The organism is Paenibacillus chungangensis, assembly GCF_042675905.1.
GTDB classification, from domain to species: Bacteria; Bacillota; Bacilli; order Paenibacillales; family Paenibacillaceae; genus Pristimantibacillus; species Pristimantibacillus chungangensis.
This window is the reverse complement of sequence record NZ_JBHTJZ010000011.1, coordinates 115,343-173,013: the sequence shown is the minus strand read 5'-3', so window position 1 is coordinate 173,013 and position 57,671 is coordinate 115,343. Positions and strand designations below refer to the sequence as shown.

Genomic DNA, 57,671 nt, shown 5'->3' with positions numbered 1-57,671 from the left:
GCGAAGCTGGCGGAAAGCTTTCCTGCTATTGCGATTTTGGAGCAAATGCCGGAGCAGCCGCCGGCCCCGCCTTATATGGCAGCGCAACTGAAGCTGGTGACACAGACACAGCAGCTGGGCGCTTCTGTCATTAGGAGCCATCAATTCGACGTGCAATATGCTGTGCCTGAAGGCGTAAACGCCATAAGCGAGCTGCATGAAGCGGCGGAGCAATTGTATGAGGTGTTCGGCCTTGTATCGATAGAGGACAAGGCATATCGTGGCATGGGCATGCAGCATGAAGTGAAGGATGGCCGGTTGCACTTCAGCGCGGAGCTTCATTGTCGGTTGAATCGGCAGTCTCAGCCGCAGCCGAAGATGGGAGCCATGGAAGGAGTGACGGGCATTCGATGATGGCGGAGAAGAGGGAGAAGGACAAGCCGCTATCGGCAGTACGATACCAGAAAACGCGGCTGTTGAAGTCCGAATGTTGGAAGGCGGAAGAGAAGCGACTATTGACAGCACTTCTGGAGGATGAAGCGATGTATACGCATGAAGAAGCCAGAGTGGTTGTACACACATTTTTGAAGAGGAGAGTGGTCTAGCATGACCGGAGGAACTTGGACAACGCACAATAAGGTAAGACCGGGTGTATATGTGAATATGAGCAATGCGCCGAAGCCATTGTCGGCACTGGGGGAGCGTGGGATGGTAACGATGCCGCTTGTCTTGTCTTGGGGCGAGCCGAAGACAATGATAACAATCGAAGCGGGAGAAGACACGATGGACAAGCTGGGATACTCCATTGCCGCTCCGCAGATGCTGCTCGTCAGGGAAGCGCTGAAGCGTGCCCGCACCTTGCTGCTCTATCGAGTGAATGAAGGGGTGAAGGCAGCAGTGACGGGCGGCGAACTGACGGCTACGGCGAAGTACGGCGGCGAGCGGGGCAACGCGATTACGATTGTTGTGGAAGTGAATGTAGATGATCCTGCGAAATTCGATGTCCGCACTATGGTGGAGGGAGCCGAGAAGGATGTCCAGACAGTATCCGATATTGCCGGACTTTCCGCCAACAACTGGGTCACTTGGAATGCAAGCGGGCAGCTTGCTGCCAACGCCGGAATGCCGCTTGCGGGCGGGGCGAACGGCGATGCCCAGGCTGCCGACTATAACGATTATTTGTCGGCGGCGGAGACGGAGGAGTTCCAGACGATAGCGCTCGTGTCCGAGGATTCTGCCTTGAAGAGCGTATTTGCCTCATTTGTTGAAGGGCTGCGTGATGGAGAAGGACGCAAGGTGCAGGTTGCCATAGCGAATTACTCCGAAGCAAGACAAGAGGGCGTCATCAGCGTCAACAACGGCGTGAAGCTGGCGGACGGCACTGTACTGACAGCCGCTCAAGCGGCAGTATGGGTAGCGGGCGCTACCGCTGCGGCAGGAGTGAATGAATCCTTGACTTATACGCTCTATGACGGAGCTGTGGATGCCGTTCCTCGCTTGACCCATACAGAGACAGTGACAGCTCTGCGCAACGGCGAGTTTCTCTTCACGCAGGACAGGGGAAGCGTACGGGTAGAGCAGGACATTAACACCTTCACTTCATTTACGCCAGAGAAGGGAGCGCACTTCAGCAAGAATAGGGTCGTACGCGTGCTGGATGCAATCAGCAACGATTGCGCGCGGGTATTCCGTTCCTTCTACATCGGGAAAGTGTCCAACCATGCGGACGGGCGCAATCTTCTCAAGGGCGAGTGCATCAATTACTTGACCAATCTGCAGAACCTTGGAGCGATTGGCAGCTTCGATTCCCAGAACGATGTGAAGATTTCTCCGATTGCAGGTCAGCCAGACGGTGTATACATTGAACTGCAGGTCCAGCCGATTGACGCAGTTGAAAAAATTTATATCGCAGTGGAGGTAATGTAATATGACCTATTTGAATGTACAGGATACGATTAGCGGCAAGCAAGCGAAAGCGACTGCGATTATCGACGACCAGATGGAGGAGTTGTTCTATGCGAAGACGGGCGAGGCGACTCTGGAGAAGAGCAAAGCGGATGTGCCGATGCTGGGCAGGACGACGGTCGGCAAGAAGACGATGGGCTGGAGCGGCAGCGGCACGTTGACGATCTATTATATGACGTCCAAATTCCGCGAGTTGACGTTAGATTACATTAAAACCGGACGCGACTTCTACTTTGATCTGCAGGTTGTGAATGAAGACCCGGCTTCCGGCACGGGCAAGCAGACAGTGTTGCTTCGCCACTGCAATCTGGACAGCATTGTGCTGGCCAAGTTCGATGCGACGGCAGAGGATGCGCTGGAGGAAGAACTGCCGTTCACATTCGAGGATTTCGACATTTTGGATTCCTTCACCCCTGTTCAATAAAAAAATAAATGGAGGCATGGAGCTCATATGAGTACTTTACAGGAATTTTTGAATAGCCACCCGGTGGATAATCTGACTGCGGATGTGGCGATCTCGGACCGGTTTAAGGATCGTGACGGCATGCTGTTGAAATTCAAAATTCGCGCGATGAGCGCAGATGACTTGGCAGCCTACCAAAAACGCGCGATGAAGATCAATCCGAAGAGCAAGGACCGACAAGTCGAAATCGATTCCGGCGCCATTACGAAAGCGATTGTCATCAACCATACGGTCGATCCCAGCTTCAAGGATGCAGAGAGCATTCGGGCACTGGGCTGCGCGGACTCAGACGCCTATCTGCAGAAGGTGCTGCTTGCCGGCGAGATCGAGGAACTGTCGAAGGAGATTCAGCGCATCTCCGGTTATAACACGAACTTTGAGGAGCTTGTGGACGAGGCAAAAAACTAATTCGCGAGGGTGATAGTGACGCGAACTATGCGTACTACGCCCTCATGAAATTCCATATGACGCCACGTGAATACATGAGCCAGACCCGCGAGGAGAAGGCCTTCATGATTGCTTGCATCCAGGAGAGACTCGCTGCGGAGAAAAAGCAGAGTGTGCGGCGAAAATAAAGTGAGGTGAGCATGGCATCATGTGGCTGGACTCCGGCGTGCACGATGCCTGTTCGCATGGGTTAAGGAGAAAGGTGGTGAGGATGTGAGTACGACGATGGCCATTCAGCAACAAGGCCTTATAAGTATGCTTCAAGGAATGAGCGGCTCGATGAGCCTGGCTGAGCGTGCGACGGAAGGTTTGAAGCAAGCGATGAATGTAATGGAACAACGAACTGCGGCAACTTTTTATGGAATGAAAAACCCTATGCATGAAATAGAGCAGTCCGCAAGCTGGGTTTCTGCACAATTCACGGCTCTCAATCATTCGCTGAACATGTCGATGAAGAGTGCGGAGAATTATGCCAAAACTCTGGAATATATGCGCAATTTGGAGAAGCTGACGGTAACAGATAAGCCTGCAGGGGGCTCGGCTAATAGTAAAACAACGGAGAAAGATAAGCTGCAGGATAAAATAAAGAAAGACGCATTGCCCGCAATGGAAAGAATGGTCGATCTGATTGCATTTAATCTGAACAGCTTGAATTTCGGCTTCGAGCAGCCGGACCCTGCTCAAAAAGACAAGGGGGAGTGTTGTTGTCCTGAACAAGGCAACAATAGTTTGCCGCCATTCAATAAGGCTCCTCTATCTCCAGAGTTCATGGCGCAAGTGCCGCCTGATCTGGAGAAACAAGCGACAAAGTTGGTGCAACAACCGAGTTTTCGAAAAAATGGGATCATCATCCCTGGTAGCCTCCCGGATGCAGCTGCAAATGTTGTGAGCAATGATGCCAGTGAGATGAAATTGCCTAATCTCAGCGATTTGTTAGGCAATATGACAACCGGTTTCGCAGGTTTAACGCAAGAATTGAAATCCAATGCGGCAGCTATGAACTTTCTGTCCAACAATTGGTCTGTCTTTGGTAGTTTATCCGATGGGGTTTCAATGGCTCTAACAGCTTATAACACCATGCAGTTTATCTCGCAATTGTATACCGCAATGACGGCGGTGGCGATGATCGCTACGATCGGATTGAAAAATGCATGGCAGCAAATGAACACAGCCATGAAGGCCAATGTCATTATGCTGATCATTTCACTTGTCATTGGCCTCGGATACGCCCTGTACAGTCTTTGGGAGAAAAACGACAAGTTTGCCATCGGTTTGATGCGAGCATGGCATGGTATTCTCAACTTCTTTGCAAATATACCGGTATTCTTCTGGACAATTGTCGAGGATATATTGAAAGCTTTCCTGGTCTGGGCCAATTCAGTAGGCAAGCTGTATGATTCCGTTATCAATGGCATCATTAAAGGTCTTAATACCGTTCTTAATGCGATAAATAAAGTGACAGGTTCATCGCTCCAAATTAGCGCCAAGTTCTCCTTCAGCGACATAACGAAAGATGTACTGAGTACTGTTCAAAGCAATAAAGCGGATGCTGTTAAGAATGCTCTGGATGTGGCAGCGGAGAATGATAAGAAGCTGAAGAAGTTCATGGATGACAGGGCGGATAAAAAGAAGAAAAACGAGGTTCCAACTTCTTCAGCATTGGAGAACATGTCCCCTGATCAACTCTCTAAGTTAACGATGAACAATAATCTGACAGCCGGATTCGATCAAAGCCATACTCCAGCTTCCGGTAATCTGAACTCGGTTGGCAGAGTAGGGGAAGTGGGGAAGATCAACGACACCGTAGACATTAGCAGTGAGGATCTGAAGACGATGCGGGAGCTGGCAGAGATGAAGAACATTCAGAATTTCGTTACTCTTCAGCCGTCCGTAAATGTGCAGACGGGGGATATTCGTCACGATTTGGATGTCAGCTCCATGGTGGCGGCTATTACAACGGTGCTGCAAGATGAGATTGCTGTCTCGGCAGAGGGGGTGTACCGATGAGTGTGTATCAGTCGGATACGCCGCATTATGGATATGGCATTCAATTTAGCTTCAACAACAACCAAGAGGGACCGATTGAACTGCCGGTCATGCCCGCTTCTATCGAGATTAGCGAAGGGGGCAAGAGCAGCACTTACGATGTTGCGGGGCTCGGCGAAGTCAACGTCATTAAGGATCGCAAGCTGTCCGAATACAGCTTCAGCAGTTTCTTCCCCGGTCAGCATCAGACCTATCCCTTCCTATCGATAGCTCCCGGCCGCATTCTGCCGCCAAGCGAATACGTGCGCTACTTGACGCGGTGGATGGACAGCAAGCGGCCGATTCGCTTTATTTTCGTAGGGAAGGAGTTCGCGATCAATACGCCCGTCAGCATTGAGTCGTTCCAGTGGAAGGAGGCGGCCGGGAGAGGCGGGGATATCGCGTATTCCATCAAGCTGAAGCACTATCGCTTCTACGCGGCCAAGCAATATGTCATCGCCGGGAATGAGGGCGGCAGCGTAACGGGATATTCGAAGAGCAGTCGCCCGGATCAACGCGAGAAGCCCGGTACTTATACGATGCAGGCGGGAGATACGTTGTGGAGCATTGCCCAGAGGCTGCTTGGCAACGGAACGCGTTGGCGGGAGCTTCAGCGGCTGAACGGCATTGCCGACTCGGATGTAAGACGGCTCGCGATTGGAAAGGTGCTGAAGCTGTCATGATGCAAGTGCTCATCGACAACAGGGACGGGAATGTATGGGATGTATCGGATATTGCGGGGGATATGAGCTGGAAGACAAGCCGCATCGGGAAAGCGGGCAGTCTGGACTTTACGCTGCTGAAGGGCGGCCTGTACGAGTCGGAGCGCTATAAGTACCGCAACGGCGATATCGTGCAGGTGACCAAGGACGGCCACCCTGTTTTTTACGGCTATATTTTCAGTGTGGATGGCGGCAGCGGAGAGACGGTGAAGTTGAAGGCGTATGACCAGATTCGGTACTTGATGAATACCGATACGTTCGTGTTCCAGGATCGGCGCGCTTCTGACATGATTACGCTGATCGCCGAGAAGTTCCGGCTGCGAACGGGCTATATCGCCGACACCTCCTATGTCATTCCCCAGATGGCAGAGGATGGGAAGAAGTTGCTGGACATATGCGACAAGGCCCTTACGCTCACGCTTGTTCATACCGGCCGGAATTTTATGCTATATGACGATTTCGGTTACTTGGCCTTGCGGAATGTGGAGGATATGCTGCTGGACTTCTATGTGGGCGAGGAGAGCTTGCTGACGGACTACAGCCTGTCCACTTCCATTGACGAGGATACGTATAATCGCATTGTGCTGTATCAAGACAACAAGAAGTCGGGCAAGCGGGAGCTGCATGTCGCGGAGGATAGCGCGAACAAGGCGCAGTGGGGCGTGCTTCAGCTGTATCAATCGGTGGGCGAGGAGATGTCGGTCGCAGCCATTCGATCGCGGCTGGATAATCTGGCCACGTTGAAAAACAGGGAGACGCGCAAGCTGAAGCTGAACGCGCTGGGCGACATCCGGGTCCGTGCGGGAAGCTATATCCGCGTATGGCTGAAGGAGGAGGGCATTCATCAGCCATTCCTGGTCGACGAGTGCACGCACAAATTCGATGGCGCTCTTCACACGATGACGCTGGAATTGAAGGTGATTCCATGAGCACCATCTTGAATCTGATCAAGCAAGCGGGCTTAGGTGCAGTGGAAGCGGGCAATCCTGTGCAGCTGCTGTTCGGAGAAGTAGTCTCTGCGGCTCCGTTTCGGGTACAAGTCGATCAACGCTTCACGCTGCCGCCCGAGTTCCTCATTATGCCGGAGTCGCTGTCGCTGCGCGGACTTCAGCAAGGGGATAAGCTTATTCTGCTGCGCATGCAGGGCGGTCAGCGCTATCTTCTCGTGGACAAGGTGGTGAATCTATGATTCCTGAGGGAGGCGTATTGCCGGGAGCAGTGCAATCGCTGGAGCAGCCGTCCCGCACATGGCGGCTAGATCTGGAACACGGACGAGTATCCGGCATGATAGACGGATTAGAGGCTCTGAAGCAAGCCGTATTCAAAACATTGCAAACGGAACGATTCCGCTACTTGATCTATAGTGCGAATTACGGTCACGAATTGCGGGATCTGATCGGGAGCTCGCCGTTGTTCCTCGCTTCCGAAGTGAAGCGGATGCTGGAGGAAGCGGTGCTGCAGGACGACCGTATACTGCGCATCGATGACGTTGAAACAAGAACGGAAGACGACAGCTTGCGAATCAGCTTTACGGTTGTATCGCGTCTGGGATCATTCCAGGGAGAGATGGAGGTGATATGAGCATGTACAGCTCGGAAAGCATGGACGTTATTTTGCAAAGGATGCTGGACAGGGTGCCATCAGGTATCGATAAGCGCGAAGGCAGCATTATTTATGATGCGCTTGCTCCCGCCGCGGCGGAGCTTGCTCAGTTGTATATGGAGCTGGAACTGAATGACAGCTTGTCGTTCGCTGACACGGCAACGGGCGAGTACTTGACACGAATTGCGTCGCAATTCGGCGTGAACCGGCGAGCGGCTACGTATGCGAAGCGGGCGGCCTTATTCTATGGAGCGGGCGATAGTCCGATGGCAGTTGTCTCCGGTAGCCGGTTCGCCAAAGACCGGCTGGTGTATATCGTCGGGCAGGAGATGGGCACGGGCGAATATATGGTCACTTGCGAGCAAGAGGGCTCCATAGGCAATGAGCGCTTCGGCGAGTTGCTGCCGCTTCAATATGTGGAGGGGCTGGCGCGCGCGGAGCTAGGCGAAGTGCTTGTTCCCGGCGTGGACGAAGAAGGCGATGAGGCATTGCGTCAGCGTTATTACGCGGCGGTGAACGAGCCTGCCTTTGGCGGGAATGTGGCGCAGTATAAGGCGATCCTGAACGACATGGATGGAGTAGGAGCATCGAAAATATATCCCGTGTGGAATGGCGGGGGAACTGTGAAAGCTGCGATTATATCCGGCGATTGGAGGGAACCGTCTTCAACGCTGCTAAGCGAGGTGCAGACGAAGCTTGATCCATCCGGCAGCAGCGGGGAGGGGCTGGGTCTGGCGCCAATCGGACATCAGGTGACGGTTGCCGGTGTGAGCGAGTCCGCTGTGAACGTAGAGACGACTTTGACACTGGCCCTGGGCACGACCGTCGGACAAGTGCAGGACGAAGTCGAAGAAGTGATGGCGGCGTATATGCTGGACATCCGAAGAACTTGGGCGGAGCAGTCCCAGCTGGTCGTTCGCGTGGCGCAAGTGGATGCGCGATTGCTGGGGGTGGAAGGCGTGGAAGACGTGAACGGGACGGCATTGAATGGCGCCGCCGAGAATATGGTGCTGGGCGGCGACGAAGTGCCGGTCATGGGGACGGTGACGCTGCATGTCCAATGATGTGATGAAGCATTGGCCTCCTCTATATGAAGGGATAGCCGACTTCAGAGAGCTGGCTGCGACCGAGTCGGACGAGCTGTCGCTTGTCCGGGGAGCGGTGCAGAGACAGCTGGATGACCGGTTCGTCATGACATCCGGAGTAGGAGCCGTGAGGCGAAGAGAGCGGATGCTGGGCATACAGGCCGATCCCGAGACGGAGTCGCTGGGCTTTCGAAGGCTGCGGATCGTGAACCGCTACTCCACGAAGCCGCCATTCACCAAGCGATATTTGCAAGAGCAGATTGATCGGCTTATCGGGCCGGGAATGGCCGTTGTGACGATAGACGAAGAGGGGTTTCTGCTGACGCTGACGGCGAATATCGATAGTGCAGCTATTTTCAAGGAAGTGCAGCATACGATCGAGACGGTGAAGCCGGCTAATCTGGTGTACCAGCAGAAGACGTCGCTCGGCTCGAAAATACAACTGAAAGAACGCATAACGGCGCAGGAAGTGACATGGAACTACAAGCTGGACGGTTCCTGGATGCTTGGAACTGCGCCGTTCGCGTCTTACGGTGCGGAGGTGCCAGTAACATGATCCAGCTGAGTCTGCTGCAGGATGTGGCGGAATATGTGAGAGGAAGAGTAGACAAGGTAGTGCTTAACGGCAGCTATGAGATCAGAGATTTTCAGGTGAAGCAGGTGACGGGTGAGACACTGGCTCTGAATTATTTGGTTCCCGTGGCGGACGTGCAGTCAATTACGCTGGTGGAGCTGAAGGATGCTTCGGATACGGTGCTGACTGCGCATACGGTGAATGTGCCCATTACGGCGGATCATCTCATGCTGCAGACGATTAAAGTGGAGGAGGTTGCCGCAAGTGGCTAAGACGGATTGGACGATCAACGACACGGTCCTGCCGCAGGATATGAATGATATCGGGCAGGAGATTAATGCGAAGGTGCAGATAGTGATGTCCGCTTCGGAGCCGGCCCCGGCCCCGAACTTGTACTGGTATGAAGACTTGGGGGAGACACCTGATGTGGGGGGAGGTGGTGGGCTGCTCATCGGCAATGCCAGTATTCAGGACGACAAGGAAGTATGGTTTGACGAATTTTAATTCATAGGAGGCTGCACATATGGCAGAGAAAAACATTCAGGTCAAGTACAAAAACGGAGCGGCCTGGGATGACTTGTTCCCGAAGACGAAGGCGGAACTGGTCGATGGCTTGCCGGAGCTATTGGGTACAAAGGTGGACAAGCTGACCGGAAAAGGATTGTCGACGAATGATTATACGACGGCCGAGAAGAACAAGTTGGCAGGTATAGCGGATAATGCCAACAACTATGTGCATCCGACGACTGCAGGCAACAAGCATATTCCCGCCGGAGGAGCAGCCGGAGATCTGCTGAAGTACTCCGCCGCCGGAACGGCTGCATGGGGGCAACTGTCGGCATCGGATATTCCCGCGTTGTCATTGTCGAAGATCTCCGATGCCGGAACGGCGGCGGGCCGTAATGTCGGCACCGCCAGCGGCAACGTCCCCGTTCTGGATGGGGCGGGCAAGCTGGATGCGGGCGTCGTGCCAAAGATTGCCATTACGGACACCTTCCTGGTGAGCAACCAGACGGAGATGCTGGCGCTCACTTGCGAGGTTGGCGATGTGGCGGTCCGTACGGATCTGTCGAAGTCGTTCATTCTGAAGACGACCCCGGCTTCCGTGCTGGCGAACTGGCAGGAGCTGCTGACGCCGACTTCGCCGGTGCAATCGGTCGCCGGCAAGACGGGGGCGGTGACGCTGACGAAGTCGGATGTAGGCCTGTCTAACGTGGCTAACGAGAGCAAAGCGACGATGTTCGCGAGTGCGGCGCTTACCGGCACGCCGACAGCGCCTACGGCTGCGGTTGCCACGAACAATACGCAGATCGCCACGACGGCATTCGTAAAGAATGTGGTGAGCGACGCGCAAGGGGCCAAGATCGTTGTCTCTTCGAGCGAGCCTGCGAACGCAGACTTCTGGTATCAGGAAATATAAGAAGAAGAGGAGGAGAGATAGCCAATGGCAAAAAACGTATTGCAAAAGCATTGGAACGGGACGAGCTGGGAAGAGATCCATCCCATTACGAAGGCATCGAACGTCGTATCGGGCAACGGCCAGTCGGTGGAGGCTCAATTGGGAGCGGCCACTTCGGCGGCCACCCCGAACACGCTCGCGGCGCGTGACGGCTCAGGACGCCTGAAAGCGGCCGCTCCTGCCGCTGCGGATGATGTGGCTCGTAAGGCGGAGGTGGATGCGGCGAAGGAGCTTGCCAATGATTATACGGATGTAAAGGTTGCATCGATACCGCCCCCCCCTGTTACGTCCGTAAATAGCAAGACGGGAGCGGTAACGTTGACGAAAGCGGATGTCGGACTTAGTGGCATCCAGAACTATGGAATTGCCTCGCAGGCACAAGCGGAAGCTGGTACGGCGAGTAATGTGTATATGACGCCTCAGCGAACTAAGCAGGCCATCGATATTAATTCTGAGTCGATACGGAGCTCCGGGAATCTATCGTTGAGAGCGGAGGTGAAAAGTTCCCCGCCCTCTTCTCCGGTTGATGGAGATATCTGGTATGACTCGATGAATAAAAAGTTCTTCGGGTACGCCAATGGCGGGTGGGTTTAGTCTCTTTGTTAAAAGACCACTTGATTATGTTGCTACGGCGAACATTATGAACTCATTCTACAAGGTACTAGGTGGCTGTGTTGCGGCAGATGGCTCTATCATATCATTGATAGAGTCTCCTAGTAGTATCCGCACCATGAAGCGGTACGACGATGAAGGTAATTTGTTGATAACATCGGAGTCTCTATCTTCCTCTGGGACGTCATCACTATATCATGACCCGTTCACCAACAAATGCTATACGAGCTATTTCAATTGGCGAGACATGACTACCCTTGCTTCTACAACAGGTAACGGGAGTAGGCTGCCTACTAACTTTAATGGCGATAAGAGGTACTATATCGACCATGAAGGGATAGCCTGGCAAGCGCATACGTCAGGCAGTTATTTAGCTGTATCTAAGTGGGGGATCAACGGTAATCTAATAACCACCATGATATCTAATACAACAGGTACTCCTAACAATATCGCGGTGTCTAGCCTCTATATATGGATATCAGACGGGTATAATCTACGAAGGTTCAATAAATCGAACATGTCATATGTATCGTCCATAAACATCAGCGACTACACAAGCAGTGTCACTGGAAACGGTATGTCAAGTCATGTCATTGCTGTTGGAACAAATACTGGGAACAAGAGGTATACCTGTCGAGATAACGGAACCTTCTCAACATATGATACACACAGGCATGGAGATGTGGTTCAGATGACAAAAAACGGCTGCGTTATAATACCTGTGATTGATAGTTCTTCTGGGGCTTACATGACACACTATTTGCTAGAGCCAGATGGATCGGCAATATCACCGCATACAGTGGCTACGCCGATAAGTCCTAACTACTCTACGACTACCGAGGATTCCGTAGCGCTCATTGCTACGGGGAGCAAGATTCGTCAGGTAGTGAAACTAACAGTTAACATTTAAGGAGGAAGCGATATGTCAGAAATCTATTTGGGACTCGCGCCTGATGGTAGAGTATTAATCCAACATCACCAACCATTTCATCCGAAATACGGTCTTGAGAAAACTAGAGAAGAACTCGAGGTAGAAGGTATATTTGTTACCGAACTGCCTACGTTACCAGAAGCCCTTCCTCCACTGTCTGCGGCAGTTCTCTATTATAAGCATGAGACTTCAGAACTGAGTTATCATATAGTATCTCGTCCTGAATCTCTTGAAGAGAAGTCCGAAAGATTGCTTGCGGAACTGGAGACTTTCCAAGGGGAACTAGAGCAGTCGGAAGCAGAAAATGCATCATTGCTACTAGAACTTGTAAGCAAAGGAGTGTTGTAAAATGGATTGGTTTGCGATTGTAAAGAAACATTATAAGGCTGGCAGATACACTGATAAAAATGTTGCCGTATTTGTAGTCAGTCAGAAGATAACCGAAGCCCAATATCAAGAAATAACGGGGCTAGTTTTTGGGGCTGTCCCAACAGTGTTCGCATAAAAATCAAACATTCTATCCTACACAAAAATGGACCTCAATTTTCACTACAAAGTGGAAACTGAGGTCTATTTCCTCAAAGAAATTTTTATTTAAGTGGGGCTAAAAAAAACTATAAATTTACTTTTGGAACAGCCCCTTTAATAACTCATAGGGGGAAATTAAATGAATATTGGACAACTTTTAATTTCAGCAGCAGTAGGAGCAAGCGCCAAGGAAACGGCCTTTGGCGGAGCGGTTGCGGCGATCGGGACAACGACGGCAGCATACCTCGGTGGATGGGATATCGCGCTCAGGCTGCTCGTCTTTTGCATGGTTGCGGATTATATTACGGGGCTGCTTGGCGCACTCAAGCTGAAGAAGCTTAATAGCGAGGTCATGTTCTGGGGCGGCGTGCGTAAAGGCGTGGTCCTGCAAGTCATTGCCCTGTGCGTCCTGCTGGATCAGTTCGTCGGCAATGAGAGCCCCGTCTTCCGTACGATTGCTTTGTACTTCTATATCGGACGCGAAGGGCTGTCTATTATTGAGAATTTAGGCGTGCTCAACGTATGGGTGCCCCAAGCGATCAAGGAAAGATTGCAGCAATTGAACAGGAGTGGCAACCAACATGATCGCCCATAAAAGAATTCGTATTGCAGAAGGGAAGCTGGAGGAAGGACCGCTTCAATATCCCGTGACCGGGATATACTCGAAGCAGCAAGGCTGGACGGATATGCGAGTAGCGGAAATTCCGCCGGAAGCGGTCATTCGGACAGAGCTTGTCGTGGCGAAAGGGAAGACTGTGTCAGCCATTCTCGATCAGTTGGTCAGGAAACATAGTGGACATTGGCTTGTGTGCAATGCGTCATTTTTTAATGCCGAATCCGGTGCGCTGCTAGGCAGAACATATAGAAATGGCAAGGTGATTTTTCCTGATATAGCGGGCAAGACGGAATACAGACCACATCTATTCTACCGAAATAATGCATTCATGATTGCTCGGCAGAATTCTCCGTCTAACATAAGTTGGGGCGTTTCCTGCACACCGATGCTTACCTCTAACGGATGTGTCAACCTTACACCAGATCTGGCTGAACAGACGCCTTACTATCTACTCAGCTCGAATCCCAGAACAATCGCAGGGGTGAAATCGGATGGCACATTGAGCCTTATTTTGATTGATGGGAGGGGGAAATATGATAAAGGGTTCACAACCGCTGAAGCAGGAGTGATGGCGGCGAATTACGGTTATAGAGAGGCTGTGAATTTGGACGGGGGAGGTTCCTCCACGCTTGCAACCAACAATCAGGAACTGCTGGCTGCACTAGGGATCGACAGGAGCAATAAGAAGCGATGTTATCATGTCGCGGATATGAGCAGAAATTATAAAGAGCGCGTCGTTCATCATGCTATCGCGATACAATTTCGTCCAGATAAACTGTTGCCCAATTACCGCGTGAATCATATACCCAGAAACACACCGTACAACCGTCGTCCGGGGCATCGGCTTGAGGCTACCACGATTACCATTCACAACACGGGCAATGCGGCAAGCACGGCCCGGAATGAGCTCAACTGGCTGACGAATCCTCGCAACAAAGCAACTGCTTCTTACCATCTGGTAGTCGATGAACGGGAGACGATTGAGTGCATTCCGCTCCATGAGACAGCCTGGCATGCCGGCGATGGAAACCGTGAAGGAAGCGGTAACCGGACTTCGATTGCGATAGAGCTATGCGAGAGTGGGAACTATGAGCATACGCTCATAAGAGCAAGCAGACTTGTCGCCGACTTGTTGCGGGAGCGTGGCTGGGGAGTGGACAGGCTACGCCGGCATTACGATTGGAGCGGCAAGATCTGTCCACGGCTTATGTATGCCTCAGGAAGCTGGAGTCACTGGGATAAGTTCAAGCAACAAGTAGCTGCCAATCTATAACCCTATTTTCTCCTATCGCCTGCTCCTTAATGGTATATAATGAGAATTAATGATTTCCAAATTATGGGAAGCCATAGAGGATGAACTTACTTAAATAAGAAGTCTCATTCCAAAAAAAGGCGATAGGAGAGATGGTTCATGGACACGAAGGCGCGTTTTTCCAATAGAGTGAATGCTTATGCGAAGTAGTTGGGGGAGCGTGCTCGAATGTTACTTCACTATACAAAAGGTCTGAGCAAAAGTAACGACTAGCAATCGTTATTTCAGAATCACTCTCTACTAAAATCTACTATACTTTACCATTTTCATATAGTAGAATAATGAGAGCATATGGAGCCTGAATAGACAATATGTCTGTCCTTCGCATGTTTATCATACGCACTACATACGGGGAGATGCACGATGAAAACGAAAAAAATGGCGGCTTGGATAATCGGTTTTTGTTTCCTGCTCAGTGTGACCTGGTTTTCACCCAAGGTTTCGGCAGCTTCGATTTATAATGAAGACGGTTTTGGCTTTTCCGGTACGATTCACGCCAATCCACTCCAGACGGATATCCAAATGGAAGGTTATTGGGACTGGCCGTCTGACGTGAACCAGGGAACGATGAGATATGACGGAGGCGTATTCGACGGCGAGAACATCTGGCTCGTTCCAAACAATAACAATCATGTGGTCAGCATCAATAAAGACACGGGCGTGATGACGAGTTATGGGGATTGGCCCGCAGGCTTTGATACGGCAAACTTCAGCTTTATCGGCGGAGTATTTGACGGACAGTATATCTGGCTTGTTCCCTATTCCGCTAATCAAGTCATCAAGATTGACAAGAATACGGGTACAATGGCCGGATATAGTGATTGGCCGAGCGGCTTTACGAAAAGCGGAAATGCATTTGCCGGCGGCGTATATGACGGACAGCATGTCTGGCTGATCCCGGCGAAATCATCCGGTTCAATCATTCGTGTGGATAAGGATACCGGTACCATGACGGCATACGATAATTGGCCTGACAGCTTGTCTTACGAAGAAATCGTATATCCTGGAACAGCTTGGGAATATACCCAAACGGTTTATCAATCGTTTTTCGGTGGGCTATTTGACGGGCACCACATCTGGCTTGTCCCTTCCTCGGCGAGTAATAATCATGTGGTGAAATTCAACATTGCTACTGGTGAAATGACAATTTACGACAATTGGCCCAGCGGCTATAACGGCCAGAGCTTGCGAGGCGGGGCATTCGACGGCCAGTACATTTGGATGATGCCGAGTGCTTCGAATATGTTGATGAAGATCGACAAGGATACCGGGGAGATGACCGGTTACAATAACTGGCCGTCCGATTTCTCCAAATCCTCCGATGCGTTCAAAGGCGGGTTCTATGATGGCGAAAACGTTTGGATGATTCCGAATGCGGCCGACAGGTTGATGAAAGTGAATCCCAATACGGGGACAATGACGGGATACACGAATTGGCCGAGCGGAATTACGGGAGTGCGAAAATTTCTGGGTGCTGTCTATGATGGCAATCATATTTGGATGATTCCGAATGAGGCGAAACAAATCGTGAAGGTGTCAACGATTAATCAAGAGCCGACGGTATTGAATCTGGCTATCTCGGGAGAAGCTATAGTCGGCGTGACCTTAAACGGAACGTATGATTATGAAGATGCTGATGGGGATTTGCAGGGGCATTCCATTGTACGATGGTATCGACAAGACGATGCTAATGGATTAAACGCAATCAATATTACCGGCTCCAATCCGAACCAGTATTCACTAATTGAGTCGGACTTTGGCCGATATATTCGCATGGAGGTCACGCCTGTCGCTGTTACCGGTGAGACAGTAGGACTCCCGCGCAGCACCGTGATCGGACCGGTATCTTCGGTTGATCTACACAATCTTTCATTGCTTTCATCGTCAACGGTTATTCCGTTAAATATCGAATTTTCACCGGATACGCTAATGTATTCAGCTAATGTTGCAAATGATATTTCCAGTCTTACCGTGACCGAGACTGTGAATGATTCCAATAACACCGTGACGATGAGTGTCTACGATGCGGCGAATCAATTGATGATGGGGCCGATCCGATTGACAAGCGGCATTGCCTCAGAGCCAATTGCCTTGTTTGCCGGCAACAATACGATCGAGCTGCAAGTGACTTCACCAGGCGGTACCATAGCGAAAACATATTCTGTCTTGGTGAACCGATCCTACTCCAATAATGGCGACTTGTCTGGACTCACGCTCAGTCAGGGGGATTTATCTCCCGTCTTTACGTCGGGGACCTTGAATTATTCAGCGAATGTGGGAAATGCTGTAGATTCCCTCCATCTCACTCCGACGTTGGCCGATGCAACCGCCACGGTGACGATGAGCGTGTATAACCAGAGCAGTCAACTCACTTTGGGGCCTGTATCACTGACTAGCGGTCATGCGTCGAGTGCTATTCCATTACAGCCCGGAAATAATACGATCCGCTTGCTGGTGACGGCGCAGGACGGCTCACGCCATATTTATTCCGTCTTGGTGAACCGAGCCTACTCCAGTAATGGCGACTTGTCGGGTCTCATGCTCAGTCAGGGGAATTTATCTCCCGTCTTTACGTCGGGGACCTTGCATTATTCGGTGAATGTAGGAACTGCCATTGATACCATCAACCTCACACCGACGTTGGCCGATGCAACCGCCACGGTGACGATGAGTGTGTATAACCAGAGCAATCAACTCACTTTGGGGCCTGTCTTACTGAATAGCGGTCATGCGTCCGGTGCGATTCCGTTACAGCTCGGAAATAATACGATCCGCTTGCAGGTGATAGCGCAGGACGGCACGACAATCAATTATTCTATTGTTGTGAATCGAGCCCGCCCCGCCAGCTCCTACATTCCAGACAATGGTCTGGATATACAAATTAATGGTGAAATCGTGAGGCAACTTGTTAGAGTGACCAATACTTACGAGGGCGGCAAATGGATATTAACTTTAATACCGGATCAAGCCCAATTCATCTCTGGGTTCAACCAACATAGCGATTATTCCGAGATTGTCGTTCCTGTCACGCAGGACACGGATCAGGTGCGTTTAACGTTAACTGGAAATGAAGTTCAAGCCTTGCATAACAAGCAGGTATCATTGGAAATCCAAACGCCAATGGCGAACTACAAGTTGTCGGCCGCGCAATGGATGGATATTCTCGAACTACTCGGCAATCCGGTGAGTGGGGCCGAGTTGTCGATTCAGATTCAATTGGAACAGGGCTCGATGGAGACGATGCAGCGAATGGAACAGGCTGCTGCGAATGGAGATTTCCGTGTCATCGTTACTCCGATCCATTTCACGATTACGGCGACTTATCATGGACAGACAATCTTATTAGATACGTTCAAGACATACGTGGAACGGAATATTCCCATTCCGACCGGCATTGATCCCAGCGAGGTGACGACCGCGGTCGTACTCAATCCGGACGGCACCGTATATCATGTTCCGACAAAAGTCATGACGATAGACGGAAAATCCTATGCCGTGGTGAATAGTTTGACCAACAGTGCTTATGCCTTAATCTCCCACTCTGCCAGTTATTCAGATGTGACGGCAGCTTGGCAGCAGTCAGCGGTCACGAACCTGGCCTCACGCATGATCATTATGGGAGTAGACAAGACCCATTTTGATCCGAACGCCGATATTACGCGTGCCGAATTTGTTGCAATGATCGTCAGGGCGTTGGGACTGGCTGACAGCGGTACCGTATCAGCATTCAAGGATGTGCAAGCGGACGATTGGTACAACGTAGCCTTGGCTCAAGCCCACAGCTATGGAATCATCAATGGGTATACAGACGGAACTTTCCGTCCGAATCAGACGATTACACGGGAAGAAGCCATGGCGATGATTGCCCAAGCGATGAAGATTGCAGGGATATCCACGGAGTTGGATTCTGCCGATATTGACGCCATTCTATCTCGGTTTGCTGATCAACACATATTATCGGGATGGGCACGAGAAGCAGTCGCGGCCGCCATACAGAAAGGGTTGGTCAAAGGCTATCACAATCACTTGATGCCAACCGACCCGATCACGAGGGCGGAGACCGCCGTCATCATTGAAAGGCTGCTCGTGAACGCCAATCTGATTTAGCGAAACAGTAATGTTTTATGAACCACCTTCGATGACGGTTGCTTCGGAACCGGCATTGAAGGTGGTTTTTGACGATGAAAAGTTCCAATTTCTCAAACGAATCAGTCAAGCTCGTACGGAAGAGTTTCGTCGAGTCGAGCGTGCTCGAATGTTGCTTCGCTTGCAAAAGGTCTCAGCATTCCTAAAATTGCTGACTGAAGTTGCGAACTATTTTCGAGAGAATTAAGAAGAGGGCTATGAGCAATTCAACATTTGACATGCTATGATTACCCAATCCTCTCATTGAGCCAAGCATATACTATAGAAGAATGGTAGAGAGGAGGGTGCCTATGTCCGCCAGAGTTGAAATTAGTGGTTGGAATCGCAGAAGAGTAGGGGGCGCATTCAAGCGTCGCCATCGTCGCAGACGGCGCTTTTTTGATGATTCCGCAGTAGAAGGTATTCAGGAAGCAGGCAAGGTGCTTGGCACTGACTTTAATAATCTCAGGAAGAGATGCAAGGCAAGAAAGCTTGCAGCAGCAATTCGTCATTGCGATGCAAGAGCGGTGAATAGTTTATTCGATTTTCCATGCAGAACAGTATGCTTTTTTAAAAGGCCAGGTTATGACTGTGTGAAAATTTGTTGTTTGTTCGGCAGGGGCAGTGTGAATATTACGCTTGATATTTGCGTGAGTCAACGAACCGGCGATATCTGTTTTGGCCTTTGATGCACTTATGCAGAGAGGACTGTTCCGTCACATAACGTGAGACAGTCCTCTCTTCTGTATGATGTGGATTATAGGGTGCGGGATACCGAACGCAGCTTCTGCAGCACGTCGATGTAGTAGCTGACGTCGCGGGGGACGAACTGGTCGGCCCGGATACTTCGTTCGCTGGACATCAGGCGGAGATGACCTGTCGGGGAATTGGGGGCGATAGCGAGCCTGACCCCTTGGGCGGCTATCTCCTCCAGCTCCCCCTTGAACAAGGCGAGCAGCTCTTCGATGTCGGCTTCGTATACGCCGGCGACTTCCTCTGGCTGCAGGCGAAGTTCCATTAGCGGAATATCGCAGAGGAGTCCGAACACATCGCTGACCTCCCGGTCGATGAACAGCTTCCCGTTCACATACCCGCTCTCTTCTTCCCGTACTTGCCCGAGAGGGACAAGCTGCTGGAAGCCGGCAGACACACCGAGCTCTTCCTCTAGCTCGCGTACCCCGTCTTGCATGGTTTCGCCGGCAGACAGATGACCGGCGACAGTAATGTCATAGCAGCCGGGATTCGTATCCTTGTCAGCATGGCGCTGCTGGAAGCGCACGAGCTGCCTACTTCCCTCATAGTGGGTCAGCCAGCAGTGGAAGGTGCGGTGCCAATGGCCCAGCCTATGGGTCTCCTCCCGTGTTGCCGTTCCCAGCTGATTCATCTCTTGATCATAGATGTCGAATCTTTCTTCTCTCATGCGTTAAGCACCAGCTTCAAGCTGGGAAGTGCAATGCTTGCAGCGTGTCGCTTTAACCGGCACTTTGGACAAGCAATGCGGACATTCCTTCTCCGTAGGAGCCGGGGCGGCCTCTTCCTGCTTCTGCTTGCGGCGCAGCCTGTTGATTCCTTTCACAAGGAAGAAGATAGCCATCGCGACGATCAGGAAGTCCAGCACAACGTTAATGAATTGCCCGTAGTGGATGGCGGGTACGGCCGCCAGCTCATCCCCGCTCAGCCCTTCTGTTTTTTCTAAGTATATCTTCAAGTCCTTGAATTCCTTACCACCCAGAATCATTCCGATAGGCGGCATAATGATGTCGTTGACCAGTGAGGTCACAATTTTGCCGAATGCCCCGCCGATGATGACACCAACCGCAAGATCTACGACATTGCCACGCATGGCAAATTCTTTAAACTCTTTTGCCATCTTCATGATTTATTCCTCCCATACTCATTGAATGCCTATCTATTAAGCAGATAGTTTATTATACCAACAGCCCTTGAAAGTAGTATACCTTAAATCTAGCAATGTGAGACTTTCTTACCATGGTTGCAGAGTGGAAAGCAGCCAGAAGTGGTGCTGTAAGCGATGAGGCATCGGCTGGAGAACGAAAAGTGTTCGAATGGCGAGCTGTAGGCGATGTCACATTGGTTGGAGTACTATTTTCTTATGAAGGGCGCTCGCATAGGCTGATGAGATGAGTGAGCCGCCCTTATTCAACAGATTGTTACAAGCATGGCATGAAACGAAAAGGATTTTCTGGTAATTTGTCGAACTTCCTATTTAAAGAAAATTGGAAGCATAAGGATATTCCATCCAATCCTTAGGAGGAGCATGATGAAAGCAATGATCTTGCAATTGAATCCTTTTTATATCATTCTCGCGTTGACTATAATCTGTTACGCGGCTTATGCCATGTTCAGTATGATTGATCATTCGAATTCCACTAGCAGTCAAGCTCGTACAGGGTGGGTTGTTGGCGCGGCAAGCTTACTGACTCTCGGCCATTGGACGATGCATATTGTTTTGATGCTTGCATCGGATTACATGCTCGTCATCGCTTGGAACGTGTTCCTGCCTTTTTTTCTTTCTGTTCCAATCACCTTCTTTGCGCTGTCCTTTTATTTGCACAAGCCGTGGGGGCGCAGCCGCCAATGGTTATGTGCTATGATGATGTCCGCTTCTTCCGTCATTGTTCATGTTTTGACGCAATGGACGGAAGCGATTGAACAGTTCTCCGTGAATCTTGTCTTGCTGTCGCTATCTATTTTATTGCATGCTTCGGGAATATGTATAGCATTAGTGATCTACAGCATGAAGAAGAAATATTACCGAATGATTAGCGGAGTCGTAGTCGGCATATCCACAATGATGCTTCATAAGCTGAGCCTGGAGTCTGTCGTTGTGAAGTACGAGCACATTCTCACGATGGACCGGATGAACGACTACTTGCTGCTTATAGCCTTTATTCTGTCGGTGACGACGCTGTTGTCCCTTATATTCGGGTATACGTCGTGGCTGAATACACGTAATTATATGATAATCAACAAACAATACAAACAGCTTGTAGACAATTCGGTGGATACGATCGCGCTGATTAAAGACGGCAAGTGGGACTATATGAATCCGTCTGGCCTGCGCATGTTCGAAGCGGCAGTGGATAGACAATTAGTCGGAACCTCAATCTATACTTTGCTTCAGAATCATCACCGCGAGGAGATGCAGCGCTGGCTTGATCACCAGGAGGATGACGAAGCGGCGGAGCCCGACTTCATGGAAGTTCAGTGGAGGACGCTGAAGGGTAACTTGCTACATACGGAGATTGTGAAGACGAGCACCATTCAATCCGGTGTACATGTGCATCAGTTCATTATTCGTGACATTTCGCAAAGGAAAAAATATGAGAGGCGGATTATTAACGCTGAGAAGCTCTCTATTGCAGGGGAGCTGGCAGCTGGCATTGCACACGAAATTCGCAACCCGTTAACGTCGCTTAAAGGCTTCATGCAGCTAATTGCCACTGGTAGAATTCAACAGAATCGCTACTATCCCATTATCAAGTCGGAACTGATGAGGATTGAATCCATAATCAGTGAGATGCTTATGCTAGCTAAGCCGCAAGTGTACGAATTCAAGCCGCTGAATGTGCGTCAGGTGATGGAAGAGAGCATAACCTCGCTAGCAAAGCAAGCACAAATGCAGCATGTGAGCTTGCAGTATGAGCGGATTCCGGAGCCTTTATGGGTGCTTGGCGTGGACAGTCAGTTGAAGCAGGTATTCATGAACATACTGGAAAATGCGATCGAAGCGATGCCGCATGGAGGCATCGTAAGGATTGAGCTGGCTCCAGAGGAGAAGAATATGGTTCGAATTGTTATTCATGATGAAGGCGATGGCATTTCCGAAGACCAGTTGTCACAAATAGGTCAGCCCTTCTATACGACGAAACAAAAAGGCACCGGACTGGGGCTTATGGTATCTTATAAAATTATTCATAATCATGGGGGCGAAATTACGGCTGTAAGCCAGTTGGAGACAGGAACAACAATGACGATCCGATTGCCGCAACTTGACCAGGATCCGGGCAAGGAGCTATTGAACGATCAACCCTTTCATGTAGTATCCGTATTCGAAAGACGGGAATAATGAGCGAAGAGGCATGTGATTGCCCATGCCCCTTCGATAGAAAGCTGCTTCCTTATTATCTCTCCTTATTGCTGCCCTTATGACGACGGGGATGCTGCATATGCGCTTCAGGATCATCATCGTCATCATGAGGAATGAGCCGCGGGTCGGTACGGCCCTCGTGATGATTGTCGAATTCCAGCTCGACTTGCTTCCATTCTGTCGTTCCCAGCATGGGGTCAGCAGGGAAAACATCCCCTTGCTCCAGCCGCTCGTCGCGCCCCCATTCGTTGCGGTAGACGCCGTCAGCCTTTACTGGTTCACCAGAGATAGGCTCCATTCGATGCTTTTCATGATCATGCTGCTTGCTCACGAAGTGTGCCCTCCTTCTGTTCGCTTATAAGCCATGCTTTGGCACTGCTGCGCGATCCGCTTCGGATTGCAGCTCGCTGGCTCTCGCTTTGCTGTCCAGAGCGCGATCCGCCCGAGATTGCGCCTTACTTGCCGCCTTCTGGCGGTCGGAAGGTTGTTTGCCAGCCATAGGCTATCGCTCCTTCGATAAGTTATGATCCTCAATCCAGATCAGCAATAGTGTGCCACAAGAAGAGGGATTGTATGAATGTCCGGCACGACGAGGGAAGCGCGACTGACTTGAGAGCGAATCATTACCTCCACTTAGAGAAGTCTGAGCTGGCAAGCAGGGCATTCCACATCACGCTCGGTTACTTCCGTTCCGCATGCGGGACAAGGCTCGGAGAATTGGGGAAGAGACCGTAAGGAAGCATCTGAGCTCGGCGAGGCGTCTTCAGAAGCAGTGTCGCCGCTGCGGAGATGGGCGGGTGTGCCGAATAGAGTCTCCACCATCTCGCGCAACGTCTTATACTTGTCAGAGTCGTCCGAAGCGACGCGAATGAATAGGAACATGGCGCCAAGAAGCAATCCAGCCAGAAGCAAGACTACGGTGGTCGCTCCAATGTCGATCCATGTGCTTAAAGGCAATAGGTAGCGGCTGTTCAACCCGATCAGCTCCTGTTCCAGCGGACTTATCCGTTGATGTGATAACGGCTCTCCAGTCTCTTGCCGCCGAACCACATGACGAGCACTGCAGTGATGGACACGAAGATTCGCCATGGTTCCTCCAGCAGGTTGGCTATGTCGAAGCTAATAAGCGAAATAATGAAGATCATTACCGCTTTTCCCATCATGGTGGCTAGCAGAAACGTATGAAATGGCACTTTGCTAAGACCCGATATGACGGTAATAATGACGGATGGAGTGAAGGGAAAGCATGCGAGCAAGAACAAGGGAGTAAATCCTCTTCGCTCTATCCAATTGAAGAACTTCTCCGACTTCGGGAATCTGCGCTGCACCCGCGACTTTACATTCTTGCCGAGGCTCCTGCATATTAAAAATACACAGATGGCTCCTGCGGTAACCCCGATCCAGGAATAAAGAAAGCCGAATCCGAACCCGTAAATGTTCACATTAGCCGCTATAATGAGCACAAGCGGCAGGAAGGGGAGAAACGACTCGATATAGGGAAGCAGCAGTCCAGGTAGAGGGCCGAACTGCGAATAACTTTGCAAGGTTTGCTGAATTTGTTCAATATCCATACGTTGAAGCTCTGCTATCCATTGATTTAACTGACTCATTCACGAACTCCGATCTGCCATAACGTTGCATAAAATAGACCAATCAAAAGGGAAAAATCGCGCTTGTCCTGAAGACGGCCGTATTACAGAAATAGGATTCGTCCAGACAAATTGCAATAATTAAACAATACCAAAATGAAGGCTCTCATGCCAGTGCATGCAAGTCAAAAGCAAACAGCATGGAGCCGAACGCCTTTTCCTTAGAGCTTGTCCGGCAAATCGCCAATATAAAAATCCCCCCGTTCAGCGTTTACGGCTGGACTGGAGGGAATTCGTGCGTATTAAATGAGCAGATTGAAGAGGACGGGATCCTTGTTCAGCTCCAGGTACCGATAGCCTCGCTTCGTCATGCGTGCCAGAAGCGGGCCGTAGTCTTCGCGATGCTTCAGCTCAATGCCCACGAGCGCGGGACCGTTGTCCTTATTGGACTTCTTCGTATATTCGAAGCGAGTAATATCATCGCTTGGGCCAAGCACCTGATCCAAAAATTCGCGAAGCGCGCCGGCTCGCTGCGGGAAGTTGACCATAAAGTAATGCTTATAGCCTTCGTAGATAAGAGAACGCTCCTTGATTTCTTGCATCCGGTCTACGTCATTATTGCCGCCGCTAATGATGCAGACGACGGTCTTGCCCTGAATCTGATCGCGATAGGCATCTAGCGCTGCGATAGGGAGTGCGCCTGCCGGCTCCGCTACGATGGCATTCTCGTTGTACAAGTCAAGCATCGTTGTGCATACTTTACCTTCCGGCACGGCAATGACGTCGTCTATGAGCTCTTGACAAATCGAGAAGGCGAGATCTCCGATGCGCTTTACGGCGGCGCCGTCCACGAACTTCTCGATCTCCTCCAGCGTTACGACTTCGCCTGCATCCAGAGATGCGCGCAGCGACTGTGCGCCCTCAGGTTCTACGCCGACGATACGCGTGGAGGGTGAAATTACTTTCGTATAAGAGGATACGCCGGCAGCCAGCCCTCCACCCCCTACAGTAAGAAATATATAATCCGGCGCATGCTCGGTTCTATCCAGCAGCTCCTGTCCGATCGTGCCGTTGCCGGCAATAATTTTTCGATCGTCGAAGGGGTGGATGAACGCCATGTCGTTACGTTCGCATTCCGCCATCGCTTCGCTGTAGGCGTCATCGAATGTATCTCCGGTCAATATGACTTCAACCTGATTCCCTCCGAAGAAGGATACTTGCTTCACTTTCTGTCTTGGCGTTGTGCTGGGCATAAATATTTTCCCGGGAATGCCTAACGTCTGGCAGGAGTACGCCACTCCTTGCGCATGATTGCCCGCGCTGGCACAGACGACGCCCTTGGACGTCTCCTCAGGTGACAAAGAGCGCATGAGGTGATAAGCTCCTCTTATCTTGAACGAGCGGACCGTCTGCAGGTCTTCCCGTTTCAGAAGCACATTGCAGTTATAGCGTTCCGACAATACGCGACTATGCTGAAGAGGCGTGTGTACAACGACATCTTTCAGATGCATATGTGCCTGAACAATTTCTTCCATACTGATTTTATGAGCGGTGTTCGTATTGGCGTTCATGTTACCATCCTTCCATCAGGGTAGCAGCTATGCTATTCGGATATTATACAATTGTTCCATTATAACATTAAGTAAGTGATAGTGAGGAGAAGTATTCATCGCCTTATGGCGATGTGGGAGAGGAGAGCGGAGAGGTGAGGGCGATTAAACGGATATGGTGGAGCGTTGTTATTTTGGCGCTGCTGATCAGCGGTGCGGCTTGGGGGGCTGTGGCGTATATCGCGCCGGAGCGCGAGCTGGATTTTCAATTGGAGAATGAGAAGGTCGATGTGAAGGAGAAGGCGCTCCATATGGTGAAGCGAATGAAGCCGGAGCTTGTGTTGACGGAATCGGAAGTGAATGATCTGATCAAGCTGGGAATGGAGAAAGAGATGGGCGAGCATGTTCAGATTAAAGGGGTAGACTTTCAATTGGAGAAGGACCGGCTAATCGGCGACATCAACGTGATGTATAGGGAGCGCATACCGGTCGGTGTGAGAGTAGAGTATGAAGTGGATTGGCGGGAGCCGAATCTGGTGCTTCGTCCGGCGATTTTATCATTGAAGGCGATTAATTTGCCGCTGCACTATTTAGAGACAGTTAGTATCCCGCTGGACTTGCCCACCGGTGAAACGTTCGGCGTAGAGGGTGTTCGAATGGAGAAGGACCGGCTTCTGGTGCTGTTTGATATTAAGTTTCCTTTCCAAAGGAAATAGGCAGTGGCAGCCCGCAGTCGGCTAATACGACCTCGAGTCCTGCTTTTACGCGGGACCCGAGGTCTTTCTGTTACGTTAACCGATGCAGTGACCAGACAATTCCTTCGCCAGTTCCACCGAGATCGAGCGCGATAGTAAGTCCGTTCGCTTCATAGAATAAGCCGATTTCATCACCTGCATTAAGATCAACTTCACCTGCTAATGTGACTAGGCCATTGCCGAGAACGGCTCGCAAGGCCAATACTAGCGCAACATTCACATCTAATACAGGGAATAAGCCTGTGACAAGATCCGTTGCAACGGGAGAAGTTCGCCGTATTGTGAAAGCGGGATTAATTCCTGCGCCTATTGAAATTGAAACGGTTGCGGTGGTCTCGTAATTGATCGTTGCTGATAGTGAATATCTGCCGGTTGCGGGTACGGTGTATACTCCAGTGGTCGAATTGAAATTAGGGCTACCGTAGTACGGAGAAGTGACGTTCCAGTCTATGATTTGCTGGGAACCAGCTACTCCCGCCGCATTAGTGAAAGCAGAGAAGCCCTCCACCGCCAGGTTTGGTCCGGCAGGCCCTGTGGGCCCTTGCGGTCCGGTGGCACCATCGGCGCCGTCAACGCCGTCCGCGCCATCCGCGCCGGCAGGCCCCGTTGGCCCTTGGGGTCCGGTGGCGCCATCTGCGCCGGCAGGCCCCGTGGGCCCTTGCGGTCCGGTGGCGCCATCCGCGCCTGCAGGCCCTGTGGGCCCTTGCGGTCCGGTGGCACCATCCGCGCCTGCAGGCCCTGTGGGCCCTTGCGGTCCAGTGGCGCCATCGGCGCCATCTATGCCGTCCGCGCCATCTGCGCCTGCAGGCCCCGTTGGCCCTTGCGGTCCAGTGGCGCCATCGGCGCCATCTATGCCGTCCGCGCCATCTGCGCCTGCAGGCCCCGTTGGCCCTTGCGGTCCAGTGGCGCCATCGGCGCCATCTATGCCGTCCGCGCCATCCGCGCCTGCAGGCCCCGTTGGCCCTTGCGGTCCGGTGGCGCCATCCGCGCCGGCAGGCCCCGTGGGCCCTTGTGGTCCGGTGGCGCCATCCGCGCCGTCAACGCCGTCCGCGCCATCCGCGCCTGCAGGCCCTGTGGGCCCTTGCGGTCCGGTGGCGCCATCGGCGCCGGCAGCCCCCGTTGGCCCTTGCGGTCCGGTGGCGCCATCCGCGCCGGCAGGCCCCGTAGGCCCTTGCGGTCCGGTGGCGCCATCGGCGCCGGCAGCCCCCGTTGGCCCTTGCGGTCCGGTGGCGCCATCGGCGCCGGCAGGCCCCGTGGGCCCTTGTGGTCCGGTGGCGCCATCCGCGCCGTCAACGCCGTCCGCGCCATCGGCGCCGGCAGGCCCAGTGGGCCCTTGCGGTCCGGTGGCGCCATCCGCGCCAGTGGGTCCAACAGGTCCAACAGGTCCACCTGGAGGCCCGGTAGGTCCCTGTGCCCCAGTGGCGCCGTCAAGTCCGGCAGGCCCTTGAGGTCCTTGAGGCCCTTCAGGTCCTGCGGGCCCTCGCATTCCAGTGGCGCCGTCCGCGCCATCGGCGCCAGCAGGTCCAGTGGGTCCTTGAGCCCCAGTGGCGCCGTCAAGTCCGGCAGGTCCTTGAGGCCCTTGAGGTCCCATAGCTCCTTTGTGTCCTCGTTTTCCGCGTTTGCCTCTATCTCCTTTTTCACCTGTTGCGCCAGTGGCCCCAGTCGGTCCTTCTGGACCAATGCAAGATGGAGGGAATAATGGTTTTCTGCATTTGCATGGACCGTGGCATCCGCAGCGTCGGTCAACTACCATCAGTTTCCGTGTTTTTTTTGACTTTTGTTTGTTATGAGCAAGGGCTTGCTTGGCGACACACGCTCTTCTTTTCGACAGTTTTCTATGAAAAAGAATAACACGTTTCCTTTTTTTGTTTCTTTTCAATACAGAACACCTCCACAATCAGCTTCGGTATTATACGAACGTGAGGAGAGAAGGGACTGTGTGAATAACCGCTGGCATCTAACATCTTGTTGTCGGCAGCAGCACAATTTGTTCATACTCCTAACCTGTTCACGATAAGGGAACTGCTGTTCACAAGCGAGCCGTCAATGGCAGGAGAGAGGGTGGTGGAATTCATGCCATTATTAATGACCGCAATGGTATCTCCGGCGTTAAATCTTCTAATGGTGTAGCCGGAAGCGGATTGCGGTGTTTCCGTGCTGACTGCCCCGCAAACTGATCCTGTAATGATTGCTCCCCCATTGAGTTGGATTCCGAAGTTGGCGTTCTGTCTGCTGCCGGCAACTACTGTAAACGCAATGGAATAAACCCCCGTATGCTGTATAGTGATGATGCCATTAACATAATTGAACGAGCCTGCCGGCTCCATAAATTCGTTGATGAAGGGGATCGCCTGAAGCGGTGCCAGCGTACTGTCTCCGGTATGACTGAAGTGAGCGGCGACTGCGGCTGGCGGAGAGCCAGTGGCACCAGTCGCACCTGTCGCGCCAGTCGCTCCCATTGGCCCTGTCGGCCCTTGAGCGCCTGTCATGCCGGTAGCGCCTACTGAACCTTGAGGCCCTTGCGCTCCTTGTGCTCCCTGCTGTCCTTGAGGGCCGGGAGGGCCTTGAACGCCTGCATCGCCTTGAGCGCCTTGCGGACCAACAGGTCCCTGAGGTCCTTCCGGCCCTTGAGCGCCTGTCGCGCCTGTTGCTCCGCTTGGTCCTTCCGGCCCTTGAGGTCCCCGCGCGCCTTGAGGCCCCTGAGGCCCTTGAGATCCTTGCAGACCTGCCGGCCCTTGCGGTCCTGCTGGTCCAATATCGCCTTGCGGTCCAGGATCTCCCTGCATGCCTTGCGGTCCTGCTGGTCCTATGGCGCCTTGTGCGCCTACCGGTCCCTGAGGTCCCTGGGGCCCCTGGGGACCGGTAGGCCCAGTTGATCCGGCAGGACCGGGAGGACCTCCGAACGCTCCTGTCGCACCTGTAGCCCCAGTGGCGCCAGTAGCGCCCGTAGCCCCAGTGGCGCCAGTAGCGCCAGTAGCTCCTATCGGCCCGGGCTCTCCTTTACGGCCTCTCTTGCCGCGTTCACCTCGCTTTCCTCGTTCGCCAACGGCGCCAGTAGCTCCTTCGGGGACAGCTGGCCCAATAGGTGCAAGGTAATCTTCCGTATACGAATCGTTAGGACGATTGCGTAGAGTTTCGACGACAATGCGTTCTTTCTTTATTGAGGGACGTTTCCTCCTGGATGAGGCAGGTTTGAATGCTCTAATGGAGACGGGGCGGCTGCGGCGTGTACGTCTGTGCATACGACGACGGTTGGACATGTTCAAACTAGGCACCTCCTACATAATTTCTACATCATACGGGCGATTGTTCCGACCTGACTGGGTGGGACATGTAATCTTCGATAGGCAGATCCCCATTTTATGCAAAATGGGCGATCAGGTATCCATTGATATTTTCAATAGACAAAGAATGAGCAATCAAGTAACATGTCTTTAACTGATTGATAGGGAACCCTATGTGGATGCTATATATCGAGGAGAGATCAGCTTGTCAGACGAATTATTGCTCACATTTCGTTCGCCGCCACTGCCATTCTTTGTGGAGTCCAATAGAGCCACATATAAGCCAGGTGAAGAGCATCCGAACCGGACCAATCTCGGCGTGTTCGACCTGCTGTTCGTGAATAAGGGGACGCTGTATGTAGCGGAAGATAACAGTCGATGGGCACTCGAACCGGGAGACGTGCTCATTTTAAGGCCGGATCGTTGGCATTATGCTTATCAGCCTTGCACGGAGGAGACCGTGTTCGACTGGCTCCACTTCCAGACGGTAGGCGCCTGGGAAGAGACGGAGAATCAACAGCAAGGGACGCTTCGGGGTGATTATTATACGTATGCAATCCGGTTGCCCAAGCGTATGAGACTAACCTATCCCGATGAGGCGAAGCTTATTTTTTCTCAGCTGCATGAAGCTGCGAAGAACTGCTCGCATGGCGCCTTCTGGGATCGCCAGCAGCGATTTCTCCATTTGTTGCAGATGCTGGATGAAGGATGGCGGTCGGATGCGGCGAAAGCTTCTGTATCCGTAGCGGAACGTACCGCCGCTTACTTGAAGCTGAATTACCGTAGCGTTATTACCAATTCCATGTTGAGCGACGTGCTGGAACTTCATATTAATTACATTACTCGTTGTATGACGGAAGTGTTCGGTTGCACGCCACAGCAATACTTGCTCTATTATCGGTTGGATCAAGCGAAGCTTCTGCTCATTAAGACCGATTGGAATATTGCACGCATCGCAGAAGAGACGGGGTTTCGCCAGACTCCCCATTTCTCCAGGCTGTTCGCAGCTCATACCGGTATGCCGCCCTTGAAGTTCCGCAAGCGATTTACGAAGTAATATAATTCTAGTAATCGAGTAAAATCCAATGTTGCTGCTCAGATTCCAGCATCAAATTTTTCCTTTATGCATATTTTTTCACCGAATAACAAAAACTGGATTCAATTACGCAAGCTACAGCGAAGGAGCGACAGCGATGATTGAACGGTTTTCGTTAACGGCGAAGATTGATGAAATTATGGAAAAATTCGATGTGCGAAAGGTGCTGGACGACTACGCCAACCGATACAATATAGCGCCAACGCAAAGTATGTCGATCGTCATGAACGACAGGCATAATGTCCGGGTGGTTGCACAATCCAGGTGGGGCTTATTTCCGTTCTGGGCGAAAGATTCTGTCAATGCGGACTACGAGAAGTTGGGGGAGAAGCCATTCCTTCAACGGATGCTGAAACGGCAGCGTTGTATTGTGCCTTGCAGCGGCTTCTATGGCCAGAAGCAATTCGGTCAGGAGAAGGATCCCAGGGCGATGCATACGATCGTTAACGGCAGGTCGTTATTCGGTGTGGCTGGCATCTATGACTGCTGGCGGAATGGGAGCGGTAAAGAGGTTAGAGCTTTCACCATGCTGACGGCAGCGGCTTCCGGCACCTTGTCCACTTGGCAGCCGCGGGTACCGGTAGTAATGGACGAAGAGGGCATAGAGGCTTGGCTTGATCCCAGAGAGACGGAGATGACCGTGCTGCGAAGACATCTGGAAGGCTTGGACGGACATCTTATGCGTTCTTATCCCGTGACGAATCAAGTACGTAATGATCAGTATGAATCTCCGGAGTGTATCCGAGAGATTCGCATTGACTATGCTTGAGCGAGCGTCATCTGAAGGGATTAGCATTCATGTAGAGCACCCGATAGTATCGTTGGGTGCTCTTCTGTGTAAACATTTGCATAGAGAGAGGATGTCCCGGGAAAGGTATAAACGATGCTTTATATATGGAAGGAGGGATAGGAATGAAGGCGTTAAGATCGATCTGGATCGTCGCTATCCTTTCGCTTATGCTTGTAATGGCTGCCTGCGGAGGCAACGGAGGAGGCAATAAAGCGAATAACGGCGCAGGAACAAATGCCGGAGAACAAAATGGAGCCGCTGTGAATGCCGCTGAGGCGGAAGCGGTCTATAAGCAAAATTGCGTAGGCTGCCATGCGGTTGATTTAGCCGGCGGTGTAGGACCGAATTTGCAGGCGGTCGGCGGCAAGCTGACAGCCGAGCAAATTCATGACCGAATCTACAACGGCGCGGGCGGCATGCCTGCTTACAAGGACCAGCTTAGCAAGGATGAAATCGATGCGCTGACCAATTGGCTGGCTTCAAAAAAATAAGGGATGGCGGGCTGCTCTTTCTATAGAAAGAGCAGTTTTTTTGTGCTTATAAGCAAAATAACGATAGCCGTTCAATATTCCTTATAGACATAAAATGACTATATTTATTGACCATGGAAGGGGACTGTGGTAGTTTTATTAACAGTATATTAAAACAGGGTGGAAAACTAGGAATTAGAATGCAATGCTGAATAGGATGGGGTGGAGACGGATGAGACTTGAAGTGACGAACAGTCCATTCACAGAGGAGCAGGCAGAACTAATCAATCAACTGCTGCCTACATTGACAGAGAAGCAAATATATTGGCTTAACGGCTATCTGACCTTCTATCAGGGAAGGGGAGCAGGGGAAAAGCAGGCGGAAACGCTGGCAGCGGGCGTAGCGCAACAAGCTGCCGCCGTTGCGCTTGAGTCTGCGGCTGAAAGCGTTGTACAGCAGCAGCTGCCCGCCGAGGCGACGATCTTATTCGGCTCGCAGACGGGCAATTCCCAGCGACTGGCTGGCAAGCTGGCGGATAAGCTGAAGGGGCTCGGCATTGCGGTTACGTTGTCGGCGATGAATGCTTATAAGACGAACGGGTTGAAGAAGGCGACGCATCTCTTTATTGTGGCCAGTACGCACGGGGAAGGCGATCCGCCGGATAATGCGCTGACCTTCCACGAATTCCTGTACAGCAAGCGGGCGCCCAAGCTGACGGAGCTGCAATACGCCGTATTGTCGCTGGGCGACAGCTCGTACGAGTTCTTCTGCAAGACGGGTCAAGACTTCGATCAAAGGCTGGAAGAGCTGGGGGCGAAGCGGCTGACGGATCGCGTCGATTGCGATCTTGATTTCGAAGAGCCTGCCGCAGGCTGGATGGCGAATGTCGTGAAGGCGCTTCATGGAGACGGAGCCACCGCACAGCAGCAGGCTGAGGGAAGTACGGTGCCGACAGTGATTGTTGGTGGCGCTTCTTCGCCTGCAGATCAGGAGACGATCTATTCCCGTACCCATCCATTCCAGGCCGAGGTGCTGACCAATCTGAACTTGAATGGCCGCGGCTCGGATCGGGAGACGAGACATTTGGAACTGTCGCTTGAGGACTCCGGATTAACGTATGAGCCCGGCGATTGCGTGGGCATCTATCCGGAGAATAGCCCGGAACTGGTGACAGCGATCCTGAACCAGATGAAGTGGGACGCGAACGCTCCTGTTATCGTAGGCAAGGCGGGAGAAGCAGTCAGCTTGTACGATGCTCTGCTGAAGCACGTAGAGATTACAGTGTTGACCAAGCCGCTGCTGGAGAAGGCTCAGCCATACTCCGAATGTGGCGATCTGGCCCAATTGCTGCAGGCTGAGAACAAGAATGAGCTGAGAAGCTATGTGAAGGGGCGGGATGTACTGGACCTGTTGACGGATTTCGCTCCTTGGCGACTGACGGCTGCGGATTTTGTCGCATTGCTACGGAAGCTGCCGCCTCGTCTCTATTCCATCGCCAGCAGCAATCGGGCCAATCCTGACGAAGTGCACCTGACGATTCGGAAGGTGCAGTATGACGCGCATGGCCGCAAGCGTGACGGGGTATGCTCCGTTCATGCGTCGGAGCGATTGAAGGAAGGCGATACCCTTCCGGTATTCATCCAGCATAATCCGGGCTTCAAGCTTCCGGCCAATCCGGATACGCCGATTATTATGATCGGGCCGGGCACAGGGGTCGCGCCATTCCGTGCGTTCCTGGAGGAGAGAGAGGAGCTGGGAGCGGAGGGGAAGAGTTGGCTGTTCTACGGTGATCGCCACTTCGTTACGGACTTCCTGTATCAGACGGATTGGCAGCGGATGCTGAAGGACGGCGTGCTGACGAAGCTGGAAGTCGCCTTCTCGCGGGACACGGAGGAGAAGGTGTACGTACAGCACCGAATGCTGGAGCATGCGGCGGAGCTGTACGCTTGGCTCCAGGAAGGCGCCCACATCTATGTATGCGGCGACGAGAAGCATATGGCTCACGATGTGCATGATGCGCTTCTGACCATTGTCCAGGAGCAGGGCGGCAGAAGCCGGGAACAAGCTGCAGCATATGTGAATGAATTAATTGCGCACAATCGTTATCAGCGAGACGTGTATTGAATACAATTGAGCGTATAGCCGCGAGCGGAAGTGAAGGAGAGGGGCTGGACGATAATGGCGAAAGACAGAGAGGTTGAACCGGTGGGCGGGCCGCCGAGCGATGTGGAAGTATTGAAGCTGGAGAGCAACTACTTGCGTGGATCGCTTGTAGAGACGCTGGCCAATCGGATTACAGGCGGCATGTCGGAGCTGGATAATCGGCTGATGAAATTCCATGGCAGCTACATGCAGGATGACCGCGACGTTCGCATTGAGCGCCAGAAGCAGAAGCTGGAGCCGGCGTATCAATTCATGCTGCGCGTGGTGACGCCGGGCGGCGTGGCGACTCCGAAGCAATGGTTGGAGGTCGACAAGCTTGCGCAGAAGTACGGGAACAGGACTATCAAGCTGACGACGAGACAGGCGTTCCAGCTGCACGGCGTGCTGAAGTGGAATTTGAAAGAAACGATCAAGACGATTAACGATGCCATGCTTACAACATTGGCGGCGTGCGGGGACGTCAGCCGGAATGTCATGTGCAATCCCAATCCCCATCAATCCGATGTTCATGGCGAAGTGTTCCATTGGTCGCAGCAGCTGACGAAGCATCTTGCACCCCGTACGCCTGCCTATCATGAGATATGGCTGGACGGCGAGAAGGTGAATATGGAAGAGCTGCTGGGACCGAGTGAGATTGCGGTTGCTGTGGACGCTTCAGTGGGGGAACCATCTGTATCAGATACATCTGCTACAGATGTGGAACCGATCTATGGGCGGGTCTACTTGCCGCGCAAGTTCAAGATCGGAATCGCAGTGCCGCCATCCAATGATGTGGATGTATTCTCCCAGGATATCGGGTTCATCGCGATTGTGGAGAAGGGCAAGCTGGTCGGCTTCAATGTGGCGGTCGGAGGCGGCATGGGGATGACGCACGGCGATACGGCCACGTATCCTCAGTTGGCAAGAGTGATCGGCTTCTGTGAGCCTGACCGCATTCTGGACGTGGCAGAGAAGACCGTCACCATTCAGCGCGATTATGGTAATCGCTCCGTCCGGAAGTATGCCCGGTTCAAATATACGATCGACCGACATGGACTGGAGTGGTTCGTGGATGAGCTGCATGAGCGGCTGGGATGGCAGCTGGAGGCTGCACGTCCGTATCACTTCGACAATACGGGAGACCGTTACGGCTGGGTGAAAGGGAAGAACGGCAAATGGCACTTCACCATGTATGTGGCCAGCGGGCGCATTATCGATCAGGACGATTGTCGGATGATGACGGGACTTCGGGAAATCGCGAAGCAGCATAGCGGCGATTTCCGCTTGACGGCTAATCAAAATCTGATGATAGCCGGCGTAAGCAGCAAGAAGAAGGCGAAGATCGAAGAGCTGCTGGAACACTATGGCATCTCGGAAGGCAGCCATCATTCGGCGCTTCGCCGCAGCTCCTTATCCTGCGTCGCTCTGCCGACATGCGGTCTTGCGATGGCGGAGGCGGAGCGTTACTTGCCGGATCTGATCGGCAAGCTGGAGCCTGTGCTGGAGGAAGCGGGCTTGCGCGATGAAGAGATCAACATCCGCATGACGGGCTGCCCGAACGGCTGCGCGCGGCCTGCGCTGGGCGAGATTGCGTTCATCGGCAAGTCACCAGGCAAGTACAATATGTATATGGGCGCTGGCTTCTCCGGGGATCGGCTGAGCAAGCTGTACCGCGAGAACATTGGCGAGGAGGATATTATCGATACGTTGACTCCGATTATTAAGCACTATGCGTCGGAGCGGGAGCAAGGCGAGCATTTTGGCGATTTTGTTATTCGTGCGGGTTATGTCAAGGCCGTGGAATCAGGTCTGGATTTCCATAGCTGATTAGGACAAGGATAAGGATTGAGATACGCAAGTGTTCCTGAGGATAGTCGGGGATGCTTGCGTATTTGGCGTGGGGGCAAACAACCTGGGGAAAGAAGGATGAGCGTTTAAAAAGAGATAGCTAATTTCACGATTAATTAGTATACTAGGTTAGAAGGGGTCGATGCTAATTGTCTACACTAACCAAATACCAAGTGATTGTCAACGATATTAAAGCTAAAATAACGAGCGGTGAATGGCCGCCTGATACGCTGATTCCGTCGCAAACGGAACTGGCGCTATTGTACGACACAAGCGAAATGACTTCACGCCGTGCGTTATCGGAACTGGTGAACGAAGGCTTGATATACCGCCTGCGGGGGAAAGGTTCTTTCGTTATGGGCTCCTCAGGGTCAGGCACCGTGGGGCCGAAGGGACAAGCGGTGGAAGCTGCCACGAGCAATAATGGTCTCGAGCGCGTCTATCTGGTGCATAACACAGGCGCGAGCATTATTAATTTGGAGCACCGGTTTTATGACGATATGCTTCAGGCGATCCGTGAGGAAGCTCACAGGCGCGGTCTCGGGGTCGAGTGGTGGGATTATTCGCTGAACGGCAAGCTGCCTGACGAGCCGAATGCAGGGTTCATCGTGACGACGATGGGCGTTCGTGATTTCACTTCAGAGCATATTGAGCGCTGGAAGAATGAAGGTCGCAATATGGTGACCGTTCATTCCTACTTCCCGCAGTTCCCGGTACCTTATGTCATTATTGATAATTTGACGGGGGGGTATCTGGCCACCCAGCATCTTGTGGAACTGGGACATCGACGGATCGGCATTCTGCTTACCGGCTCGTCGCTCGTGGATCTGAATCAGGAGTTCTCGCTGCGGCTGCAGGGCTACAAGCTGGCCTTGAATCTCGCTCATATTCCGCTGGATCCGCAGCTGGTGCATGTAGTTGACGGGGAGATAGAGAGCCAGCAATTAGGCGAGCTGGGCTTTCAATATTTCGATCAGCTGGAGCAGCCTCCCACCGCTATATTTGCTACTAGCGATCTGAAGGCATACGGCTTGTCGCGAGCTGCTCAGATGAAGGGGCTGTCGGTTCCCGGCGATCTCAGCATTGTCGGGTACGATAATATGCGATTCGCGGAGTACGCCGGCCTGACGAGCGTTAATCAGAATTCATCCGATATGGGAAGGAAGGCCGTGGACATTTTATGCTCTAACAGAGCGATGAAGAACGATAGCGAGTCACTGAAGGACGAGATTGTCCCGGAGCTGGTCGTCCGCCGCTCGACAGGGCGTTGTCTGTAAAACGCCCTGCTTGTGTTGCATAGCCCATCATAATCCCAACCATAGACCGCTTGTGTTCGTGCAGGTCTATGGTTTTTTTCTCGTTAAAGTGATTGAAAAAATAAGTATTGACATAGCTAATTGACTAATTTAGAATACTAACTATAAACTTAGATGCATGTTAGAATTCTTTTTGTTGCGTAACGGGAGGTGATTAGAGAAAGGGTGGAGCGATTTCGATTGTGAACAGGGCTGGCGGAAGGCTGGCAGGCAAGAGGATGATAGCAAAATTAAGGGGGAGTAACCAATGATCCGTACGAAGAGAATGACGAGCTTTATCATGGCGCTGCTGATGATGGCAGCTGTCATTAGCGGATGTTCACAAAATGAAAGCGCTAACAATAACGCAGGGATGAAACCGTCCGTAGCGCCTAATCAAACGGGGGGAAATGGACAAAACGAAGCGCAACTGGAGGGGACGCTAGATATTGTTCTTCCGCAGCAGAGTAGTGAAGTATGGAATAAAGTCGCTGATGCTTATATGGAGAAGCATCCTAAAGTGAAAGTCAACGTCGAGATTAAACCGCTCAAGGGCTATAAGGAATGGCTCACTGCCCAATTCGCTGCGGGAGATCCTCAGGTTGATTTGGCTGTCATTAATGAAGTAGTTGATTTGCAAGCCCAGCGCAAGTTTGTTAATTACTATCCATGGTTTGACAAGGAGAATCCGTATACAGGAAAGGCCTGGAAGGATAGTTTTAATCTGGAGGCGATGGGGATCAACCTTGGCGCAGTCGGCGCGGATGACTCCCTGTATGCGCTGAATTTCGAAACCGTTCAAATCTTGTGGTTGTACAACAAAGAAATTTTTGCTGAGATGGGTGTCCAAGAGCCGCCGAAAACGTTCAATGAGTTAATCTCCATCTTTGAGCAAGCGAAGGAGGCTGGTTATACTCCGTTTGCACTCGCAGGCGATTCCGCTTCCATCTGGTCCGGCCAGGCTGGCTGGTTGATGCGCATATACCCGGATCAATATTTCCGTGACAGCATCCAAATTGCCCGTTCCCAGGAACAGGATTATACGTACAACCCGGATATTGACGATAGCTGGACCTATGATGCAAGCGATCCATACAACGACTCCGAAAGCAAGGTCTCGAAAAATCCGATTCGCGTATGGAAAGCGATCGAAGAGCAGCAAGGTGATTACAAGGTGGAGGGCAATCCGAAATGGAAGGCCGTTATGGAAAACCTCAAAACAATGTTCAGCTATACACCGGAAGGGTTCTTCGGAATTAATGACGCGCAGGCATACAAGTTATTCCTGACTGGGAAGGCTGCGGTCATGCTTGGCGCTCCTTCCGCGTACTGGCAGCTTCCGAAGGATTTCTCGGATGCCGAGAAAACTGGAGCACAGGACGGCGTTAAGCCATTTCAATTCGGCTTCTTCAATATGCCTTCGATGGAAGGCGAGCACGTCCAGGCGCCAGCCCGCACGATTCAACTGCCTATCGGCTTCTACGGGCTTGTGCAGAAGGATGCAAAGCAGACAGAGCTGAGTGTTGATTTCTTAATGTATCTGACCAGTCCGGAAGGCTACAGCGTCTATGTAACCGCAATTCAGAACAGCCGTGATGCGGCACTGAACGGTCCGCCTGCACTGAACGATATAACGCTGCCGGAGGAGATGGGCAAGGCATTCGCTTCATTCGAGCAGATCGGCAACCTGGAAGGTCTGCAGGGGCCGGCCAATACAATCGCTCGGGGTCTACAGGATTACCAGCCATCTGTTCAGGAATACGTGAGTTTGGTGCAGCAATACTTCTATGACAAATTGACAGTGGATGACTATTTGTCCAAGATGCAGGAACAGATGCTCCGCTACTTGCCGGAGGCTCTTACATTCCGCAAGCTGGATCTGTCCGACCTGGACAATCCGGAACGTCAGCCGCCGAAGCGCGAATAGCGATATGCTCGTTTGCCGCTCCATAAAGTGTGGCGGTATATATAAGACAGGAACAAGAGACGAATGATCGCTACACGCATAGAAAGGTGGTATTCCCGTGAGGCTGAGCGCAGTACTATCGGCGGCATTAAGCGCTGTTCTGTTCATCATGCTCGCAGGCTTGGCGTCCGCGGAGAACTTGCAATGGACGGTCGGCCATACTTATATTACTTCGCTTGAGGTGCGGGGAGACGGGCAGGCGATTGCCGTCGGAACGTACGATGCGAAAGCGGTGGTATTCGATGCTAATGGACAGCCGCTATATGAATTTCAAGCCAAAAACGTTGTAACAGGCGTGTCCTTCATGGAGGACGACAGCTTGCTGGTTGCCTCCGATGACCGCCATCTGTATCGGATCGGACCGGATGGCGGTGTTATATGGGACATTAACCTGAAGCGTCCGGTAACCGCTGTCTCCGTCTCTCGAGACGGGACGACGGTACTCGCACTGCTTAAGGGCTCCAAGACGGCCTATCTGTTCGACAGGGACGGGAAGCCGCTGGATGAAATCGATATCGGCATTCAACCGCGTAAAGCGGATATGTCTGGCAATGGCGAATGGATCGCTCTTGGCGGTTCTAACCAGTATGTCTATGTGTTTAACGGCAAGCTGGAGCACGTCGGCAAGTACAGCGTCTCCGGTACAATAGACGCCTTGTCAGTCACGGATGATGGCCGAGTCGTCGCCGGTACGTCCGCACGAAGCGTGTATATCTTCGAAGCGGACGGCATTAGTCGCGCGGAGTTCTCCGCTGCGGACTCGATAACTGCAGTTGCAGCCACCGATGACGCCCGTTACATTGCCGTGTCCGACTTCGCAGGCAATGACTACGTGCTGAATGGAAGCGGCGCGCTACTGTGGAAGGCCTCCGGCAGCGGAGACAGTGCGGGCCGGGCAGTCGCTGTCAGCCCGGACGGCAGCTTGCTGTACAAGGGGTCCAGCCTTGGCGTTGTACAGAAGCTGGATATCGGAAGCGTGATCGTATCTGCCAAGCAGCAATTGGCGGCAACCCGGATCACTGTAGCTGTAGCGGCTGTTGCCGCAGCGGGCTTGCTGTCATGGCTGATGATCTACTTGAAACGCAGAGGGAAGCTTGGACTGTTGAAGACGGTATGGCGCGAGCGGTCAAGTTATCTAATGCTTCTGCCGACGTTCGGGTTGATTGGCATCTTCCTGTACTATCCCGCCTTCTCCGGATTGTTTCATTCCTTCTACGATTGGAATCCCGGAGGGCGCTCGACGTTTATCGGACTGGCCAACTACGAGCGTATGCTGAACGATCCTTACGTAAGCAAAGGGATCGGCAATCTCGTCCTGCTGCTTGCTACCGGACTGTTCAAGACTGTGGTGCCGCCACTGATCGTGGCCGAGCTGATTTATTATTTGCGCAGGAAAAGCTCCCAGTACTGGTTCCGTACCGCATTCGTCACATCGATGATTATTCCGGCGGTGGCGAGCTTGCTTATCTGGCAGAACTTCTATGATCCCAACGTTGGCTTGCTGAATCAAGCCCTGCAGGCGGTTGGTCTCGGTGAATGGATACGCTCATGGCTTGGCGATCCTAATACGGCAATCTGGGCGATTATCTTCATGGGCTTCCCGTTCGTCGGCATCTTGCCTTTGTTGATTTTCTATGCCGGATTGATCTCTATTCCGCAGGATATGATCGAATCGGCTAAGATCGATGGCGCAAGCACCGGCAGAATGATCCGATCACTGCATCTGCCAATGCTGTCAGGTCAGATCAAGCTGCTTGTTATTCTCGCCTTTATTGGCATTATTCAAGACTTCGGCGGCATCCTTATCGTGACGGGCGGCGGTCCGCTGGATTCGACTTATGTACCGGCGCTGCAGATGTATTATGCCGCGACCCAGTTCAATGACCTGGGATATGCTTCGGCGCTTGGCGTAGCGATGTTCGTCGTTATCCTGGCGCTGACGATAATCAATATGAAATTTTTCAAAACTTCAACGGATTAAGAGAGGAGACTGGACACGCATGATGAAAAGCGCGACCGACCCTCTGAAGCTCGCCAGCGCTTCGCGTTCAGGCAGTTATGGACTCAGGTGGCGGGCGGGGTTCCAGCAGTTTATTCTCTATGTGCTGCTATCAGCGATCCTGCTGCTGACGTTGGTTCCGATCTTGTTCATGGCCGTCAGCTCACTCAAGAGCAACGCGCAAATTCTCGGCAGCTTCTGGGGTCTGCCGTCCCCTCCACAGTGGGACAATTTCTCCGAAGCGGGAGCGGCGATCTGGCGTTATGTCATGAATACCGTGCTTTATGCGCTAGGCGGCAGTCTGGCTGTCATCGTGCTCTCTACGCTCGCGGGGTATGTATTCGCCAAGAAGCAATTTCCGGGCAAAGAGACGTTGTTTATGATGATGCTCGGTCTGATGATGATACCAGGCATTTTGACGCTCATTCCCTCTTATGTGCTTTATGCCCATATGGGGCTGACCAATACACCATGGGTTATCCTTCTGCAAGCGGCCGCAGGCGGTCAGATCTTCGGTATCTTCCTTAGCCGTACATTCATCGCCGGCCTGCCGAACGAAATTTTCGATGCGGCTCGGATCGACGGAGCAGGAGAACGCGAGATCCTGTTCAAGCTGGTATTTCCGCTGTCAATGCCGATTATAAGCACGATTTTCATTATGCAAGCTGTGGGCATCTACAACGATTATATATGGCCACTGCTTACGATTAGCGATGCGAAGATTCAGATGCTGGGCGTTGGCTTGACCTTGTTCATGAATCAGTTCGGGATTACGGATATGGGCGTGCAATTCGCTGCGTATACAATCTCGTCGTTCCCACTAGTCCTGATTTTTTCTTTTGGCATGAAATACTTTATCCAGGGAATGACATCGGGCGCAATCAAAATGTAGAGGATGGGGAGGATGCATATGAACGGTAAAGGGTGGAGGAAGTCTGCAATCATGGTTGTGGCGATCGCTTTTTTATTTACTGGCTTGATGCCTGTAAGACCAGCTGAGGCTGTATCGACGGAGGGTGCTTTGGATATTACCAATATGAACAACCTGGTCTCTATCAATTACTCGCTGTGGTTCAATCCGGTCGTACCGACCGGAGGGGGCGCAGTGTCCGATATTCACCAAATTCTAACCGATTCGGGTGTGAACAAGACGGCTCCTGTCTGGGGACCGCTGTACAACTTCCACTACTGGGCGAAGCCGGCTCTAGGCTACTATCGTTCGGATGACGCTGCTGTCATTCGCCAGCATTTGCTTCAGTTGGAGGAAGCCGGCATCGATTTCATCATTATTGATAATACCAATGCCCGCAGCACATGGGATACGACCTATTATGAGGACATATTCGCCAATCCCGCTGCCGTGTTCCTGAATACGATGCTAGAGATGAGGAATGAAGGGTTGAGTACACCGCATGTTGTGTTCTGGACCGGGACGTGGGGCGATGACCCGAATTCGGCATTCACCGGGAACGATATTTATAACCGTTTCTATACGGCTGGCCAATATGACAACCTGTTCGTGCAATATGACGGGAAGCCTCTGCTGCTGGTGACGGATACACAGCCGACTTCCTTGTCCGCATCGTTTACCATGCGCAATATGTGGGGTCTGCAGCCTTCATTGGCCGATAAGGAGTGGTCCTTCTTGCAGCCTCATCCGCAAAATGTAGGCATGAACGGCGCGCAGAAGGAACAATTGTCGGTGTCGACAGCCTTCCAGCAGAGCTACATATCTGATTTCGATTCAGCTACGCCGCGCAGGGGAGGCATTACATTCGCTGCTCAGTGGAAACGCGCTTTCGAGGAGCGCCCCAAAATCGTTACATTAACCTGGTGGAATGAATGGATCGCACAGCGGTTCGAAGATGAAGCGGGAAATACCCGATTTGTCGACAACTTCACATACGAATACAGCCGCGACATCGAGCCGGTCGAGGACGGGCATGGAGATGCCTACTATCGCTACATGAAGCATTATATTGCTGATTATAAATCAGGTAAGCCGTTCCCGCTCGGTCTGGTAGAGGAGACGGTCGATCTGGGCGGCTTCGAGAGCGGTCTTGAAGGATGGAAGGCGGGTGCCAACGTCGCCCAGTCTGTCGTCAATTATTCGCAAGGCGGCGTGAGCGTGCCTGCCGCATTCGAACAGTGGAGGTTGCTGGACAATCTAAGCAGTCCCGTGAATGGCGACGATTGGCGAACCGTCTATCGCGAGTTTGAACGGACAGTTGACGTCAGCGAATATCAGCAGCTGAGTGTGGCGCTTTCCCATTGGGCAGGTGCGCCGGGAGCGACCGGGTATGAAGCGAAGATCAAGCTGACCTCCGCGAGCGGTCACTTGCTGGAGCAAACCTATGAGACAACGCATGACGTGTGGCAGCTGCTGCGCTTGGACTTTCGTTCATGGCCTTATCGCAATGAACTAAAGCGCATCGATGTCAGCTTCAGAGCGGTAGGCGGCAATGAGCCGTGGTCAGGCAAATTTTTTGTCGATCAGGTCCAGCTGTCAGGGAGGGAACACAACCTAGGAGATTTCGAATTCGGCACGGAAGAATGGAGCAGCGGCAGCAACGTTAGCTCAGTGGCTGCCGTCTTCGGCGGAGGGCCAACGACTCCAGCAGCGGCGAGCGGCGCGAAACTACTAAGCATACAGGGTATGGCGGTGAATGGAGCGGTGCCCAAGCGTGTCACGAAGACATTTTCGTCACCGCAGAACTGGTCCGCCTTCTCGTCCTTCAAGGTGGCCCTTAGCGGCTGGGGCGGCGCGCCGGGAGCGATTGGCTACTTAGCCCGAATTAGGCTGACGGCTGAGTCGGGTGCGCAACTGAGCAAGCGGTTCGCCATTCCTAACCCGTCCGGTTGGAAGGAGCTGGCGATTGGCTTCGCCTCCTGGCCCTATAAGCATGAAGTGACGCAGATAGATATTGAGTATGCGGCCGTTGGCGGTAATGAGCCATGGTCAGGCAAGTTTTTCATCGATGCTGCAAGACTTGGCAAATAAGTGAAGACTTATCGGAGGAGAGAGAGATGCTTAGTGTATACGATCTGACATGTGAATATAGAAGAAATCCGATCGCTATCGAGCAGCAGCAGCCGAGACTGAGCTGGAAGCTGCGCGCTGATACACGAGGGGTGATGCAGTCCGCTTATCGGATACAGGTGGCGCAAGACCCTGAATTCAGCAAGCTGGTCTGGGATACGGGCCGCGTCGACAGCGACAGCTCGGTACTGGTGGAGTACGGTGGGAAGCCGTTGCACTCCCGATCCCGTTACTTCTACCGCATACAAGCATGGGATGCCGGCGGACAATCGTCCGATTGGAGCGAGCTGGCCTTCTGGGAGACTGCGCTACGGCATGACGAGTGGCAGGCTGCATGGATTTCCTCGAGTTGCCGGCAGGCTGAAGAGGCGGAGGCGTGCGATTATATGCGGCATGAATTCACTATCGGCCAAGACGTAGTAAGTGCCCGCCTGTATGTGACTGCGCAGGGGCTGTATCGCATCTATGTGAATGGCCTCACCCCGGATGACTCGCTGCTTGCCCCCGGTTGGACCAGCTATCATCATCGCCTGCAGTATCAGGCTTATGATGTGACGGGGCTGCTCGCTTCTGGCGCCAATGCACTTGGCGCTATGGTCGGCAACGGATGGTACAAGGGCAATCTGGCCTGGGAAGGCAAGCGCAACTTCTACGGTGATGAGCGGGCATTGCTGCTTCAGCTGCATATTGTATATGCCGACGGATCGGAGGAGGTGGTCTGCTCAGACGATACATGGCAATGCAGCAATGGAGCGCTGCAGCGCTCGGAGCTGTACCACGGAGAACTGTACGATGCCAGGCTGGAGGAGACCGGGTGGAGTGAACCGGACTTCCGGGGAGAGCAGTGGCAGGCGGTACGAATCATCGACCGTGAATATGAAGGACTCGTTGCGCAGGAGAGTGATCCGATGCGGATCGTGCAGGAGCTGCAGCCGCTGCAGCTACTGACTTCGCCGCGCGGCGAGACGATCGTTGACATGGGGCAAAATATGGTCGGATGGATAAGATTCACGGCTCAGCAGGAGGCAGGTGCAATAATCGAGCTGCAGCATGCTGAGGTGCTGGATCGCGATGGCAACTTCTACACCGGTAATTTAAGGACAGCCAGCCAGACCGTTACTTACATCTGCAAAGGAGGCGGCGAGGAGACCTATGAGCCGTTCTTCTCGTTCCAGGGCTTCCGCTATGTGAAGGTGACGGGAATGCCTGCCGAGGAATTGCTGGAGCGAATGACGGGCTGTGTCGTGCATACCGATATGGAGCCCACGGGATCATTTCAGTGCTCCGATCATATGCTGAACCAACTGCAGCGCAACATCGTCTGGGGGCAGAAGGGTAACTTCGTCGATGTGCCGACAGACTGTCCGCAACGTGATGAGCGCCTTGGCTGGACCGGGGACGCCCAGGTATTCATCCGAACGGCAGCCTTTCAATTCAATGTTGCTCCCTTCTTCACGAAATGGCTGAAGGATGTAGGGGCAGACCAGCAGTCTGACGGCGCTGTACCGCATGTTGTGCCGGATATCCCCGGCGTTGGTTATGGTTCCTCCGCATGGGGGGATGCAGCAGTAATCTGCCCTTGGACGATCTACGAATGCTATGGCGACCGCCGAATTCTAGAGAGCCAGTACAACAGCATGAGGGCCTGGGTAGACTATATACGTGCGCAAGGCGAACAAGAATATCTATGGAACACCGGCTTTCACTTTGGAGACTGGCTGGCGCTTGACGGCAAGGCGGACAGCTCCTTCGGAGCCACACCGAACGATCTGATTGCGACCGCCTTCTATGCATACTCGGCCGACCTGCTTGCCAAGACGGCCGAGGTGCTGGGCAAGTCGGACGACGCCGAAGCCTACAGGGAGCTTAACGGCCGGGTCGTTCACGCCTTCCGCGCCGAGTTCGTTACGCCTTCCGGACGCGTCGCTTCACAGACCCAGACAGCGTATGTGCTGGCATTGATGTTCGACTTGCTGGAGGAGCGGGACCGTCCACGAACGGCTGCGATGCTTGCCGAGCATGTGCGCGCGAGCGGCACACATCTGACGACCGGCTTTGTCGGAACGCCGTATCTGTGCCTGGTGCTCAGCCGGTTCGGCTATACTGAGCTGGCTTACGAGCTCGTGCTGCAGAAGGAATATCCGTCATGGTTGTACTCGGTCAGCAAAGGCGCAACCACGATCTGGGAGCATTGGGACAGCATTAAGCCTGATGGCAGCTTCTGGAGTGACGAGATGAATTCTTTTAACCATTATGCTTACGGTTCAGTCGGTGAATGGCTGTACCGGATTGCCGCAGGAATCAATTTGAAGCAACCCGGCTACAAGAGCATTCAGCTCCAGCCGCATATAAGCGGGCAACTCTCTTATGTGAAGGCGGAATTGAAATCGATGTATGGAGATATTGTCTCGGGATGGAGACGGGATGACGACGGTGCGATTCAATTGGAGGTGACCGTCCCGGCGAATACGACAGCAGAGGTCGTAGTGCCGGCCGGCCGTCGGGACATTACCGAACACGGCACGGGGATTGATGGAATTGAAGGAGTGCTGGAAGTTAGTGAGGATGCGAAGCGAGTCACCCGGCTGAAGCTGGGCTCGGGCACATACTGCTTGAAGTTATCTGCATCCAGAGAACATTGTGATGAGGCAATGCCGGAGGCGGCCATCCGCATGCCGTAATTGTGAGCGGGTCTATGCGCATACGCATAGGCCTGTTCTATTTTGGTTGATTTGGCAATAAGCATGTCAATTGTCAGGGGTTTGTTCTTTTCTTCCAACTTCTTAGAAACAGCTTGCAATATCGCAATACGAGTTAAACAAAGAAACATATATGCAAACGACAGACAAGTTGCTGATAACGTCATTTGCTATACTTGGGAGGTTAATGCTATCTACTAATTATGTGAGAATCGAGGCGGGAAATGATGAAAAAATCGACGATTGGCGCTCAATTGTACACGCTTAGAGATTATTGCAAGGATGAAGAAGGATTGAAGCAGACGCTTCATAAAGTAAGGGAGATCGGATACGAGACGGTACAAGTATCGGGAATTGGTCCCATTGCGCCAGAAGCGGTGAAGCGCGCCGCGGACGAAGCGGGTCTCAGCATATGCGCTACCCATGTCAGCTTCGATGAGATTAGGGATAGCTTCGAGGCGACGGTAGAGAAACACAAGTTATGGGGATGCAGCTACATCGGTATAGGCGGAATACCGACGCCATATCGCGAAGGGGAAGAAGGTTATGTCAAGTTCGCACGTGAGGCTAGCGAGCAGGCCAGGAAGCTGAAGGAGCAAGGCTTACAGTTCATTTATCACAATCATGCATTTGAATATCAGAAGTATGCGGGGAGAACGGCGATGGATATTCTCCGCGAAGAGAGCGACGCCGGCGCATTCGGGTTCGAGCTGGACACGTATTGGGTGCAGGCGGGCGGCGCCAATCCGGTTGAAGCGATCTATGGGGTGAAAGGGCGCATGGGCGTCATTCATCTGAAGGATATGGCCATTATCGATAATAAGCAGGTGTTCGCCGAGATTGGCGAAGGAAACCTGAATTTCCATGAGATTCTGAAGGCTTGCCGCGAGACGGGAGTGGAGTGGTATGTCGTCGAGCAAGACGTATGTCCTGGCGATCCATTCGAAAGCTTGGCCATCAGCTACCGCTATCTTAGCGGGCTGGCGGAATAACGTGAATAACCGGCGCGGGCATAGCTCGCGCCGGTTTCTTTTAGCTCAGATTAGCGAGAAGCGATAGAACCTAGAAAACAGGTAGAACCGAGTGATTTTGTACGATTTTTCGTTACTACTTAGCTACTAAGCAAGTAGGAGCTATCGCTCAGAATGGTCACATAGAAGCGGAAAAATAGAGGAAAGTGTGCGCTATCGCTCATTTTGCTCACATAGCCCCGTCAAGCGTGCCTCGTACCGAATGGACCTAAGTAGTAACGAATTTTCGTATAAAAGTGGCGTGAAGCACCCAGGTAGCAGTAGTTTTTTTACGATATTCGTCTTGGACAGAGGGTTCATGCCATGCAAGAGATGAAGGCGACCGACTCCGGTCGCCTTCATGTCGCTACTGATACATCGCATTAGTTATTTACTAGTTGAAGGAAACGGCGAGTTCGCACGCGCTGCTGCAAGTTCCTCCTCCTTGCGCGGCAGAAGCAACGTCAAGCTGACGAGCGTGACGAATACCGTAGCACCCATATCCGACAGGATGGCGATCCATAACGTCAGCCAGCCGGGAATCGTCAGCAGGAGCGCGAATATCTTCAAGCCCAGAGCGACGGTGATGTTGAAGCGGATGATCCGGTTCACGCTACGCGCCGTTCGGATGGCGCTCGGCAGCCTGCCCAGATGATCCTGCATCAGCACGATGTCCGCGGTCTCGATCGCGCTGTCCGTGCCCTTGCCCATGGCGATGCCGAGCTGGGCGGATGCCAGCGCGGGCGCGTCGTTGATGCCGTCTCCGACCATGCCCACTTGGCCGTCTGCGGCGAGTTCCTTCACGCGGCGCACTTTATCCTCCGGCAGCAGGCCGCCTTCGCAAGAGGTCACGCCGACAGCGGCTGCCACCTTCTCCGCCGTAAGGGGATGGTCGCCCGTCAGCATGACGGTCCGCTTAATGCCCAGAGCGTGCAGAGCGGACATGACGGCCGCGCTCTCTTCCCTTATTTCATCCTGTATGCCGAACAGACCAAGCACCTTATGCTCGTCGGCTCCGATGACAATCGTGAGACCGTCCGCCTTCATCTCGTCGATCCGCAACTGCACATGCGCGGGAACGGCAAGATGAGCTATGCAAGCTTCATTGCCGAGCCAGTAGCGCTGGCCGTCGATCAGGGCTTCCAGCCCTTTCCCCGTTACTGTCTGCAGCGATTCCGTCTTCTTCACGGTTATGCCTCTGTCCAGCACAACCTTCATAATCGCCTTGGCCAGCGGATGAGAGGAGCCGTGCTCCATCGCTCCCGCTGCTGCCAGGAAGCGTTCTTCATCATAGATGTCGAGCTGTGCGACATGCGGCTCGCCCTTGGTCAGCGTGCCGGTCTTGTCGAAGGCCAGCGTATCGAGCTTGCCGAGCTGCTCCAGATAGACGCCGCCCTTCACCAGGATGCCGCTGCGCGCATTGCGCGAGATACCGGATACGATGGCGATCGGCGAGGCCAATATCAGCGCGCAGGGACAGCCGACGATAAGCACCGACAGTCCTTGATACAACCACGTCTTCCACTCCTGCTGCAGCAGCAGGGGAGGCAGCACCGTGACAAGGGCGGCGATGATCATGATGACAGGGGTGTAGTAGTGCGCGAAGCGGTTGATGAACAGCTCCGTAGGGGTCTTCGTCTCCTGGGCTTCGCGTACGAGATGCAAGATACGTGCCAGGGAGGAATCCTTATAGGCCTTGTCGATGCGAATATGCAGCAGTCCCTCGTTATTGACGCTCCCTCCGTAGACAGTAGTGCCCTCCTCCTTGTCAACGGGCATTGATTCGCCGGTAATCGCCGCTTCGTTCACGGAGCTGCTTCCCTCGATAATGGTACCGTCGGACGGAATCTTGGCACCGGGCTTGATGACGACGATGTCTCCCGTCCGCAGCGTCTCGATAGGGACGACGACTTCCTCATCCTTCACCAGACGGACCGCTTCCTTCGGCGCCACCTGCAGCAGGGCTTCCATGGAACGGCGGGCCTTCTCCATGCCCTGTCCCTCCAGCCACTCATTCAAGCCGAACAGGATGGCAACGAGGGTCGCTTCCTTCCATTCGCCTATTGCAACAGCTCCGACCAGCGCAACAGTCATAAGGGTATCCATCGTAAATTTCCATTTGAAAATATTGCGAAGCCCCTTCATGAACGTCACATAGCCGCTGAGCGCCATAGGGATCAAGTACAGCGCCAGTCCGGCCCACGGCACCAATTCGTCGCTCCATAGCAGAGCTGCTGCATACATGGTGGCGGAGACGATGACGAGGGTGAACATCCGTCGATGTCTTCCGCTGTCTGCCGTGCCGGATGTCTCGCGTTCGAATTCTCCAGATTCGCCGCTCATGTCGAGCGATGCGCCTTCTTGCTTCAATATCTTCTCCACCTCGGGGATCGAGACGGCTGAATGGACGGACAATATGCCGCTGTTATAGCTTAGGCGAGCGTCTTCTCCGCCCTGAAGCTTGCGGATTTCCTGCTCCATCTTCCCAGCGCAGTGCCCGCACGTCAGGCCTTGCACGCGATATTCCTTCACGTCGGCGTTCATGATGATAGTCACTCCTTACCAACATATGAATATTTGTTCATATAATATGTTTTTTGTGGCTGGATGTCAAACCCATTTTGAAGGGGTGACCCCATTGTTCTTTATATTTTAACAAATTGTGCGATTTTCCACATGACGGCTATGGAGCAATGAGTCGTCATATGTTACCATTTGTACAGAATATAAACTTTAATGAAGAGGTGGATTATGAATAAGAAGAAGGGATCGCGCTCCTTCGTTGTCTATACAGCGATAGTAGTCGCATTAATCGTCGCATTATTTGCCGTGAACCAGCTTCAGGAGAAGAAAGAGAATACCGACAAAACGCTGAGCGAAGCGCCGTCCATCGAAGGGCAGCCGGTCATAGGAGAGGAGAACGCGCCTGTAACCGTTGTTGAATTCGGAGATTTCAAGTGCCCGTCCTGCAAAGCATGGGGTGACGTGAACTGGCCGCAACTGAAGAAGGACTTCGTGGATACCGGTAAGGTGAAATTCGCGCATGTGAACGTGTTGTTCCATGGGGAAGAGTCGCGCATGGCTTCGCTTGCCAGCGAGACGATCCTGCAGCTGCATCCGGACCAGTACTGGACGTTCCACAAGGCGCTGTACGATGCTCAGCCTGCGAATCATGACGACTCATGGGTAACCGAGGAGAGCATGCTTGCGATTGCGAAGTCGGCCATTCCAGAGCTGGACGAGCAGAAGTTCATGGACACGATGAAGGCTGAGGCGACGGTGAATGCCGTCAATTATGACATCTCGCTCGTCAACAAATTCAACGTGCAACTGACGCCAACGATTATGGTGAACGATACGATGGTTGCCAATCCGATGGACTATGCTTCCGTTAAAGCGGCTATCGAGTCCGAGCTGAAGTAGGGGAGCGAACCGATGAGTAGGAACGCATTGAACCTGGCTTGGCTGGTGGCGGTGGTCGCTACGCTTGGCAGCCTGTATTTCAGTGAAGTGAAGGGTTTTATTCCGTGTGAGATGTGCTGGTATCAGCGCATTCTGATGTATCCGCTCAGCGTCATATTGGGCATTGCCGCCTTTCACGGCGAGCGCTCTGTTCGCAAGTATGCACTGCCGCTGTCCATACTGGGCATCTTCGTATCCGCGTTTCATTACATGGAGCAGAAGATACCGGGTTTTGCCGCTATTAAGCCGTGCGCGCAAGGCGTTCCTTGCGATATTGCCTATATTAACTGGCTTGGATTCATTACAATACCGTTCCTGGCGCTAATCGGCTTTATTCTGATAACGGTGCTGCTGCTGATGGCCAGACCGACGGAGCAGGGGGAATAACGGCCATGCGGGGGAACGTACTGCTGATCGAGGATGATGCCTCGATCAGCGAGATGGTGTCCGATTACTTGCAGAAGGAAGGCTATCATATTACGCTGGCGGAGAGCGGGACGGCTGCGCTGGAGCGATTCCGCGAAGGCGCGTACGATCTGGTGCTGCTGGATCTGATGCTTCCCGGCATAAGCGGGCTGGAGCTGCTTCAGCAGTTCCGCAGCACCAGCCGCGTGCCGATCCTCATTCTGTCCGCCAAGGATGGCGAGGTGGACAAGGCGCTAGGGCTGCGGTTCGGCGCCGACGATTATATGGCCAAGCCGTTCTCCTTGCTGGAGCTTGCTGCCCGCGTGGAGGCGTCCATTCGCAGAGCGACGCAATATGCGGCCGATGCGGCGGCAGGCCGTGAGAGCACAGCTGAAGTGTCCGAAGCGCTCATAGTAGGCGAGCTTCATGTCGATCCTTATAACTACTCCGTGAAGAAGCGGGGCGAGGAGCTGAAGCTGACGGCGAAGGAATTCAACATTTTGAAGCTGTTCGTGCAGCATCCTACACGAGTCTATACGAAAGCGATGCTCTATGAGCTGGTATGGGGAGATGCCTACTACGGCGATGAGAATGTCATTAATGTGCATATGAGACGGCTGCGCGAGAAGATCGAGGACGATCCGTCCAATCCCCGGTATATCAAGACGCTATGGGGCATTGGCTATAGATTGGGGGAACAGTAGTATGACTTGGCTATGGATTGGCCTAAGTGTTGTACTGCTGTTTCTTTATGTGCGGGAAAGGCTGCGTTATCGCCGGTTAAGCCGCAGCGTCACTTATATGACAGGGAAGCTAGACGAGATTGCGGAGAGGGAGGACGGCTCCGGGGAAAGGCTGCGGCTGATGGCCGCAGACAAGGAGTTAAGAGAGCTGCTCCGGGCGATTAACGAGCTGCAGGAGAGAGCAAGGCGGTCGCAATCCGACTACAGGAAGACCGAGCTGGCGATGCGAAAAATGCTGGCGAACGTATCCCACGACCTGAAGACGCCGCTAACCGTCGTCATAGGGTATGCGGAGATGCTTCATCAGCAGGAGAATCTGACGGATGAGGAGCGAAGCCGCTTGCTGGGCAAGGTGTACGAGAAGACGTTGGAAGTGCTGACGCTGATAGAGCAGTTCTTCGATCTCGCCAAGCTGGAAGCGGAGGACAGCAAGCTGGAGCTGAAGCGACTGGAGGTGTCCGAGCTGTGCCGGCGCAGTATCCTGGCGTATTACGAGCTGCTGGCGTCGCGCGGCTTCACCGTCGATGTCGGCATCCCGGATGAGTCTGTCCACGTCTACGGCAATGAAGAAGCGCTGCTTCGCATTCTGGACAATCTCATCTCCAATGCCATCCGATACGGCTCAGACGGGGGCTATATCGGGTTGTTCCTCAGGCTGGAGCAGGAAGAGGTGCGCATCGAGGTGACGGATCGCGGCAGAGGCATTCAGGAGTCGGATCTGGATCGGGTGTTCGAGCGGTTGTATACGCTGGACGATTCGCGCAACCGGAATTTCCAGGGGAGCGGGCTGGGGCTGACGATTACGAAGCGGCTGGCGCAGCAGATGAAGGGAAGCGTCGAACTGGCCAGCCAGCCGGGCGTTCAGACGACCTTCACAGTTGTCATTCCCCGAATGAAGCCATTGCTTAAGAAATAAGTAAGATTCTCGAAACAAAAAAGAGAACGCCGGGCCTTACACTGGCATTATAGCGATGAACAAGGGGAGGCCACATCATGGCGGATGTCATTCGAACGAGGCTGATCAGCAAGATTTTCGGATCGGCAGAAGTAGTGAGCAACGTGACGATGCATATAAAAAATGGAGAAATCTACGGATTCCTGGGTCCCAACGGGGCCGGCAAATCGACGATTATGAAGATGCTTCTGAATCTGGTGAAGCCAACGGGCGGCGAGATCGAGCTATTCGGCGAGCGGCTGCTGCCCGGCGATATTGAACCGCTGAAGCGGATCGGCCATATGATCGAGAATCCCATCTTCTACGAGAAGCTGACGGCGGAGCAGAATCTGGAGCTGCATGGCGAATACATGGGCAGCTATAACAAAGCGATGATGAAGGAAGCGCTGGAGCTCGTACAGCTTCATGGCGTCGAGAACAAGCCGGTGAAGCAGTTCTCGCTGGGGATGAAGCAGCGGCTCGGCATTGCCAGGGCGATCTCCACTCGTCCCGAGCTGCTGCTGCTGGATGAGCCGATCAACGGTCTGGACCCCTCCGGGATCGCAGAGATGCGGACGCTGTTCTGCAGACTGCGAGATGAATATGGCATGACGATGCTCATTTCCAGTCATATTTTATCCGAGATTGAACAGGTGGCCGACAAGATCGGGGTCATTAACCGCGGGCGGCTGTTGAAGGAAGTGACAATGGATGAGATTCGAGAATCCAGACCCGATTATGTAGAGCTGACGACGCCGGACGTGCGGAAGGCTGCATATGTATTGGAGGAGACGCTCGACATCCGCAACTTCAAGGTGATGGGTGAGCGTATGCTGCGCATTTATGACTGGAAGGGGACACAAGAGGAACTGTCCAAGGCGCTCATCATGAATGATGTACCGATTACTTCCATCGATCGGAAGGCCCACACCTTGGAAGAATACTTCATCTCTCTGATTAAAGGGGGCGATCAGCATGCTGCATCTCATCAAGCTGGAGCTTAAGAAAGGCAAGATGATCAGTTACGTGTGGGGATCGCTCATCGCTTATGCGTCTATTGCAGCTTTCTTCTTCTTAATGTACTTTGTGGAGGCGCCCAGCGAGGATGAGCCAGTCTTCACCGGTTATGGGGACATGTTCAGTCTGATCGATACGATAGGACGAGCAACATTCATCGTATACGCTTCCGTCATGCTGTCCAAGCTGATTATCTCTGAATTTCGGGACAAGACGATGACGTTGATGTTCGCTTATCCCATTAGCCGCAAGAAAATCATATTCGCCAAGCTGGCGATGGTGTTCAGCTGGACGTTCGTGAATCTCATTATTCTCAATGTGGTGCTGGGAGCGCTGGTTGTCGCCGTGAACACATATGTCGGTTATGTCGACGATGCGGTGACGACGGAGCTGCTGCAGAAGCAGGGGCTGAACGTGCTGATGCAATCGTTCGGAGCCGCGGGAATGAGCTTGATGCCGCTCGCCTTCGGCATGCGCTCCAAATCGGTAGCCACAACCGTTGTTTCGTCCATTTTAATCGTCGCGATTGTCGTGTCCAACAGCAACGGCTTCAGCCTGAGCCACATTATCGCGGTACCGTTGTCACTGGGCATACTGGGCATATTGCTAACTTATCTGTCCTTCCGCAAGGTGGATGACGTGGATATGTAATGAAGAAGCCGCTCTGTCATTGTCGCGATAGCGAGGCAGAACGGCTTTCTGTTGTAGCCAGCGCTCATAATTCCAGCTTCCTGCGAATAGACTGTTGGTAGCAAGAGGCTTGTCTCGACCTTGCCTTGCGCGAGATGACTATTCGCAGAAAGAGGGATGCTGGATATGAAAGTGAGGGAGCTAACGGACGGACGAATAAAGAGATCGGCTATAAAAGGGATCGGCACCGCTGTGCCGTCCGCAAGGATGGATCAGGAGGATACTTCCGCCAGATTGACGGAAGCCTTGTCTCGCGCCGGAGAGCAACATTCCGCGCGTTGGGCGAAGCGCATATTCAAGCAATGCGGGGTTCAGACGCGTTATACTTGCGAGCCGAATCTGCTGGAGCCGGCAGAGAGCTGTCGCTTCTTCCCCGGCAAGGACTCGCAAGGAGCCGCTCCGACGACAGCGGAGCGGATGTCGCTATACAAGGAGGCTTCTGTGCCGCTTGGCGTGGAAGCTGCGCGTGCCGCTCTGCAGGACAGCGGACTGACGCCTGGCGATATTACGCATCTGATTACAGTCAGCTGCACGGGACAGTTCCTGCCCGGTCTTGATGCGTCGCTCGTCTGGGAGCTGGGGCTAAGTACGAATGTAATGAGGATTCCGTTGACGTTCCTTGGCTGCGCAGCGGGGCTGAAGGCAGTGTGCGTGGCCAGACAACTCGTGGAAGGGCGTCCGGACGCACATGCCTTAATCGTCTGTGTGGAATTGTGCACGCTTCATATCCAGCCTTCGGGCGGCAAGGAAGAGCTGTACGGCGCTTCCTTCTTCGGCGATGGCGCCTCCTCATGCGTAGTAGGCGAAGCGGAAGCAGAGAGCAGGGATTGCTTCCTGCTGGGCAAGGAGCATACCGTGCTGCTGCCGGATTGCCGAGACGAGATGGTGTGGGAGGTAGGCGATCGCGGCTTCGATCTCTACTTGTCTCCCTCCATCCCGGGGCTGATCGGGCGCGTTATTCCAGATGAAGTGGAGCGGCTGATTGGGGCGCAAGCTGAAGAGGGGGGCCTTCCCGAGCTGTGGGCGATTCACCCGGGAGGAAAGGGGATTGTGGACAATCTACAGGACGTCTTCCAACTGAGTGATGAGCAGACCTCCGCCAGTCGCTCTATTCTGCGTCATTACGGCAATATGTCCTCGGCCACAATCCTGTTCGTGCTTGCCGAGCTGAGACGGCAGCTTCGTTCGCACGACGCGCTGCGGCAACGAAGCGGCCTGGCGCTCGCATTCGGGCCAGGCATTACGGCCGAGCTGTTGGAGATTGCTTATGTACCGGCTTCCACCCAGACCAATGCTGCAGCCTCCGCCGATTGCCGGGAGGGCAGCTATGCTTGAGGGGCCATGGCTTCGCCATCGAGCGGAGGCTGATGAGCTGATGGACGATCTCGCGAGTGGAGGGGAGGAGCTGCGGGAGGCGCATGTCCATCTCCGCAGATTGAACAAGCTGTTCGCCGCATCTGCGCCTACGCTGTATGGCGTGAACCGGCTATGGCGGCAAGCCGGCTGTCCGGAGGAGCTGTCCATACTGGATGTAGGCGCCGGATCGGGTGATGTGAATCGGCGATTGCTGGACTGGAGCGCCAAGCATGGGGTGCGAATGAGAATTACGCTATTGGATGTAACGGAAGAGGCCTGCGAGGAAGCCGCTCTGTATTACAGAGACGAGCCTCGTGTGGAAGTAAGGAGGGACGATGTGCTGAAGCTTCCTAGCGGCTGTGCCGATATTGTAACGGGTACGCAGTTCCTTCATCACTTCCAGGGCGAACGGCTTCATGAGGTGGTCGGCAGCATGGTGCGGGCATCGCGTTACGGCGTGGTTATTAACGATATACACCGCCATTGGCTGGCTTGGATCGCTGTATGGCTGGCCGCGCGGCTGGTGTCGCGCAACCGTTACATTCGGCATGACGGCCCATTGTCGGTGGCCAAGGGATTCCGCCCGTCAGACTGGCGCTCGCTCGAAGCAGCGGCTGGGAGCGGTGAGCTCCTCTATCGCTGGCGCCCCCTATTCCGTTATGCGGTCATGATTCGGAAGGATGGTGGAGGCTATGCGGACGGATTATGACGCTGCGGTGCTTGGCGCAGGCGTGGCAGGCAGCAGTCTGGCGGCGATGCTGGCGGCACGCGGCTGGGTAACGGCGTTAATGGACAGGCAGCGCTTCCCGAAGCATAAGGTGTGCGGCGAATTTCTGTCGCCGGAGTCGCAGCATATATTATCGGCTATGGGACTTAGGGAGACGGTGCAGTCACTTGAGCCTCATCGCATCTCCCGAATTGCGTTATACTTGGCCGGTGGCGGACAGGTTGAGCTGCCGCTTCCCGGGACCGCT

55 protein-coding genes (2 of these 55 running past the window's edge) are annotated in these 57,671 nt (G+C 53.0%); 45 read left to right on the top strand and 10 right to left on the bottom strand.

All coding sequences use genetic code 11. The features are described from left to right. The 22 genes from ACFQ2I_RS10430 to ACFQ2I_RS10325 form a co-directional block, all read left to right on the top strand. Positions 1-393, top strand: partial view of a phage tail terminator family protein gene (locus tag ACFQ2I_RS10430; RefSeq protein ID WP_377564069.1) — the 3' portion only. Its footprint begins 27 nt before the window's first position; the window shows 393 of its 420 coding nt (coding positions 28-420); its start codon lies beyond the left edge, outside the window; the stop codon is at positions 391-393. Further along, positions 390-584 (top strand): hypothetical protein, encoded by a 195-nt coding sequence (locus ACFQ2I_RS10425; protein WP_377564068.1) that lies wholly within the window; start codon positions 390-392, stop codon positions 582-584. The genes ACFQ2I_RS10430 and ACFQ2I_RS10425 overlap by 4 nt, the downstream gene beginning before the upstream one ends. A gap of 1 nt (position 585) precedes the next feature. Next, positions 586-1,905 carry a phage tail sheath family protein gene (locus ACFQ2I_RS10420; protein ID WP_377564066.1) on the top strand — a complete coding sequence of 440 codons (1,320 nt, stop codon included), beginning with the start codon at positions 586-588 and terminating at the stop codon, positions 1,903-1,905. 1 nt (position 1,906) lies between these two features. Next, entirely contained in the window at positions 1,907-2,368 is a 462-nt protein-coding gene (locus ACFQ2I_RS10415; protein ID WP_377564065.1) for a phage tail tube protein, read from the top strand. A 27-nt stretch (positions 2,369-2,395) separates the two neighbouring features. Then, on the top strand, positions 2,396-2,815 hold the full coding sequence (locus ACFQ2I_RS10410) for a phage tail assembly chaperone (RefSeq protein WP_377564064.1): 420 nt from the start codon (positions 2,396-2,398) through the stop codon (positions 2,813-2,815). Positions 2,816-3,067: 252 nt separating this feature from the next. Further along, positions 3,068-4,861, top strand: a complete 1,794-nt coding sequence (locus ACFQ2I_RS10405) for a hypothetical protein (protein ID WP_377564063.1) — start codon at positions 3,068-3,070, stop codon at positions 4,859-4,861. Beyond that, positions 4,858-5,562, top strand: coding sequence for a LysM peptidoglycan-binding domain-containing protein (locus tag ACFQ2I_RS10400; RefSeq protein WP_377564062.1), 705 nt, complete (start codon positions 4,858-4,860; stop codon positions 5,560-5,562). The genes ACFQ2I_RS10405 and ACFQ2I_RS10400 overlap by 4 nt, the downstream gene beginning before the upstream one ends. Next, complete coding sequence (locus ACFQ2I_RS10395; RefSeq protein ID WP_377564061.1) at positions 5,559-6,530, top strand: XkdQ/YqbQ family protein; 972 nt, start codon at positions 5,559-5,561, stop codon at positions 6,528-6,530. The genes ACFQ2I_RS10400 and ACFQ2I_RS10395 overlap by 4 nt, the downstream gene beginning before the upstream one ends. Next, the gene (locus tag ACFQ2I_RS10390; protein ID WP_377564060.1) at positions 6,527-6,790 is read left to right on the top strand and encodes a DUF2577 domain-containing protein; all 264 of its coding nucleotides are present in this window, start codon (positions 6,527-6,529) and stop codon (positions 6,788-6,790) included. The genes ACFQ2I_RS10395 and ACFQ2I_RS10390 overlap by 4 nt, the downstream gene beginning before the upstream one ends. After that, complete coding sequence (locus ACFQ2I_RS10385; protein ID WP_377564059.1) at positions 6,787-7,182, top strand: DUF2634 domain-containing protein; 396 nt, start codon at positions 6,787-6,789, stop codon at positions 7,180-7,182. The genes ACFQ2I_RS10390 and ACFQ2I_RS10385 overlap by 4 nt, the downstream gene beginning before the upstream one ends. Before the next feature lie 2 nt (positions 7,183-7,184). Then, positions 7,185-8,267: a baseplate J/gp47 family protein gene (locus ACFQ2I_RS10380; protein WP_377564057.1), complete on the top strand. Its 1,083-nt coding sequence runs from the start codon at positions 7,185-7,187 to the stop codon at positions 8,265-8,267. Then, positions 8,257-8,844: a putative phage tail protein gene (locus ACFQ2I_RS10375; RefSeq protein WP_377564055.1), complete on the top strand. Its 588-nt coding sequence runs from the start codon at positions 8,257-8,259 to the stop codon at positions 8,842-8,844. The genes ACFQ2I_RS10380 and ACFQ2I_RS10375 overlap by 11 nt, the downstream gene beginning before the upstream one ends. Next, positions 8,841-9,134 (top strand): ketopantoate hydroxymethyltransferase, encoded by a 294-nt coding sequence (locus tag ACFQ2I_RS10370; protein ID WP_377564054.1) that lies wholly within the window; start codon positions 8,841-8,843, stop codon positions 9,132-9,134. The genes ACFQ2I_RS10375 and ACFQ2I_RS10370 overlap by 4 nt, the downstream gene beginning before the upstream one ends. Then, positions 9,127-9,366 carry a hypothetical protein gene (locus ACFQ2I_RS10365; protein ID WP_377564053.1) on the top strand — a complete coding sequence of 80 codons (240 nt, stop codon included), beginning with the start codon at positions 9,127-9,129 and terminating at the stop codon, positions 9,364-9,366. The genes ACFQ2I_RS10370 and ACFQ2I_RS10365 overlap by 8 nt, the downstream gene beginning before the upstream one ends. A 19-nt stretch (positions 9,367-9,385) precedes the next feature. Continuing rightward, on the top strand, positions 9,386-10,282 hold the full coding sequence (locus ACFQ2I_RS10360) for a hypothetical protein (protein WP_377564052.1): 897 nt from the start codon (positions 9,386-9,388) through the stop codon (positions 10,280-10,282). A gap of 24 nt (positions 10,283-10,306) precedes the next feature. Continuing rightward, positions 10,307-10,915, top strand: coding sequence for a hypothetical protein (locus ACFQ2I_RS10355; RefSeq protein WP_377564051.1), 609 nt, complete (start codon positions 10,307-10,309; stop codon positions 10,913-10,915). A gap of 940 nt (positions 10,916-11,855) precedes the next feature. Next, complete coding sequence (locus tag ACFQ2I_RS10350) at positions 11,856-12,212, top strand: hypothetical protein (RefSeq protein ID WP_377564049.1); 357 nt, start codon at positions 11,856-11,858, stop codon at positions 12,210-12,212. A gap of 1 nt (position 12,213) precedes the next feature. Continuing rightward, the gene (locus ACFQ2I_RS10345) at positions 12,214-12,369 is read left to right on the top strand and encodes an XkdX family protein (protein WP_377564048.1); all 156 of its coding nucleotides are present in this window, start codon (positions 12,214-12,216) and stop codon (positions 12,367-12,369) included. 162 nt (positions 12,370-12,531) lie between these two features. Further along, positions 12,532-12,987 carry a phage holin family protein gene (locus tag ACFQ2I_RS10340; RefSeq protein ID WP_377564046.1) on the top strand — a complete coding sequence of 152 codons (456 nt, stop codon included), beginning with the start codon at positions 12,532-12,534 and terminating at the stop codon, positions 12,985-12,987. After that, positions 12,974-14,281 (top strand): phosphodiester glycosidase family protein, encoded by a 1,308-nt coding sequence (locus ACFQ2I_RS10335; protein ID WP_377564045.1) that lies wholly within the window; start codon positions 12,974-12,976, stop codon positions 14,279-14,281. Before ACFQ2I_RS10340 ends, ACFQ2I_RS10335 begins: the two co-directional genes overlap by 14 nt. 402 nt (positions 14,282-14,683) lie before the next feature. Continuing rightward, positions 14,684-18,427 (top strand): cadherin-like beta sandwich domain-containing protein, encoded by a 3,744-nt coding sequence (locus ACFQ2I_RS10330; RefSeq protein ID WP_377564044.1) that lies wholly within the window; start codon positions 14,684-14,686, stop codon positions 18,425-18,427. Positions 18,428-18,756: 329 nt separating this feature from the next. Then, on the top strand, positions 18,757-19,134 hold the full coding sequence (locus ACFQ2I_RS10325) for a hypothetical protein (protein ID WP_377564043.1): 378 nt from the start codon (positions 18,757-18,759) through the stop codon (positions 19,132-19,134). Between the two features lie 68 nt (positions 19,135-19,202). Here ACFQ2I_RS10325 and ACFQ2I_RS10320 read toward each other — a convergent pair whose 3' ends face one another. Together ACFQ2I_RS10320 and mscL are read right to left on the bottom strand one after the other, a co-directional pair. Beyond that, positions 19,203-19,865: an NUDIX hydrolase gene (locus tag ACFQ2I_RS10320; RefSeq protein WP_377564041.1), complete on the bottom strand. Its 663-nt coding sequence runs from the start codon at positions 19,863-19,865 to the stop codon at positions 19,203-19,205. Positions 19,866-19,868: 3 nt separating this feature from the next. Next, the gene (gene mscL / locus ACFQ2I_RS10315; RefSeq protein WP_377564040.1) at positions 19,869-20,321 is read right to left on the bottom strand and encodes a large-conductance mechanosensitive channel protein MscL; all 453 of its coding nucleotides are present in this window, start codon (positions 20,319-20,321) and stop codon (positions 19,869-19,871) included. A 405-nt stretch (positions 20,322-20,726) separates the two neighbouring features. On the opposite strand from mscL, the gene ACFQ2I_RS10310 reads away from it, so the two are divergent. Beyond that, positions 20,727-22,535 (top strand): ATP-binding protein, encoded by a 1,809-nt coding sequence (locus ACFQ2I_RS10310; protein ID WP_377564039.1) that lies wholly within the window; start codon positions 20,727-20,729, stop codon positions 22,533-22,535. 55 nt (positions 22,536-22,590) lie between these two features. Here the strand turns inward: ACFQ2I_RS10310 and ACFQ2I_RS10305 are convergent, their stop codons facing one another. The 5 genes from ACFQ2I_RS10305 to ilvA form a co-directional block, all read right to left on the bottom strand. Continuing rightward, positions 22,591-22,854: a transposase gene (locus tag ACFQ2I_RS10305; protein WP_377564249.1), complete on the bottom strand. Its 264-nt coding sequence runs from the start codon at positions 22,852-22,854 to the stop codon at positions 22,591-22,593. Positions 22,855-22,911: 57 nt separating this feature from the next. Continuing rightward, positions 22,912-23,055, bottom strand: coding sequence for a hypothetical protein (locus ACFQ2I_RS10300; protein ID WP_377564038.1), 144 nt, complete (start codon positions 23,053-23,055; stop codon positions 22,912-22,914). Positions 23,056-23,189: 134 nt separating this feature from the next. Beyond that, positions 23,190-23,531, bottom strand: a complete 342-nt coding sequence (locus ACFQ2I_RS10295; RefSeq protein WP_377564037.1) for a hypothetical protein — start codon at positions 23,529-23,531, stop codon at positions 23,190-23,192. Positions 23,532-23,557: 26 nt separating this feature from the next. Then, positions 23,558-24,166 carry a TVP38/TMEM64 family protein gene (locus tag ACFQ2I_RS10290; RefSeq protein ID WP_377564036.1) on the bottom strand — a complete coding sequence of 203 codons (609 nt, stop codon included), beginning with the start codon at positions 24,164-24,166 and terminating at the stop codon, positions 23,558-23,560. A gap of 281 nt (positions 24,167-24,447) precedes the next feature. Beyond that, positions 24,448-25,716: a threonine ammonia-lyase IlvA gene (gene ilvA / locus ACFQ2I_RS10285; protein WP_377564035.1), complete on the bottom strand. Its 1,269-nt coding sequence runs from the start codon at positions 25,714-25,716 to the stop codon at positions 24,448-24,450. Positions 25,717-25,850: 134 nt separating this feature from the next. Between ilvA and ACFQ2I_RS10280 the strand changes: the two genes are divergently transcribed. After that, positions 25,851-26,411, top strand: coding sequence for a hypothetical protein (locus ACFQ2I_RS10280; RefSeq protein ID WP_377564034.1), 561 nt, complete (start codon positions 25,851-25,853; stop codon positions 26,409-26,411). 70 nt (positions 26,412-26,481) lie between these two features. Here ACFQ2I_RS10280 and ACFQ2I_RS10275 read toward each other — a convergent pair whose 3' ends face one another. Further along, the gene (locus tag ACFQ2I_RS10275) at positions 26,482-28,041 is read right to left on the bottom strand and encodes an exosporium protein (protein ID WP_377564032.1); all 1,560 of its coding nucleotides are present in this window, start codon (positions 28,039-28,041) and stop codon (positions 26,482-26,484) included. Positions 28,042-28,441: 400 nt separating this feature from the next. Next, complete coding sequence (locus ACFQ2I_RS10270) at positions 28,442-29,710, bottom strand: hypothetical protein (RefSeq protein ID WP_377564248.1); 1,269 nt, start codon at positions 29,708-29,710, stop codon at positions 28,442-28,444. Between the two features lie 229 nt (positions 29,711-29,939). Between ACFQ2I_RS10270 and ACFQ2I_RS10265 the strand changes: the two genes are divergently transcribed. From ACFQ2I_RS10265 to ACFQ2I_RS10210, 12 genes are all read left to right on the top strand, one after another. Then, the gene (locus ACFQ2I_RS10265) at positions 29,940-30,791 is read left to right on the top strand and encodes an AraC family transcriptional regulator (protein WP_377564030.1); all 852 of its coding nucleotides are present in this window, start codon (positions 29,940-29,942) and stop codon (positions 30,789-30,791) included. A gap of 136 nt (positions 30,792-30,927) precedes the next feature. Beyond that, a complete protein-coding gene (locus ACFQ2I_RS10260; RefSeq protein WP_377564029.1) occupies positions 30,928-31,599 on the top strand; it encodes an SOS response-associated peptidase in 672 nt (223 codons plus the stop codon). Between the two features lie 143 nt (positions 31,600-31,742). Continuing rightward, positions 31,743-32,111, top strand: coding sequence for a c-type cytochrome (locus tag ACFQ2I_RS10255; protein ID WP_377564028.1), 369 nt, complete (start codon positions 31,743-31,745; stop codon positions 32,109-32,111). A gap of 211 nt (positions 32,112-32,322) precedes the next feature. Further along, on the top strand, positions 32,323-34,215 hold the full coding sequence (locus ACFQ2I_RS10250) for an assimilatory sulfite reductase (NADPH) flavoprotein subunit (RefSeq protein WP_377564247.1): 1,893 nt from the start codon (positions 32,323-32,325) through the stop codon (positions 34,213-34,215). A 54-nt stretch (positions 34,216-34,269) separates the two neighbouring features. Beyond that, positions 34,270-36,060, top strand: coding sequence for an assimilatory sulfite reductase (NADPH) hemoprotein subunit (gene cysI / locus ACFQ2I_RS10245; protein WP_377564027.1), 1,791 nt, complete (start codon positions 34,270-34,272; stop codon positions 36,058-36,060). A 170-nt stretch (positions 36,061-36,230) separates the two neighbouring features. After that, the gene (locus tag ACFQ2I_RS10240) at positions 36,231-37,358 is read left to right on the top strand and encodes a GntR family transcriptional regulator (RefSeq protein ID WP_377564025.1); all 1,128 of its coding nucleotides are present in this window, start codon (positions 36,231-36,233) and stop codon (positions 37,356-37,358) included. Positions 37,359-37,644: 286 nt separating this feature from the next. Next, positions 37,645-39,303, top strand: coding sequence for an ABC transporter substrate-binding protein (locus tag ACFQ2I_RS10235; protein WP_377564022.1), 1,659 nt, complete (start codon positions 37,645-37,647; stop codon positions 39,301-39,303). 97 nt (positions 39,304-39,400) lie between these two features. Beyond that, positions 39,401-41,323 carry an ABC transporter permease subunit gene (locus ACFQ2I_RS10230; RefSeq protein WP_377564020.1) on the top strand — a complete coding sequence of 641 codons (1,923 nt, stop codon included), beginning with the start codon at positions 39,401-39,403 and terminating at the stop codon, positions 41,321-41,323. 19 nt (positions 41,324-41,342) lie between these two features. Further along, complete coding sequence (locus ACFQ2I_RS10225) at positions 41,343-42,233, top strand: carbohydrate ABC transporter permease (RefSeq protein ID WP_377564018.1); 891 nt, start codon at positions 41,343-41,345, stop codon at positions 42,231-42,233. A gap of 18 nt (positions 42,234-42,251) precedes the next feature. After that, on the top strand, positions 42,252-44,342 hold the full coding sequence (locus ACFQ2I_RS10220) for a hypothetical protein (RefSeq protein ID WP_377564017.1): 2,091 nt from the start codon (positions 42,252-42,254) through the stop codon (positions 44,340-44,342). Between the two features lie 26 nt (positions 44,343-44,368). Further along, positions 44,369-47,062, top strand: coding sequence for a family 78 glycoside hydrolase catalytic domain (locus ACFQ2I_RS10215; protein WP_377564016.1), 2,694 nt, complete (start codon positions 44,369-44,371; stop codon positions 47,060-47,062). A gap of 245 nt (positions 47,063-47,307) precedes the next feature. Beyond that, the gene (locus tag ACFQ2I_RS10210) at positions 47,308-48,072 is read left to right on the top strand and encodes a sugar phosphate isomerase/epimerase family protein (RefSeq protein WP_377564015.1); all 765 of its coding nucleotides are present in this window, start codon (positions 47,308-47,310) and stop codon (positions 48,070-48,072) included. Between the two features lie 405 nt (positions 48,073-48,477). Here ACFQ2I_RS10210 and ACFQ2I_RS10205 read toward each other — a convergent pair whose 3' ends face one another. Beyond that, positions 48,478-50,634, bottom strand: a complete 2,157-nt coding sequence (locus ACFQ2I_RS10205; RefSeq protein ID WP_377564014.1) for a heavy metal translocating P-type ATPase — start codon at positions 50,632-50,634, stop codon at positions 48,478-48,480. Positions 50,635-50,841: 207 nt separating this feature from the next. Between ACFQ2I_RS10205 and ACFQ2I_RS10200 the strand changes: the two genes are divergently transcribed. The 9 genes from ACFQ2I_RS10200 to ACFQ2I_RS10160 all read left to right on the top strand — a co-directional run. After that, complete coding sequence (locus tag ACFQ2I_RS10200) at positions 50,842-51,513, top strand: DsbA family protein (protein ID WP_377564013.1); 672 nt, start codon at positions 50,842-50,844, stop codon at positions 51,511-51,513. A gap of 12 nt (positions 51,514-51,525) precedes the next feature. Beyond that, entirely contained in the window at positions 51,526-51,939 is a 414-nt protein-coding gene (locus tag ACFQ2I_RS10195; RefSeq protein ID WP_377564012.1) for a disulfide oxidoreductase, read from the top strand. A gap of 5 nt (positions 51,940-51,944) precedes the next feature. Beyond that, entirely contained in the window at positions 51,945-52,661 is a 717-nt protein-coding gene (locus tag ACFQ2I_RS10190) for a response regulator transcription factor (RefSeq protein WP_377564010.1), read from the top strand. 1 nt (position 52,662) lies between these two features. After that, entirely contained in the window at positions 52,663-53,616 is a 954-nt protein-coding gene (locus ACFQ2I_RS10185; protein ID WP_377564008.1) for a sensor histidine kinase, read from the top strand. Positions 53,617-53,693: 77 nt separating this feature from the next. Next, positions 53,694-54,638 (top strand): ABC transporter ATP-binding protein, encoded by a 945-nt coding sequence (locus tag ACFQ2I_RS10180; RefSeq protein ID WP_377564006.1) that lies wholly within the window; start codon positions 53,694-53,696, stop codon positions 54,636-54,638. Beyond that, positions 54,610-55,302, top strand: coding sequence for an ABC transporter permease (locus ACFQ2I_RS10175; RefSeq protein ID WP_377564005.1), 693 nt, complete (start codon positions 54,610-54,612; stop codon positions 55,300-55,302). Before ACFQ2I_RS10180 ends, ACFQ2I_RS10175 begins: the two co-directional genes overlap by 29 nt. A gap of 165 nt (positions 55,303-55,467) precedes the next feature. Further along, positions 55,468-56,676, top strand: coding sequence for a type III polyketide synthase (locus ACFQ2I_RS10170; RefSeq protein WP_377564004.1), 1,209 nt, complete (start codon positions 55,468-55,470; stop codon positions 56,674-56,676). After that, entirely contained in the window at positions 56,669-57,406 is a 738-nt protein-coding gene (locus tag ACFQ2I_RS10165) for a methyltransferase domain-containing protein (protein WP_377564001.1), read from the top strand. Before ACFQ2I_RS10170 ends, ACFQ2I_RS10165 begins: the two co-directional genes overlap by 8 nt. After that, positions 57,390-57,671 carry the 5' end (the start) of an NAD(P)/FAD-dependent oxidoreductase gene (locus tag ACFQ2I_RS10160; RefSeq protein ID WP_377564000.1) on the top strand. 909 nt of this gene lie beyond the right edge of the window, so the window shows 282 of its 1,191 coding nt (coding positions 1-282); the start codon lies at positions 57,390-57,392; the stop codon falls past the right edge of the window. Before ACFQ2I_RS10165 ends, ACFQ2I_RS10160 begins: the two co-directional genes overlap by 17 nt.

Excerpts from the sequence above, each read along its gene's own strand:
- ACFQ2I_RS10325 (WP_377564043.1), top strand. The coding sequence starts at position 18,757 with ATGTCCGCCAGAGTTGAAATTAGTGGTTGGAATCGCAGAAGAGTAGGG.
- ACFQ2I_RS10270 (WP_377564248.1), bottom strand. The coding sequence starts at position 29,710 with ATGTCCAACCGTCGTCGTATGCACAGACGTACACGCCGCAGCCGCCCC.
- ACFQ2I_RS10425 (WP_377564068.1), top strand. The coding sequence starts at position 390 with ATGATGGCGGAGAAGAGGGAGAAGGACAAGCCGCTATCGGCAGTACGA.
- ACFQ2I_RS10305 (WP_377564249.1), bottom strand. The coding sequence starts at position 22,854 with ATGGAGCCTATCTCTGGTGAACCAGTAAAGGCTGACGGCGTCTACCGC.
- ACFQ2I_RS10290 (WP_377564036.1), bottom strand. The coding sequence starts at position 24,166 with ATGAGTCAGTTAAATCAATGGATAGCAGAGCTTCAACGTATGGATATT.
- ACFQ2I_RS10380 (WP_377564057.1), top strand. The coding sequence starts at position 7,185 with ATGTACAGCTCGGAAAGCATGGACGTTATTTTGCAAAGGATGCTGGAC.
- ACFQ2I_RS10410 (WP_377564064.1), top strand. The coding sequence starts at position 2,396 with ATGAGTACTTTACAGGAATTTTTGAATAGCCACCCGGTGGATAATCTG.
- ACFQ2I_RS10360 (WP_377564052.1), top strand. The coding sequence starts at position 9,386 with ATGGCAGAGAAAAACATTCAGGTCAAGTACAAAAACGGAGCGGCCTGG.
- ACFQ2I_RS10210 (WP_377564015.1), top strand. The coding sequence starts at position 47,308 with ATGAAAAAATCGACGATTGGCGCTCAATTGTACACGCTTAGAGATTAT.
- ACFQ2I_RS10190 (WP_377564010.1), top strand. The coding sequence starts at position 51,945 with ATGCGGGGGAACGTACTGCTGATCGAGGATGATGCCTCGATCAGCGAG.
- ACFQ2I_RS10375 (WP_377564055.1), top strand. The coding sequence starts at position 8,257 with ATGTCCAATGATGTGATGAAGCATTGGCCTCCTCTATATGAAGGGATA.
- ACFQ2I_RS10370 (WP_377564054.1), top strand. The coding sequence starts at position 8,841 with ATGATCCAGCTGAGTCTGCTGCAGGATGTGGCGGAATATGTGAGAGGA.
- ACFQ2I_RS10355 (WP_377564051.1), top strand. The coding sequence starts at position 10,307 with ATGGCAAAAAACGTATTGCAAAAGCATTGGAACGGGACGAGCTGGGAA.
- ACFQ2I_RS10185 (WP_377564008.1), top strand. The coding sequence starts at position 52,663 with ATGACTTGGCTATGGATTGGCCTAAGTGTTGTACTGCTGTTTCTTTAT.
- ACFQ2I_RS10165 (WP_377564001.1), top strand. The coding sequence starts at position 56,669 with ATGCTTGAGGGGCCATGGCTTCGCCATCGAGCGGAGGCTGATGAGCTG.
- ACFQ2I_RS10200 (WP_377564013.1), top strand. The coding sequence starts at position 50,842 with ATGAATAAGAAGAAGGGATCGCGCTCCTTCGTTGTCTATACAGCGATA.
- ACFQ2I_RS10220 (WP_377564017.1), top strand. The coding sequence starts at position 42,252 with ATGAACGGTAAAGGGTGGAGGAAGTCTGCAATCATGGTTGTGGCGATC.
- ACFQ2I_RS10225 (WP_377564018.1), top strand. The coding sequence starts at position 41,343 with ATGATGAAAAGCGCGACCGACCCTCTGAAGCTCGCCAGCGCTTCGCGT.
- cysI (WP_377564027.1), top strand. The coding sequence starts at position 34,270 with ATGGCGAAAGACAGAGAGGTTGAACCGGTGGGCGGGCCGCCGAGCGAT.
- ACFQ2I_RS10385 (WP_377564059.1), top strand. The coding sequence starts at position 6,787 with ATGATTCCTGAGGGAGGCGTATTGCCGGGAGCAGTGCAATCGCTGGAG.
- ACFQ2I_RS10335 (WP_377564045.1), top strand. The coding sequence starts at position 12,974 with ATGATCGCCCATAAAAGAATTCGTATTGCAGAAGGGAAGCTGGAGGAA.
- ACFQ2I_RS10255 (WP_377564028.1), top strand. The coding sequence starts at position 31,743 with ATGAAGGCGTTAAGATCGATCTGGATCGTCGCTATCCTTTCGCTTATG.
- ACFQ2I_RS10175 (WP_377564005.1), top strand. The coding sequence starts at position 54,610 with ATGCTGCATCTCATCAAGCTGGAGCTTAAGAAAGGCAAGATGATCAGT.
- ACFQ2I_RS10395 (WP_377564061.1), top strand. The coding sequence starts at position 5,559 with ATGATGCAAGTGCTCATCGACAACAGGGACGGGAATGTATGGGATGTA.
- ACFQ2I_RS10215 (WP_377564016.1), top strand. The coding sequence starts at position 44,369 with ATGCTTAGTGTATACGATCTGACATGTGAATATAGAAGAAATCCGATC.
- ACFQ2I_RS10420 (WP_377564066.1), top strand. The coding sequence starts at position 586 with ATGACCGGAGGAACTTGGACAACGCACAATAAGGTAAGACCGGGTGTA.
- ACFQ2I_RS10275 (WP_377564032.1), bottom strand. The coding sequence starts at position 28,041 with ATGGGACCTCAAGGGCCTCAAGGACCTGCCGGACTTGACGGCGCCACT.
- ACFQ2I_RS10330 (WP_377564044.1), top strand. The coding sequence starts at position 14,684 with ATGAAAACGAAAAAAATGGCGGCTTGGATAATCGGTTTTTGTTTCCTG.
- ACFQ2I_RS10180 (WP_377564006.1), top strand. The coding sequence starts at position 53,694 with ATGGCGGATGTCATTCGAACGAGGCTGATCAGCAAGATTTTCGGATCG.
- ACFQ2I_RS10350 (WP_377564049.1), top strand. The coding sequence starts at position 11,856 with ATGTCAGAAATCTATTTGGGACTCGCGCCTGATGGTAGAGTATTAATC.
- ACFQ2I_RS10320 (WP_377564041.1), bottom strand. The coding sequence starts at position 19,865 with ATGAGAGAAGAAAGATTCGACATCTATGATCAAGAGATGAATCAGCTG.
- ACFQ2I_RS10390 (WP_377564060.1), top strand. The coding sequence starts at position 6,527 with ATGAGCACCATCTTGAATCTGATCAAGCAAGCGGGCTTAGGTGCAGTG.
- ACFQ2I_RS10195 (WP_377564012.1), top strand. The coding sequence starts at position 51,526 with ATGAGTAGGAACGCATTGAACCTGGCTTGGCTGGTGGCGGTGGTCGCT.
- ACFQ2I_RS10310 (WP_377564039.1), top strand. The coding sequence starts at position 20,727 with ATGAAAGCAATGATCTTGCAATTGAATCCTTTTTATATCATTCTCGCG.
- ilvA (WP_377564035.1), bottom strand. The coding sequence starts at position 25,716 with ATGAACGCCAATACGAACACCGCTCATAAAATCAGTATGGAAGAAATT.
- ACFQ2I_RS10345 (WP_377564048.1), top strand. The coding sequence starts at position 12,214 with ATGGATTGGTTTGCGATTGTAAAGAAACATTATAAGGCTGGCAGATAC.
- ACFQ2I_RS10400 (WP_377564062.1), top strand. The coding sequence starts at position 4,858 with ATGAGTGTGTATCAGTCGGATACGCCGCATTATGGATATGGCATTCAA.
- mscL (WP_377564040.1), bottom strand. The coding sequence starts at position 20,321 with ATGAAGATGGCAAAAGAGTTTAAAGAATTTGCCATGCGTGGCAATGTC.
- ACFQ2I_RS10340 (WP_377564046.1), top strand. The coding sequence starts at position 12,532 with ATGAATATTGGACAACTTTTAATTTCAGCAGCAGTAGGAGCAAGCGCC.
- ACFQ2I_RS10260 (WP_377564029.1), top strand. The coding sequence starts at position 30,928 with ATGATTGAACGGTTTTCGTTAACGGCGAAGATTGATGAAATTATGGAA.
- ACFQ2I_RS10170 (WP_377564004.1), top strand. The coding sequence starts at position 55,468 with ATGAAAGTGAGGGAGCTAACGGACGGACGAATAAAGAGATCGGCTATA.
- ACFQ2I_RS10300 (WP_377564038.1), bottom strand. The coding sequence starts at position 23,055 with ATGGCTGGCAAACAACCTTCCGACCGCCAGAAGGCGGCAAGTAAGGCG.
- ACFQ2I_RS10415 (WP_377564065.1), top strand. The coding sequence starts at position 1,907 with ATGACCTATTTGAATGTACAGGATACGATTAGCGGCAAGCAAGCGAAA.
- ACFQ2I_RS10205 (WP_377564014.1), bottom strand. The coding sequence starts at position 50,634 with ATGAACGCCGACGTGAAGGAATATCGCGTGCAAGGCCTGACGTGCGGG.
- ACFQ2I_RS10235 (WP_377564022.1), top strand. The coding sequence starts at position 37,645 with ATGATCCGTACGAAGAGAATGACGAGCTTTATCATGGCGCTGCTGATG.
- ACFQ2I_RS10250 (WP_377564247.1), top strand. The coding sequence starts at position 32,323 with ATGAGACTTGAAGTGACGAACAGTCCATTCACAGAGGAGCAGGCAGAA.